57 protein-coding genes and 2 riboswitches (2 of these 59 cut by a window edge) are annotated in these 55,025 nt (G+C 74.6%); of the genes, 32 read left to right on the plus strand and 25 right to left on the minus strand.

The features are described 5' to 3' along the window. Positions 1-662 carry the 3' portion of a phosphoribosylamine--glycine ligase gene (gene purD / locus ACMXGY_RS02835; protein WP_483775373.1) on the plus strand. Its footprint begins 661 nt before the window's first position, so 662 of the gene's 1,323 nt are visible here — the last part of the coding sequence; the start codon falls outside the window, past its left edge; its stop codon occupies positions 660-662. 135 nt (positions 663-797) lie between these two features. Here purD and ACMXGY_RS02840 read toward each other — a convergent pair whose 3' ends face one another. Next, positions 798-2,450, minus strand: coding sequence for an RICIN domain-containing protein (locus ACMXGY_RS02840; protein ID WP_483775374.1), 1,653 nt, complete (start codon positions 2,448-2,450; stop codon positions 798-800). Between the two features lie 291 nt (positions 2,451-2,741). On the opposite strand from ACMXGY_RS02840, the gene ACMXGY_RS02845 reads away from it, so the two are divergent. Then, positions 2,742-3,686, plus strand: a complete 945-nt coding sequence (locus tag ACMXGY_RS02845) for a phosphoribosylaminoimidazolesuccinocarboxamide synthase (RefSeq protein ID WP_483776772.1) — start codon at positions 2,742-2,744, stop codon at positions 3,684-3,686. Positions 3,687-3,696: 10 nt separating this feature from the next. On the opposite strand, the gene ACMXGY_RS02850 is transcribed toward ACMXGY_RS02845, so the two are convergent. Further along, positions 3,697-4,047 (minus strand): HNH endonuclease signature motif containing protein, encoded by a 351-nt coding sequence (locus ACMXGY_RS02850; RefSeq protein ID WP_483775375.1) that lies wholly within the window; start codon positions 4,045-4,047, stop codon positions 3,697-3,699. Between the two features lie 194 nt (positions 4,048-4,241). Between ACMXGY_RS02850 and ACMXGY_RS02855 the strand changes: the two genes are divergently transcribed. From ACMXGY_RS02855 to ACMXGY_RS02880, 6 genes are all read left to right on the plus strand, one after another. Next, on the plus strand, positions 4,242-4,622 hold the full coding sequence (locus ACMXGY_RS02855; protein ID WP_483775376.1) for a PadR family transcriptional regulator: 381 nt from the start codon (positions 4,242-4,244) through the stop codon (positions 4,620-4,622). After that, positions 4,619-5,218, plus strand: coding sequence for a hypothetical protein (locus tag ACMXGY_RS02860; protein ID WP_483775377.1), 600 nt, complete (start codon positions 4,619-4,621; stop codon positions 5,216-5,218). Before ACMXGY_RS02855 ends, ACMXGY_RS02860 begins: the two co-directional genes overlap by 4 nt. Before the next feature lie 214 nt (positions 5,219-5,432). After that, complete coding sequence (gene purS, locus ACMXGY_RS02865) at positions 5,433-5,720, plus strand: phosphoribosylformylglycinamidine synthase subunit PurS (protein WP_483775378.1); 288 nt, start codon at positions 5,433-5,435, stop codon at positions 5,718-5,720. Then, positions 5,720-6,439 (plus strand): phosphoribosylformylglycinamidine synthase subunit PurQ, encoded by a 720-nt coding sequence (gene purQ / locus ACMXGY_RS02870; protein WP_483775379.1) that lies wholly within the window; start codon positions 5,720-5,722, stop codon positions 6,437-6,439. The genes purS and purQ overlap by 1 nt, the downstream gene beginning before the upstream one ends. Then, entirely contained in the window at positions 6,436-7,500 is a 1,065-nt protein-coding gene (locus ACMXGY_RS02875) for a GNAT family N-acetyltransferase (RefSeq protein WP_483775380.1), read from the plus strand. Before purQ ends, ACMXGY_RS02875 begins: the two co-directional genes overlap by 4 nt. A gap of 58 nt (positions 7,501-7,558) precedes the next feature. Beyond that, entirely contained in the window at positions 7,559-7,837 is a 279-nt protein-coding gene (locus ACMXGY_RS02880; RefSeq protein WP_483775381.1) for a hypothetical protein, read from the plus strand. A 2-nt stretch (positions 7,838-7,839) separates the two neighbouring features. Here the strand turns inward: ACMXGY_RS02880 and ACMXGY_RS02885 are convergent, their stop codons facing one another. From ACMXGY_RS02885 to ACMXGY_RS02910, 6 genes are all read right to left on the minus strand, one after another. After that, positions 7,840-8,724, minus strand: coding sequence for an LLM class flavin-dependent oxidoreductase (locus tag ACMXGY_RS02885; protein WP_483775382.1), 885 nt, complete (start codon positions 8,722-8,724; stop codon positions 7,840-7,842). A gap of 29 nt (positions 8,725-8,753) precedes the next feature. Beyond that, positions 8,754-9,554, minus strand: a complete 801-nt coding sequence (locus tag ACMXGY_RS02890; RefSeq protein WP_483775383.1) for an MBL fold metallo-hydrolase — start codon at positions 9,552-9,554, stop codon at positions 8,754-8,756. 1 nt (position 9,555) lies between these two features. Beyond that, the gene (locus ACMXGY_RS02895; RefSeq protein ID WP_483775384.1) at positions 9,556-9,942 is read right to left on the minus strand and encodes a type II toxin-antitoxin system VapC family toxin; all 387 of its coding nucleotides are present in this window, start codon (positions 9,940-9,942) and stop codon (positions 9,556-9,558) included. Then, positions 9,939-10,181 (minus strand): type II toxin-antitoxin system Phd/YefM family antitoxin, encoded by a 243-nt coding sequence (locus ACMXGY_RS02900; protein ID WP_483775385.1) that lies wholly within the window; start codon positions 10,179-10,181, stop codon positions 9,939-9,941. Before ACMXGY_RS02900 ends, ACMXGY_RS02895 begins: the two co-directional genes overlap by 4 nt. A gap of 97 nt (positions 10,182-10,278) precedes the next feature. Continuing rightward, positions 10,279-10,773 (minus strand): DUF7832 domain-containing protein, encoded by a 495-nt coding sequence (locus tag ACMXGY_RS02905; protein WP_483775386.1) that lies wholly within the window; start codon positions 10,771-10,773, stop codon positions 10,279-10,281. Positions 10,774-10,889: 116 nt separating this feature from the next. Further along, positions 10,890-11,957, minus strand: coding sequence for an LLM class flavin-dependent oxidoreductase (locus tag ACMXGY_RS02910; RefSeq protein WP_483775387.1), 1,068 nt, complete (start codon positions 11,955-11,957; stop codon positions 10,890-10,892). A gap of 154 nt (positions 11,958-12,111) precedes the next feature. Here ACMXGY_RS02910 and ACMXGY_RS02915 point away from each other — a divergent pair, with 154 nt between their 5' ends. Next, positions 12,112-12,468 carry a hypothetical protein gene (locus ACMXGY_RS02915; protein ID WP_483775388.1) on the plus strand — a complete coding sequence of 119 codons (357 nt, stop codon included), beginning with the start codon at positions 12,112-12,114 and terminating at the stop codon, positions 12,466-12,468. 45 nt (positions 12,469-12,513) lie between these two features. Here the strand turns inward: ACMXGY_RS02915 and recD are convergent, their stop codons facing one another. Genes recD through recC form a run of 3 tightly spaced genes read right to left on the minus strand, consistent with a single transcriptional unit; the run spans position 12,514 to position 21,511 of the window. Then, a complete protein-coding gene (gene recD / locus ACMXGY_RS02920; RefSeq protein ID WP_483775389.1) occupies positions 12,514-14,529 on the minus strand; it encodes an exodeoxyribonuclease V subunit alpha in 2,016 nt (671 codons plus the stop codon). Beyond that, positions 14,526-18,080, minus strand: a complete 3,555-nt coding sequence (locus tag ACMXGY_RS02925; RefSeq protein WP_483775390.1) for a UvrD-helicase domain-containing protein — start codon at positions 18,078-18,080, stop codon at positions 14,526-14,528. Before ACMXGY_RS02925 ends, recD begins: the two co-directional genes overlap by 4 nt. Next, positions 18,077-21,511, minus strand: a complete 3,435-nt coding sequence (recC, locus tag ACMXGY_RS02930) for an exodeoxyribonuclease V subunit gamma (RefSeq protein WP_483776773.1) — start codon at positions 21,509-21,511, stop codon at positions 18,077-18,079. The genes ACMXGY_RS02925 and recC overlap by 4 nt, the downstream gene beginning before the upstream one ends. Before the next feature lie 367 nt (positions 21,512-21,878). On the opposite strand from recC, the gene ACMXGY_RS02935 reads away from it, so the two are divergent. Both ACMXGY_RS02935 and ACMXGY_RS02940 read left to right on the plus strand, forming a co-directional pair. Beyond that, on the plus strand, positions 21,879-22,010 hold the full coding sequence (locus ACMXGY_RS02935) for a hypothetical protein (RefSeq protein ID WP_483775391.1): 132 nt from the start codon (positions 21,879-21,881) through the stop codon (positions 22,008-22,010). Beyond that, a complete protein-coding gene (locus ACMXGY_RS02940; protein ID WP_483775392.1) occupies positions 22,001-22,537 on the plus strand; it encodes a hypothetical protein in 537 nt (178 codons plus the stop codon). The genes ACMXGY_RS02935 and ACMXGY_RS02940 overlap by 10 nt, the downstream gene beginning before the upstream one ends. Here ACMXGY_RS02940 and ACMXGY_RS02945 read toward each other — a convergent pair. From ACMXGY_RS02945 to ACMXGY_RS02960, 4 genes are all read right to left on the minus strand, one after another. Then, on the minus strand, positions 22,526-23,248 hold the full coding sequence (locus tag ACMXGY_RS02945; protein WP_483775393.1) for a class I SAM-dependent methyltransferase: 723 nt from the start codon (positions 23,246-23,248) through the stop codon (positions 22,526-22,528). The two genes, ACMXGY_RS02940 and ACMXGY_RS02945, sit on opposite strands and share 12 nt — an antisense overlap. Positions 23,249-23,317: 69 nt before the next feature. Beyond that, positions 23,318-24,028 carry a DUF6226 family protein gene (locus tag ACMXGY_RS02950; RefSeq protein ID WP_483775394.1) on the minus strand — a complete coding sequence of 237 codons (711 nt, stop codon included), beginning with the start codon at positions 24,026-24,028 and terminating at the stop codon, positions 23,318-23,320. A gap of 57 nt (positions 24,029-24,085) precedes the next feature. Further along, a complete protein-coding gene (locus tag ACMXGY_RS02955) occupies positions 24,086-25,342 on the minus strand; it encodes an O-succinylhomoserine sulfhydrylase (RefSeq protein WP_483775395.1) in 1,257 nt (418 codons plus the stop codon). Further along, on the minus strand, positions 25,339-25,863 hold the full coding sequence (locus ACMXGY_RS02960; protein ID WP_483775396.1) for a rhodanese-like domain-containing protein: 525 nt from the start codon (positions 25,861-25,863) through the stop codon (positions 25,339-25,341). Before ACMXGY_RS02960 ends, ACMXGY_RS02955 begins: the two co-directional genes overlap by 4 nt. A 7-nt stretch (positions 25,864-25,870) precedes the next feature. Continuing rightward, positions 25,871-25,976, minus strand: a riboswitch (SAM riboswitch). A 137-nt stretch (positions 25,977-26,113) separates the two neighbouring features. Between ACMXGY_RS02960 and ACMXGY_RS02965 the strand changes: the two genes are divergently transcribed. The 3 genes from ACMXGY_RS02965 to ACMXGY_RS02975 all read left to right on the plus strand — a co-directional run bounded on the left by ACMXGY_RS02965 (position 26,114) and on the right by ACMXGY_RS02975 (position 29,201). Further along, entirely contained in the window at positions 26,114-26,725 is a 612-nt protein-coding gene (locus ACMXGY_RS02965) for a hypothetical protein (protein ID WP_483775397.1), read from the plus strand. Positions 26,726-26,770: 45 nt separating this feature from the next. Beyond that, positions 26,771-26,886, plus strand: a riboswitch (SAM riboswitch). Positions 26,887-26,921: 35 nt separating this feature from the next. Further along, on the plus strand, positions 26,922-28,361 hold the full coding sequence (locus ACMXGY_RS02970) for an aminotransferase class V-fold PLP-dependent enzyme (RefSeq protein ID WP_483775398.1): 1,440 nt from the start codon (positions 26,922-26,924) through the stop codon (positions 28,359-28,361). A gap of 192 nt (positions 28,362-28,553) precedes the next feature. Then, a complete protein-coding gene (locus tag ACMXGY_RS02975) occupies positions 28,554-29,201 on the plus strand; it encodes a GNAT family N-acetyltransferase (RefSeq protein WP_483775399.1) in 648 nt (215 codons plus the stop codon). A 91-nt stretch (positions 29,202-29,292) separates the two neighbouring features. Here ACMXGY_RS02975 and ACMXGY_RS02980 read toward each other — a convergent pair whose 3' ends face one another. Further along, positions 29,293-29,466: a CsbD family protein gene (locus tag ACMXGY_RS02980; RefSeq protein ID WP_483775400.1), complete on the minus strand. Its 174-nt coding sequence runs from the start codon at positions 29,464-29,466 to the stop codon at positions 29,293-29,295. A 92-nt stretch (positions 29,467-29,558) separates the two neighbouring features. Between ACMXGY_RS02980 and ACMXGY_RS02985 the strand changes: the two genes are divergently transcribed. Both ACMXGY_RS02985 and ACMXGY_RS02990 read left to right on the plus strand, forming a co-directional pair. Then, positions 29,559-30,239, plus strand: coding sequence for a GNAT family N-acetyltransferase (locus ACMXGY_RS02985; RefSeq protein WP_483775401.1), 681 nt, complete (start codon positions 29,559-29,561; stop codon positions 30,237-30,239). Between the two features lie 177 nt (positions 30,240-30,416). After that, positions 30,417-30,860, plus strand: a complete 444-nt coding sequence (locus tag ACMXGY_RS02990; RefSeq protein ID WP_483775402.1) for a hypothetical protein — start codon at positions 30,417-30,419, stop codon at positions 30,858-30,860. Here the strand turns inward: ACMXGY_RS02990 and ACMXGY_RS02995 are convergent. From ACMXGY_RS02995 to ACMXGY_RS03005, 3 genes are read right to left on the minus strand one after another with little or no spacing between them, the layout of a single operon-like run. Further along, the gene (locus ACMXGY_RS02995) at positions 30,844-31,953 is read right to left on the minus strand and encodes a MaoC family dehydratase (protein WP_483775403.1); all 1,110 of its coding nucleotides are present in this window, start codon (positions 31,951-31,953) and stop codon (positions 30,844-30,846) included. The two genes, ACMXGY_RS02990 and ACMXGY_RS02995, sit on opposite strands and share 17 nt — an antisense overlap. Next, the gene (locus ACMXGY_RS03000; RefSeq protein ID WP_483775404.1) at positions 31,950-33,314 is read right to left on the minus strand and encodes a 3-oxoacyl-ACP reductase; all 1,365 of its coding nucleotides are present in this window, start codon (positions 33,312-33,314) and stop codon (positions 31,950-31,952) included. Before ACMXGY_RS03000 ends, ACMXGY_RS02995 begins: the two co-directional genes overlap by 4 nt. Positions 33,315-33,342: 28 nt before the next feature. Further along, entirely contained in the window at positions 33,343-34,719 is a 1,377-nt protein-coding gene (locus ACMXGY_RS03005) for an acetyl-CoA C-acetyltransferase (RefSeq protein ID WP_483776774.1), read from the minus strand. 269 nt (positions 34,720-34,988) lie between these two features. Between ACMXGY_RS03005 and ACMXGY_RS03010 the strand changes: the two genes are divergently transcribed. Next, positions 34,989-35,762 carry a TetR family transcriptional regulator gene (locus ACMXGY_RS03010; protein WP_483775405.1) on the plus strand — a complete coding sequence of 258 codons (774 nt, stop codon included), beginning with the start codon at positions 34,989-34,991 and terminating at the stop codon, positions 35,760-35,762. Continuing rightward, positions 35,759-37,879, plus strand: coding sequence for an acyl-CoA dehydrogenase family protein (locus ACMXGY_RS03015; RefSeq protein ID WP_483775406.1), 2,121 nt, complete (start codon positions 35,759-35,761; stop codon positions 37,877-37,879). The genes ACMXGY_RS03010 and ACMXGY_RS03015 overlap by 4 nt, the downstream gene beginning before the upstream one ends. A 205-nt stretch (positions 37,880-38,084) precedes the next feature. Here the strand turns inward: ACMXGY_RS03015 and ACMXGY_RS03020 are convergent, their stop codons facing one another. Continuing rightward, positions 38,085-39,092 carry a DUF2599 domain-containing protein gene (locus ACMXGY_RS03020; RefSeq protein WP_483775407.1) on the minus strand — a complete coding sequence of 336 codons (1,008 nt, stop codon included), beginning with the start codon at positions 39,090-39,092 and terminating at the stop codon, positions 38,085-38,087. Then, positions 39,089-39,529, minus strand: coding sequence for an NUDIX hydrolase (locus ACMXGY_RS03025; RefSeq protein ID WP_483775408.1), 441 nt, complete (start codon positions 39,527-39,529; stop codon positions 39,089-39,091). The genes ACMXGY_RS03020 and ACMXGY_RS03025 overlap by 4 nt, the downstream gene beginning before the upstream one ends. Before the next feature lie 130 nt (positions 39,530-39,659). Here ACMXGY_RS03025 and ACMXGY_RS03030 point away from each other — a divergent pair, with 130 nt between their 5' ends. Continuing rightward, positions 39,660-40,256: a dihydrofolate reductase family protein gene (locus ACMXGY_RS03030; protein ID WP_483775409.1), complete on the plus strand. Its 597-nt coding sequence runs from the start codon at positions 39,660-39,662 to the stop codon at positions 40,254-40,256. 49 nt (positions 40,257-40,305) lie between these two features. Here the strand turns inward: ACMXGY_RS03030 and ACMXGY_RS03035 are convergent, their stop codons facing one another. Continuing rightward, a complete protein-coding gene (locus tag ACMXGY_RS03035) occupies positions 40,306-40,698 on the minus strand; it encodes a YrdB family protein (RefSeq protein ID WP_483775410.1) in 393 nt (130 codons plus the stop codon). Between the two features lie 127 nt (positions 40,699-40,825). Here ACMXGY_RS03035 and ACMXGY_RS03040 point away from each other — a divergent pair, with 127 nt between their 5' ends. From ACMXGY_RS03040 to ACMXGY_RS03050, 3 genes are all read left to right on the plus strand, one after another. After that, on the plus strand, positions 40,826-41,491 hold the full coding sequence (locus ACMXGY_RS03040) for a PadR family transcriptional regulator (protein ID WP_483775411.1): 666 nt from the start codon (positions 40,826-40,828) through the stop codon (positions 41,489-41,491). A 227-nt stretch (positions 41,492-41,718) separates the two neighbouring features. Then, on the plus strand, positions 41,719-42,819 hold the full coding sequence (locus tag ACMXGY_RS03045) for an ABC transporter ATP-binding protein (protein ID WP_483775412.1): 1,101 nt from the start codon (positions 41,719-41,721) through the stop codon (positions 42,817-42,819). Beyond that, positions 42,816-43,604, plus strand: a complete 789-nt coding sequence (locus ACMXGY_RS03050; protein ID WP_483775413.1) for an ABC transporter permease — start codon at positions 42,816-42,818, stop codon at positions 43,602-43,604. Before ACMXGY_RS03045 ends, ACMXGY_RS03050 begins: the two co-directional genes overlap by 4 nt. Positions 43,605-43,655: 51 nt before the next feature. On the opposite strand, the gene ACMXGY_RS03055 is transcribed toward ACMXGY_RS03050, so the two are convergent. Beyond that, positions 43,656-45,143 (minus strand): APC family permease, encoded by a 1,488-nt coding sequence (locus ACMXGY_RS03055; RefSeq protein WP_483775414.1) that lies wholly within the window; start codon positions 45,141-45,143, stop codon positions 43,656-43,658. 62 nt (positions 45,144-45,205) lie between these two features. Beyond that, positions 45,206-46,246 (minus strand): EamA family transporter, encoded by a 1,041-nt coding sequence (locus ACMXGY_RS03060; RefSeq protein WP_483775415.1) that lies wholly within the window; start codon positions 46,244-46,246, stop codon positions 45,206-45,208. A 73-nt stretch (positions 46,247-46,319) separates the two neighbouring features. Between ACMXGY_RS03060 and ACMXGY_RS03065 the strand changes: the two genes are divergently transcribed. The 6 genes from ACMXGY_RS03065 to ACMXGY_RS03090 all read left to right on the plus strand — a co-directional run bounded on the left by ACMXGY_RS03065 (position 46,320) and on the right by ACMXGY_RS03090 (position 51,219). Continuing rightward, on the plus strand, positions 46,320-47,216 hold the full coding sequence (locus tag ACMXGY_RS03065; protein WP_483775416.1) for a LysR family transcriptional regulator: 897 nt from the start codon (positions 46,320-46,322) through the stop codon (positions 47,214-47,216). Between the two features lie 192 nt (positions 47,217-47,408). Further along, positions 47,409-47,975, plus strand: a complete 567-nt coding sequence (locus ACMXGY_RS03070) for a hypothetical protein (protein ID WP_483775417.1) — start codon at positions 47,409-47,411, stop codon at positions 47,973-47,975. A 110-nt stretch (positions 47,976-48,085) separates the two neighbouring features. Beyond that, positions 48,086-48,832 (plus strand): SDR family oxidoreductase, encoded by a 747-nt coding sequence (locus tag ACMXGY_RS03075; protein WP_483775418.1) that lies wholly within the window; start codon positions 48,086-48,088, stop codon positions 48,830-48,832. Between the two features lie 10 nt (positions 48,833-48,842). Continuing rightward, on the plus strand, positions 48,843-49,469 hold the full coding sequence (locus tag ACMXGY_RS03080) for a TetR/AcrR family transcriptional regulator (RefSeq protein ID WP_483775419.1): 627 nt from the start codon (positions 48,843-48,845) through the stop codon (positions 49,467-49,469). Further along, a complete protein-coding gene (locus tag ACMXGY_RS03085; protein WP_483775420.1) occupies positions 49,466-50,449 on the plus strand; it encodes an NADPH:quinone oxidoreductase family protein in 984 nt (327 codons plus the stop codon). The genes ACMXGY_RS03080 and ACMXGY_RS03085 overlap by 4 nt, the downstream gene beginning before the upstream one ends. A 35-nt stretch (positions 50,450-50,484) precedes the next feature. Then, entirely contained in the window at positions 50,485-51,219 is a 735-nt protein-coding gene (locus ACMXGY_RS03090) for an SDR family NAD(P)-dependent oxidoreductase (protein ID WP_483775421.1), read from the plus strand. A 50-nt stretch (positions 51,220-51,269) separates the two neighbouring features. Here ACMXGY_RS03090 and ACMXGY_RS03095 read toward each other — a convergent pair whose 3' ends face one another. Continuing rightward, the gene (locus tag ACMXGY_RS03095) at positions 51,270-52,280 is read right to left on the minus strand and encodes a serine/threonine protein phosphatase (RefSeq protein ID WP_483775422.1); all 1,011 of its coding nucleotides are present in this window, start codon (positions 52,278-52,280) and stop codon (positions 51,270-51,272) included. A 156-nt stretch (positions 52,281-52,436) separates the two neighbouring features. On the opposite strand from ACMXGY_RS03095, the gene ACMXGY_RS03100 reads away from it, so the two are divergent. The 4 genes in view from ACMXGY_RS03100 to ACMXGY_RS03115 are tightly spaced (each overlapping or abutting the next) and all read left to right on the plus strand, a layout consistent with a single transcriptional unit that may run on beyond the window. Then, positions 52,437-53,189 carry an ABC transporter ATP-binding protein gene (locus tag ACMXGY_RS03100; protein ID WP_483775423.1) on the plus strand — a complete coding sequence of 251 codons (753 nt, stop codon included), beginning with the start codon at positions 52,437-52,439 and terminating at the stop codon, positions 53,187-53,189. Then, on the plus strand, positions 53,186-53,899 hold the full coding sequence (locus ACMXGY_RS03105) for an ABC transporter ATP-binding protein (RefSeq protein ID WP_483775424.1): 714 nt from the start codon (positions 53,186-53,188) through the stop codon (positions 53,897-53,899). Before ACMXGY_RS03100 ends, ACMXGY_RS03105 begins: the two co-directional genes overlap by 4 nt. Then, positions 53,899-54,777: a branched-chain amino acid ABC transporter permease gene (locus ACMXGY_RS03110; RefSeq protein ID WP_483775425.1), complete on the plus strand. Its 879-nt coding sequence runs from the start codon at positions 53,899-53,901 to the stop codon at positions 54,775-54,777. The genes ACMXGY_RS03105 and ACMXGY_RS03110 overlap by 1 nt, the downstream gene beginning before the upstream one ends. Next, positions 54,774-55,025, plus strand: the 5' end (the start) of a protein-coding gene (locus ACMXGY_RS03115; RefSeq protein WP_483775426.1) for an ABC transporter permease subunit. The gene runs 936 nt beyond the window's last position; only the first 252 of its 1,188 coding nucleotides appear in the window; its start codon is at positions 54,774-54,776; its stop codon lies off the right edge, out of view. Before ACMXGY_RS03110 ends, ACMXGY_RS03115 begins: the two co-directional genes overlap by 4 nt.

A 55,025-nucleotide genomic window follows, 5' to 3' on the forward strand; every position in this document is an offset into this window, starting at 1 on the left:
ACTTCAAGCGCGCGTTCGACGCCGACGCCGGCCCCAACACGGGCGGCATGGGCGCCTACAGCCCGCTCCCGTGGGCGCCCGAGGGTCTGGTCGACGAGGTCGTCACGCGCGTCGCGCAGCCGACGATCGACGAGATGGCGCGGCGCGGGACGCCGTTCGTCGGGGTCCTGTACGTGGGGCTAGCGCTGACGAGCCGCGGCACGCGCGTCGTCGAGTTCAACGCGCGGTTCGGCGACCCGGAGACGCAGTCGGTGCTCACGCGCCTCGCGACGCCGCTGTCCGCCGTGATGCTCGCGGCGGCGCAGGGCCGCCTCGCCGAGATCGGCTCGCTGCGCTGGCACGACGACGCGTCGGTCACGGTGGTCGTCGCCGCCCACGGGTACCCGGGCGCGGTGCGCGGCGGCGACCCGATCACGGGCATCGAAGACGCCGAGGACGTCGAGGGCGTGCACGTGCTCCACGCGGGGACCGCGCGCGCGGACGACGGCGGACTGGTCGCCTCGGGCGGCCGCGTGCTGTCGGTCGTGGCGCGCGGGGCCGACCTGGCCGAGGCGCGTCGTCGGGCGTATGCCGCGGTCGAGCGCATCGTGCTCCCCGGCTCGCACCACCGCACCGACATCGCGGCCAAGGCCGCCGCGGGCGAGGTCACCCTCGCCGGTTGACACGGCGCCGTCGGGCCTGACGTGCCGCGTCGCCGCCGCCGAGAACGAGGTTCCTCGCTGCCGAGCACGACGTTGCTGTCGTTCTGCGAGCGTTGACGACAGCAACGTCGTGCTCGGCGCGCCTGGGGATGATTGTCAGGCGCGGTGCCACTTCTGGGCCGCCGTGCCGTTGCACGTCCAGATCTGGAGCTTCGTGCCGTCGTTGCTGTTGCTGCCCGGTACGTCGACACACTTGTTCGCGAGCACGGACACGAGGTCGCCCGCGCCGCTCAGGACGAACTGCTGGGCCGGGTTGCCGCTGCAGTTCGCGAGCTGCACTGCCGTGCCGTCCGCGGTGCTCGCCCCGGCGACGTCCATGCACTTGCCCCCGGCGCGGACCGTCCCGTCGGGCTCGAACGTCCAACGCTGGGCGCTCGTGCCGTTGCACGTCCACAGCTGCAGCCGCTTGCCGTCGCTGAAGTCCGATCCGGGGACGTCGATGCACTTGCCCGCCAGCCCGACGAGCGCGGTCGCCGACGCGCCGCCCGTGGTCACGAGCGAGAGCCCGTAGACGTCGAGGATCGGTCGCAGCGGCTGGTAGATCGAGTTCCCACCGTTGCTGCAGTTCCCGCCGGCCCCGGACATGACGCCCTGCGCCTGGTTCCCCGAGACGACCGAGCCGCCGGAGTCGCCGCCCTCCGCGCACGCTGTCATCGAGACGAGACCGTAGACCGGCCCGTTGGAGTAGTTGACCGTGACGTTCTTGGCCGTGATGGTGCCGCAGCGCCAGCCCGTCGTGGCCCCGGAGCGGCACACGGACGCGCCGACGGGAGCCTCGGCCGAGCCGGCGACGTCGACGGTGCCGCCCGCGTAGTTGTTCACGCGCGGGACGGGGGTGAAGCCGCCGTCGACGCGCACCCACGCGTAGTCGTTGCCGGGGAACGACGACGCCTGGACCGTGCCCATGCGCGCCCAGGAGGCTGTGAGGGACTCCTGGCCGGCCGAGCCGCAGTGGCCGGCGGTCACGAACCCGCCCCGGACGGCGAACCCGACGGAGCAGGCCGCGCCCGACGACGCGCCCGGGTTCCGGGTGATGTACCGGTCGCCGCCGCGGACGTCCGCGACGGGCTCGTACGGGGCGGCGACGACCTCCGTGCGTACGGCTGCGGGGTCCACGCCGGCGCCGGCGACGAACGACTCGGCCGCCCGTCCGTCGACCGCCTGGACGACGACCACGTTCGTCGTCACGTCGACGTACCAGGCCTGGACGGCATCAGGAGTCTCGGCGTCGCTCAGCGCCCGCGCGGTGGCGTCGAGCGCGTCGAGGCTGCGGTCGACGAGGACGGCGTCCGCCCCCGTCGCCCCGACGGCCGGCAGCAGGGACGCGTCGGTGACGGCGACGACCGGCGTCCCCGCCGTCGCGTCGACCCACGTGCCGGCGTAGGCGGTGCCGAGCTCGGCGCTGACGGCGCGTTCGACGGCTCCGGTCGCGGCGTCGAGGGCGAGCCGCTCGTCGACCTCCCCGAGGTCGAGGCCGAGGTCGCGCGTCAGAGCCCGCACGTGGCCGGAGGGCAGGTCGGCTGCGGTGGGGATGGTGAGGAGGGCCGTTGCCGAGGCGATCGTGGCGGTGCTGGCGATCGTGGCGGTGCTGGCGGTGCTGGCGATCGTGGCGGTGCGGGCGGTGCTGGCGGTGCTGGGGGTGACTGCTCCCGCGGCGGACGCCGGGGACGTGACGCCGACGCCGGCGGCGATCAGGCCGATCCCTCCTGCGAGCGCTGTCAGACGGTGGTGCAGCTTTCCGTGGTGCATCTTTGCCTCCGTGGTGCGGAACAGCGACGCCGCACTGGTCGGCGACGTCGCGGACGGGTGGTGCTGATCCGTGCTGATCCGTGCTGCTGCCCCGCGAACCGGGGCGTCCTGCTCCGTACGGGAGCCTCTGTCGGCGGTGAGAGAGCGCTCCCATGCGATGGTAAGGCACCATAGCAAACACCTGGGGGCTCGCGCCTCGGACGCATTACGGGCGTGACGACGGGCGGTGGGAGACTAGGGCCCGTGACCGACACGCCCCTGGATCCCGCACCGGCGCTCTCGCTCGGCGAGGTGGACGCGTTCGACACCGCCGCGCTCGAGCTGCCGGGATGGCGGCACGTCTACTCCGGCAAGGTCCGCGACCTCTACGAGCCCGACCTTCCCGCGGTCGGCGGCGTCCACCCGCTCGGGGACGTCGTGCTCGTCGTCGCGAGCGACCGCGTGAGCGCCTACGACCACGTGCTGTCGCCGGGGATCCCCGACAAGGGCGTCGTCCTCACGCAGCTCAGTCTGTGGTGGTTCGACCAGCTCGCCGACCTGGTGCCGAACCACGTCGTGTCCACCGACGTCTCCGCCGTGCCGGGCGACGGGCTCGTGCCCGACGTCGTCGCCGGGCGCGCGATGATCTGCCGCCGCCTCGAGATGTTCCCCGTCGAGTGCGTCGCGCGGGGTTACCTGACCGGCTCCGGGCTCGTGGAGTACCGCGCCGGGGGCGAGGTGTGCGGGGTGCCGCTGCCCGACGGCCTCGTCGACGGGTCGCGACTGCCCGAGCCGATCTTCACACCCGCCACGAAGGCCGCCGTCGGCGAGCACGACGAGAACGTCTCGTTCGACGTCGTCGCCGCGCAGATCGGACTCGACGACGCCACGCGGCTGCGCGACCTCACGCTCGCGGTCTACGGGCGTGCCGACGAGATCGCGCGCGAGCGCGGCGTGATCCTCGCCGACACGAAGCTGGAGTTCGGCGTCGACCCCACGACGGGTGAGACGGTCCTCGGAGACGAGGTGCTCACGCCCGACTCGTCGCGCTTCTGGCCTGCGGACCAGTGGGAGCCGGGCCGCTCGCAGCCGAGCTTCGACAAGCAGCACGTGCGCGACTGGCTCGCGTCGCCGTCCTCCGGCTGGGACCGCGCATCGGACACCCCGCCGCCCTCGCTGCCTGCCGACGTCGTCGCGCGCACCCGGGCCCGCTACCTCGAGGCCTACGAGCGTCTCACCGGCACGACCCTCGCGTGACCGAACCCGTTCACGCGGTGCGCAGGGCACCCGGCCGGACGTAGACGTGGCCGCTCGGCGCGGTCCAGCGCACGGCGCCGTCGGCGAGCAGCGCCGGCCGCCAGCCGTCGCGACGGCGCACCACACGGTGGTGGCGGCACAGGGCGACGAGGTTGTCGGCCTCCTGCGCCGCCACCCACGCGTCGTCGTCCGCGTCGGGGCGAGGTGCGACCACGTGGTCGAGGTCGCACCGGAACGCCGGCACGCGGCAGCCGGGGAAGGCGCAGGTCTCGTCGCGCGTGAGGACGCGCGCGACGGTCCGGGGCGACGGCCGCGCTCGGGGGCGTTGGGACGTCGGGCCGGCCGTTGTCGTTGCTGCCACGCGAGACCTCCCTGCCTCGGGACCGTGCGGTTCGTGCGAGGGCGGAGAAGGGGCAGGACTCCGCCCTCGCACTGTGCTCGAGCGTGCGTCTCGAACACATGTTCGATCGTAGCGCGACCCTCCGACACGGCGCACGGCTTGCTCCATAGGTCGCACGGCTTGCTCCATAGGTCGTCGGGCGATATATATCGACCATGACTGCCGCTGACGGCTCGCCGCCCTTCCGCATGACCGAGCAGGCGTACCTCGTGCTGCTCGCCCTCACCGGCGAGCCGCGGCACGGGTACGCGGTGATCCAGGCGGTCCGCGAGCTGTCCGACGGCCGCACCCGGCTCGGCGCCGGCACGCTCTACGGCAACCTCGACCGGCTCGTGTCCGCGGGCCTTGTCGAGGCCGCGGGCGAGGAGGTCGTCGACGGAAGGTTGCGCCGCTACTACCGCGCGACCGACGGCGGACGACGAGCAGCCCGCGCCGAGACCTTGCGTCTCGCGGAGCTCGCCGAGCGGGCGAGACGATCGCTCGCGCGCGGCTCCGCACCCGGAGCCGGAGGCGATCTCGCCGGGAGCGGGGCATGACGGCGCAGGACCGGGCCTCGCGCGGCGGCACCAGCCGCTACGAGCGGTCCGCCCGGTTCTGGCTGCGCGCCTACCCGCGCCGGTGGCGAGACCTCCACGGCGAGGAGGCGCTCGCGGTCCTCCTCGACCTCGCGGGGCCCACGGTCCCGCCCGCTCCCGGGTCCGACCACGCACGCTCGCCCCGGTGGGTCGGCGTGCGGGAGGCGGTGGGGCTCGTGCGCGCGGGGTGGGGGCTGCGGTGGCGCGAGCACCCGCCGCTCGGCCGGTGGCTCCTCTACCGCCTGTTCGACGCGCGGTTGCCGGCGACGCACTGGTGGTGGGTCGCCGACGATCTCCACGGAGCGCTCTACCCGTGGCGGTCCAAGCTCTTCAACATCGTGGTCGTGCTCGCGGCCTGGTACGGGGCGCCGCTCGTCGGGTGGGCGCTCCACGGTGAGTGGGACCCGATCTTCCCGCCGTGGGTCGCGCTCGTGATCGTCGGCGTCTTCACCGGCGCCGGCTTCCTCTGGCGGCGACAGTACGTCGAACGCGCGTGGCGCAAGCACGTGCTCGAGGGCAACATCCCTGTCGACCCGCCGCGCGCCGTCGACGCCTGACCCGCTGCTTCGGGACCGGGCTGGGGCGGACCGCCGCTCGACCGCGTGGAGCATTTGCGGACACGGGTCCGGGCGTCACGCGTGCCTGGGTAGAATGGCCGCGGAATCCCGCCGTCGGCTCCCGCTCGTCCGCACCCGGCCGTCCTCGACGCCCGTGACGTGGCCGGGATCCCGGAGCCCCGGCCCTCCCGAACACTCTCGCCAAGGAGCCCCCGTGGGACGCGTCGTCGTCGAGGTCATGCCCAAGCCCGAGATCCTGGACCCGCAGGGCAAGGCTGTCGTCGGGGCGCTGCCGCGCCTCGGTTTCACCCAGTTCACCTCCGTCCGTCAGGGCAAGCGGTTCGAGCTCGAGGTCGACGGCCCGGTGACGCCCGAGATCCTCGCCGCCGCCGAGGAGGCTGCGGTCAAGGTGCTCTCGAACCCGGTGATCGAGGACGTCGTGCGCGTCGCGGACATCGAGACGGACGCGGCCGCCACGATCACCTCGCAGGGCCTCGCCTGATGACCGGGACGGCTCTCGCGACCGCCAAGGTCGGCGTCGTCACGTTCCCCGGCACGCTCGACGACCGTGACGCCGCGCGCGCGGTGCGTCTCGCCGGCGGCGAGGCCGTGTCGCTGTGGCACGCGGACGCTGACCTGCACGGTGTCGACGCGGTCGTCCTGCCGGGCGGCTTCTCCTACGGCGACTACCTGCGCGCCGGTGCGATCAGCCGCTTCGCGCCCGTCATGGACTCGATCGTCGACGCGGCCAACGGCGGCCTGCCCGTCCTCGGCATCTGCAACGGGTTCCAGGTCCTCACCGAGGCCCACCTGCTGCCCGGGTCGATGGTCAAGAACGACCACCTGCACTTCGTCTGCCGCGAGCAGGTGCTCGTCGTGGAGAACGCCGACACCGCCTGGACGCGCGACTACAGCGCCGGTCAACGGATCACGATCCCGCTGAAGAACCAGGACGGCCAGTTCGTCGCCGACGAGCGCACGCTCGACGAGCTCGAGGCCGAGGGCCGCGTCGTCTTCCGCTACGACGGCCACAACCCCAACGGGTCGCGCCGCGGCATCGCGGGCATCAGCAACGCGGCGGGCAACGTCGTCGGTCTCATGCCGCACCCCGAGCACGCGGTGGAGGCGGGCTTCGGCCCGGCGAGCGAGGCCGGCCCGCGCGCCGGTACCGACGGGCTGGGCTTCTTCACGTCGGTGCTGGGCACGCTCGTCAACCCGTGACGGTCCTGCCCGACGCCGTCCGCGCGCCCGGTCTCTCGCGCGTCACGGTCGAGGCGGTCCCCGGGGACGACGCCGACGCCGTTCGCCTGCAGGCGGCGCAGCAGGCCGAGCTCGCCGAGCGCTACGGCGAGCCGGACGCCGGCACGTTCACGCCGGACGCGATCCTCGCGAACCTCGTGGTCCGCGCTGACGGAGAGGCCGTCGCGTGCGTCGCGGTGCGCGACGTCTCGGGCACGCCCGACGGCCGCGGCGGGACGCACCCGCCGGAGACCGGCGAGATCAAGCGCCTCTACGTCGATCCGGCGGCGCGCGGTCGGGGGTTCGCCCGCCTCGTCATGCGCGCCGCCCATGACCATGCCGTCGGCGCCGGTCTCGCGCGTCTCGTCCTCGAGACCGGGACGCTGCAGCCCGAGTCGATCGACCTCTACCTCTCGCTCGGGTACGTTCCGATCGAGTCGTACGGCCACTACGCCGGGCAGGCGCTCTCGCGCTGCTTCGGCCTGGACCTCGGGACGCACGCGGCTCCTCGCGTGACGGGGAGCAAGGCGCAGCCCGTACGGCCTGTCGCCCTCGAGCTGCGCGCCGTCGCGTGGGACGACCCGGACGCGCGGGCGCTGCGTCGCGAGATGCACGAGACCTCGTCCGTGGTGCTCTACCCCGAGCTGTTCGTCGGGCTCGACCCAGCGGGCGGGTACGAGGCCGTGGACGCGCGCCTCGGTGCCGACGTCGTGATGACGCTCGTCGCCGTCCGCGACGGCGAACCCGTCGGGTGCGCGTCGCTCCGGCGCCCGGCACCCGGTGCGCCGCGGGACGCGCTCGAGGTGAAGAAGGTCTTCGTGCGCGAGCAGGCACGGCGCACCGGGACCGCACGCGCCCTCCTGCTGGCGCTCGACGTCGCGGCGCGCGAGCTCGGCGCGCAGACCCTGCTCCTCGAGACCGGCATCCGGCAGCCCGGCGCGATCGCGCTGTACCGGTCGCTCGGCTACCGCGCGGTGCTGACCTTCCCGCCGTACGACGACGGGAACGACGTCGCGCTCTGCTTCGCGAAGAGCCTGCGCTGACGCCGCAGCGACGCCGTGGGGCTGGGCGGCGGTGTCCGTTCTGGATAGAGTGTCCGGCGTGATCCCTCTCGCCTCCGGTGCCTACTCGGTCGGCGCGCTCTTGTCGGAGCTCCTCGCGTGGGTGACGGCCGTCGCGTCGCGCGTCCCCGGCCGCGTCGGGGCCCTTGCAGGCGAGGTGCGCGAGACCGCGTCCGACTGGGGTCTGCCGGTCGCGGAGGTGGCCGACCTGTACGCCGCTCCTGTCCGGCTCGGCCTCGCCGTGGCCGCCGTCGCGCTCCTGAGCGCCGTCGCCGTGCTCGTGCACGCGCTGCGCGAGCGGCGTCGCGCCACGCGCTGAGGTCACCCCGCGGCGACCAGCGGCCGTACCTCGCGCCCGAGGAAGCGGACGAACCCGTCGAGGTCCGGTTCGTCGGCGGTCGGCTGGACCGCGACGGCGGTCGCGCCCGCGGTGACCAGCGCCCGGACCGCGTCGGCGATGGTCGTGGCGTCGCCGGCCGCGCCGATGCCTTGACCGGGCTCCTTGCCCCACAGCGGCACCTCGCGGTCCAGGCGCTCCTGCGCGCCCGGGCCGGTCGCGGCGATGAGCGTGGCGTGCACGTCGTACCCGGTCCGCGCACCGCCGTCGTGCGCGGCCGCGACCGCAGCCCGCACGTCCTCCGGGGTCAGCGCGTTCGCGAGGATCAGCCCGTCGCCCAGCTCGCCCGCCAGGGCGAGCGACCGCGGGCCGACCCCACCCAGCCACAGCGGGACGGGCTCGGTGGGCGGCCAGTCGAGCCGCACGCCGTCGAGCGAGACGTACCGGCCCGACGTCGTGACCTCCTCGCCCGCGAGCAGCCGCCGCAGCGCCGTGGCGTGCTCGCGCAGCAGCGTCAGGGGTGAGTCGACCCGGACCCCGGCCTGACCCATCCAGGCCTGCACGCCGTGCCCGACGCCGGGGACGAAGCGCCCTGGGAACATGCGGGCCAGCGTCGCGACCTCCATCGCGGTGATCGCCGTGCTGCGCAGCGGCGCGGGCATGAGGCCCAGACCCACGCGCAGGCGGTCCGTCCAGGCCAGCGCCGCGGCCGCCGAGGTGAGGCCGCTCTGCTTGAAGCAGTCCTCCCACACCCACAGGTCGTCGAGGCCCGCCTCCTCGGCGGTCACGGCGAGCCGTCGCAGGCTCTCGGGTGCGTGGGTGGGGACGAACGCGATGCCGAGCCGGGTGTCGAGGCGTGGTGTCGTCATGCGTCCAGCGTGCCGTGGGCCACCGACACTCAGCCGTCCTCGGCCAGGAACGCGAGCTGGGCCGCGACGGACTGGCGCGCCGCGCCCCGTATGGACGGGTCCACGTCGGCGTAGACGCGCGCGACGACCTCGTCCGCGGCGTGCCGTGCGTCCGGCGTCAGCCCGAGCGCGGCGAGCGCCGCACGGAGCTGGGCCAGTCGCGCGTTGCGGTGCTCGCGGTACGCGCGCACCCGGGCTGTCAGGTCGTCCACCGCCGGGCCGTGGCCGGGGAGCCCCGTCGTCGGTCCAGCCGTGCGGGTCGCCGTCGCCTCGATCGCGTCGAGGCTCGCGAGATACGCACCGAGCGACCCGTCCGGCGCGGCGATCACCGTCGTCCCGGTCCCGAGGACCGTGTCACCCGTGAGGACCGTGGCGACCGGGCCGTCGTCGGGCAGCACGAGGCATACCGAGTCCGCGGTGTGACCCGGCGTGGCGAGGACGTCGATCCGCAGCCCCGCCGCGCGGATCGTCTCGCCGTCCTGCAGCGGTGCGCCGCCGTGGCAGTGCGCCGGGTCGGCGCCGCGCACGGGGGCTCCGGTGCGCTCGCGCAACCCCAGGGAGCCCGCGGTGTGGTCGGCGTGGCGGTGGGTGACGAGGACGAGCTCGACCGGTCCCGCGGCCGCGAGCGCGTCCAGGTGCGCCGCGTCGTCCGGCCCGGGGTCCACGACGACGCACGCCGCTGAGCCCGGCGCGCGCAGCACGTACGAGCGCGTGCCGTCGAGCGTCATCGGGCCGGGGTTGTCCGCGCGCAGCACGGACGCGAACCGGGTGACGGGTGTCTGCGCGGTCACGTCACACGACCTGGATGGGGCCCGGGTAGCGGCCGAGCACGTCGTCGTGGGTGACGAGGGTGTGCCCCGTCGTCAAGGCCTGGGCGACGAGCAGTCGGTCGAAGGGATCGCCGTGGATAGGGGGGAGTGCTCTCACCGCGGCGGCGGCGATCCCGTCGACGGTCAGCTCGACGAAGCCGATGTCGAGGGCGGCCTTCCGCGCCTCGATCGGGTCCACGGTGAACTCCGGTCTGCCGAGCGAGGTCTTGATGGCGATCTCCCACACGTTTACCGCGCTGAACCAGACGTCGGTCTCGGGGTCGCCGAGCTCGTCGAGGGCTCCGTCGGGCAGGTGTCGAGGCTCGTACAGGGCCCAGAGCAGCAGTTGCGTGTCGAGGAGGATCGTCACTCGGAGCCCTCGAACATCGTGATGATCTCGTCCTGCGCCCAGGTGTCGAAGTCGGGCGGGATCGTCGCGCGGCCGGCGAGGATGCCGAGGCGGCGCCGGGGGCGAGGTCCGGACGTCGCGGACATCAGCCGGGCGACAGGCTTCCCCGCGCGCGCGATGACGATCTCCTCGCCTGCCTCCACCTCCGCCAGCAGGCGCGACAGGTGGGTCTTCGCCTCGTGGACGTTGACGGTCTTCACGGTGTGCCTCCGTGTCGAGCAAGCGGGACCGGGTGGACTAAGCCAGGCTAGTCCATCATCGCTCCGACCGGGAAGCGCCTCGGTGTGGCGACCCTGATCATGAACGGTGCCGCAGGACCGTCGGCCGGCCCTCGTCCTCCCACTGCGCGAAGCGCGCCTCGATGAGCGGGCCGACGAGGTCGTACGTGTCCCACGTGTCCGGGACGCGGTAGACGTCCTCGGGCTCGCCGTCGTCGGGGCTCAGTGCGTCGACGTAGTCCTCGAGGTAGAGGCCGCCGTCGTCCTCGCCGCTCTCGTCGTCGCCGCCCGCGTAGTACGCGGTCGTGAACGCGGTGGCGACGTCGTCGAGATCCTCGTCGACGAGCTTGCCGTCGCACTGCTCGAGGACGAACGCGCCGGGCGTCGTCGCGCGCTCGCGCAGCGCGGCGATCTCGTCCGCGGCGTCGTCGGCGAGCTCCTCGGACGCATGCCCGGCGAGCAGCGCCCACGCGAGGAACATCCCGATGTGCGTCGCACCGGCCTCCGGGCCCGCCTCGGGCGGGTACCCCTCGCCGTCGGAGTGCCAGGACGCGTCGTCGTACTTCGTGGTCATGGCCGCGACGCTACCGCCTCCCGCCGACCACGACGTCGCTCCGCGTCGAGCACGACGTCCGCTGTCGCAAAGACGCTGTTGGCGACAGCAACGTCGTGTTCGACGCGGAGCGACGGTCAGGCGGCCAAGGCGCCCGCGAGGAGCTCGAGCGTGCGCGCGCGGCCCGGCGTCGCGTCGAACGGCTCGTCCTCGCGCGACGCGGCGACGGGGACGATCATCACCTCGTCGACGCCGTGCCGCGCGGCGAGCCGACGGACCTCGGCAGCGGCGGCGTCGGGCGTCCCGACGGCCCAGCGCTGGAGGCTGTCCGCGACCATCTGCTCGGCGAGGCCGTCGAGCGGGGTGGACTGGGCCTCCTCGACCGTCTCGAGAGCCGTGAGCGGCTTGCCCGACCGCAGGCGCGCCATCATGCGCGCCTGCGGCAGCGCCCGGGCGCGCGCCTCCTCGTCCGTCTCCGCGACGACGGCGTTGAGCGTGAGGAACGTGCGCGGCTCGGGGAAGGCCTCGCTGGGGCGGAACCCTTCGCGGTACAGCGCGAGGATCTCGTCGATGCCCTGGCCCGAGAAGTGGTTGGCGAACACGTACGGGAGCCCCAGCTCGGCCGCGAGGCGCGCGGAGTAGTCGCTCGACCCGAGGAGCCACGTCGTCGGTGCGCCGTCCGCCGCGGGGGTCGCGTGCACGTCGTACACCTGACCGCTCGTGAGGCGCAGCGTCGCGCCCTGCGGGCTCATGAGCGCGAGGATGTCGGTGACGTGCTGCGGGAAGCGGTCGACGTCGGCCGTCGGGCCGGTGATGCGCAGGAGCTGCGTGACGACCGGGTCCGAGCCCGGAGCCCGGCCGATGCCGAGGTCGATCCGTCCCGGGGCGATCGCTTCGAGCGCCGCGAACTGCTCCGCGACGACGAGCGGCGCGTGGTTGGGCAGCATGACCCCGCCCGACCCCACGCGGATGCGGTCGGTCACCGACGCCGCGGCGGCGATCATGACGGGCGGCGTCGACGCGGCGACCGCGGGCATGTTGTGGTGCTCGGCGAACCAGTAGCGCTCGAAACCGAGCCGGTCCGCGAGGCGGACCAGGTCGAGCGAGGCCCGCACGGCCTGGGTGCTGGACTGGCCCGACCGCACGGGTACGAGGTCGAGGACGGACAGGCGAGGGGACGCCGCGGCGCCGGGCAGGGTGCTCATCACAGGGGACAACCCCGCGCTCCGGCCCGACTATTCCGGCACCGGCGCGTCTCGGATGGCGCTCAGCGGGTCCGTCGTGCATCGTCACGGGAAGAGGCCGGTGCGGAGCGGCGACGTGACGCACCGGTGGACCCTGGGGCGAGGGGAGCCGGGTGTGGACGAGGAGATCAACTTCCACGCCGACGTGGCGCTGTACTACGACTTCGACGGCGTGCCGATCGACGAGCGCACGTGGCACGAGCTGCACGCCGATGACCGGTCCGTCGTCGGGCTCGACGTGGTCGGCGGATGGTCGGTCTACACGCGGTGGGTGGGGTACGACCGCTCCGAGGGCCGCATCCCGCTCATGTACTCGACGCGCGTGGAGCCGGGCGGGCTGTTCAGCTCGGCGTTCACGCGCGACGGCGCGGAGGTGCTGCACCGCCACGTCGTGGGCGAGCTGTTCCGGGGCGAGCCCGCGACGCGAGCGCTGTTCGACGTCACGCCGTGGGAGTACCCGGGCTTCGAGTGAGACGACCGGGGCTCGGCCGGCGGCTCGTTCGGAACGGAGGTCGGCTCACGGCCTCGCACCCGGCCCGCCGGGCAGCGGCTCGCGCAGGCCGCTCGCGCGCGCCACCGGGTTCCCGACGGCGGTCCGCACCGCCTCCTCGCTGCCCACCACGCGCACCGTGGCCTGTGCGCGCGTCACGGCGGTGTACAGCAGCTCACGCGTGAGCAGCGGTGACGTCGCGGGAGGCAGGACGAGCGTGACCCGGCCGAACTGGCTGCCCTGCGCGCGGTGCACGGTCATCGCGTGCACCGTCTCCACGGGAGGGAGCCGGTGCGTCCGGACCCGGAGCGGGGCCCGCGGGTCGCCGAACACCGCGACCACGCCCGTGCCGCCGTCGTCCGCGACGAGCACGCCCGTGTCGCCGTTGTAGAGGCCCACCTCGGCGTCGTTCGTCGTGACGAGCAGGGGGCGGCCCGCCACCCACGGCGAGTCCGTCGCGTGGTGCCCGGTGGCCTCCTCGACCCACGCCTCGACCTGCGCCGCCCAGCGGCCGCGGCCCGACGGTCCACGCCGGTGCGCGACCATGACGCGGTGCTGCGCCAGCGCGGCGAGGGCGCCCGCGGCGTCGCCGTCGCGGGCGGCCGCGACGAGCCGGCCGCCCGCCTCGACGGCGTCGCGGCGGACGGCGTCCATCGCCGCCTGGTCCGGCTCGTCGTCGGGACACTCGAAGAACTCCACCGACGCGTGACCGGCGTGCAGCACCTCCAGCACGCGTGCGGCGTCGCCCCGCCGGATCGCCGCGGCGAGCGGCAGGATCTCGGAGTCGCCGGACTGACGGTGGACCTCGCGCAGGCGGACGACCCCGTTGCCGAGCGCGGACCGGTCGTCGAGCTCGCCCGCGCCCGGCGCGTCGGCGCCGGCCGTGCCACTTGTCGGGGTCTCGTCCCCGGGGCGGTCGGCGAGCACCGCGTCGGCCGCAGCCCGGACGGCCGCGGTCCCCTCGGTGACCGGCGCACGGTGCACGAGGTCCCCGAGCACCGCGCCGGCCTCGACGGACGCGAGCTGGTCCGGGTCGCCGACGAGCACGAGCCGGGCGTCGGGGCGCAGCGCCTCCAGCAACCGGGCCATGAGCGGCAGGGCGACCATCGACGTCTCGTCCACCACCACGACGTCGTGCGGCAGGTGGTGGTGCGCGTCGTGCCGGAACCGGGTGCTGCTCCCGGGCTTGTAGCCGAGCAGCCGGTGGAGCGTGGTCGCGACGGGCGTCCCGACGCGCTCGCGGTCCGCCGGGTCGTCGAAGCCGGCGACGACGTCGCGCACGGCCTCCTGCAGGCGCGCGGCGGCCTTGCCCGTCGGTGCGGCGAGCGCGACGCGCAGGCCGGCCGCGCCCGTGCCCGGCCCGACGGCGTCGTGCAGGACGGCCAGCAGGCGCGCGACCGTGGTCGTCTTGCCCGTGCCCGGCCCGCCGGTGAGGACGGTGAACGGGCGGTGCACCGCGTGCGCGGCGGCGAGGCGCTGACGCGCGTCGCGCTCGGAGGGGAAGAGGCGTGAGAGCGCGGTGTCGAGGCGCGCGGCGTCCACGGGCAGGTCAGGGGCCGCGAGCCGGCCGTCGACGTCGTGGCGCACCGCGAGCTCGTCGCGCCAGTACCGGTCGAGGTAGAGCATCCCGCCCACCCAGCGGGCGGGGCGGTCGCCGGGACCGTCGACCCCGCTCGCGACGAGCGGGCTCGCCGCGACGGCGCGCGCCCACTCGTCGGCGGCGGGCCACGGCAGGCCCTCGGCGTCCGCGCGTGCGGCCTCCTCGTCCTCGGGCAGGCGCAGCACGCCGAGGTCGTCGAGGACGACGCACACGGACCCGCTGCGCACCGCGCGCACCGCGAGGGCGACGGCGAGCAGGACGCGCTCGTCGTGCTCCCCGGTGAGACGGCCGAGGCGCAGGGCGACCCGCAGGTCGGTCGCGGACACGACGCGCGCGGCGTTGAAGGCGGCGAGCCACGCCGGGACGCCGACGGCGAGCCGGGGGTCACCCTCGTCCGGGGGCGTGGGGGCTGCACTGGCCGCGGAGGCAGCGGTGGTGGTCACGGGCGGCCTCCGTCGAGCAGGGCGGACAGGGCGACGACGAGCCCCGGCGGAGGCGACCAGGCGACGACGCCGTACGGGGCGCCGTCGGGCCCGACGGGCGTCTCCGGCCCGGCCATGCCGCGCACGAACAGGTACGCGCCACCCGCGAGGTCGCGGTCGGGGTCGTAGCCGGGCACGCGCCAGCGCAGGTACCGGTGCAGCGCGACGAGGTACAGCACGAGCTGCAGGGGGTAGTGCGACGCGAGCATCGCGTCGCGGGTCGCCTCGGGGTGGTAGTCCCCGACGGCCAGCGGCAGGCCGGGCGGGCCGACCCGGTTCGTCTTGTAGTCGACGACCAGGTACCGCCTCGGGCCCGCGGGGTCGTCGCCCGGGACCCGCAGCACGGCGTCGATCGAGCCGGTGAGGTAGCCGCGCAGCGGCACCCCGCCGGTCATCGAGCCCGAAGTCCGCCCGGACTCCGACTCCGACTCGTCGGCGAGCGCGGCGAGCAGGTCGGGGTAGCGCACGAAGGCGTCGTCGGCGGGCAGGTGGGCGCGCAGGACGTCCGCGAGGTCGCGCAGCGTCGACGGACGGACGTCCGCGGTCTCGTCGCCGCCCGCCAGCGGCAGCTCGAACTCGAGCTCGGGCAGCCGGTCGCGCGGGTGGACGTCGGCGAGCGCGAGCCCGCCGGCGATCGGCCCGAGCGGGGTGCGCAGGGACAGGCCCAGCGCCGTGGCGAGCGCGACGGGCTCCACGCCGGGCACGCGCACCGTCGCGGCCTGGGCGCAGCGCGCGCGCACCTCCGCGTCGAGGTCGTCGGCGGCCGTGTCGACGTACTCGAGGATCTCGTGCACGAGGGTGCCGAACGCCGTGCCGCCCGGTTGCCCCTCGTACGGGGAGGGCACGTCGGCGCCAGGCCGTGCGGCCGGCGTCGTGGCCGCCCCGGAGATGGCCTCCGCGGTGCCGGTCTCCTCGGTCCCGGTCGTCTCCTCCGGCTCGTCCTGGATCCCCGGGTCCTCGGGCTCGCTCTCGACCCCGCCGACGGGCGCGTGGTGCGCGGCCGCGGTGAGCGCGGAGTACGACGCACGGCGCCACTCGCGGTCCGGCAGGTGCGCGGAGGCCGCGACCACGAGGTCGGTCGTGGCCCGTGCGCCGGGCGTCCAGCGCTCGCCCTTCGGCCGGGCGTCGACCTGCTCGACGACGACGGTCCCGCCGGAGCGTGCAGCGACGGCCTCGAACGCGGACCGGACGGCGTCGTCGCGCATCGCGTCGGGTCGGGCGTGGCGCCCGGGCTCACCACCGAGCAAGCGGTCGGCGAGCAGCAGCCGGGTCAGAGGCCCGGAACCGGTGCTGCGCTTGGTCGGGGTCCAGTGCACGACCACCTGGTGGCGCGCTCGCGTCAGCGCGACGTAGAGGAGCCGCAGGTCCTCGCCGAGCTCTTCGTCGCGCGAGCGCGCCCGGGCGTCCACGAACCCGGGCGACCCGACGCCGCCCAGGTGCAGCACGCGCCGGCCGTGGTCGTCGTGGAACGCGAAGAGCTCCTGGTCGTCCGGCTCGAACCGCTCCCAGCCGAACGGCACGTACACGACGCCGAACTCCAGACCCTTGGCCCCGTGGACCGTGACGACCTGCACCGCGGCGGCGTCCGTCTCCAGGCGCCGGGTCCGCTCGTCGGTGAACACGCTGCCCACCTCGGCGATGCGCGCGCGCAGCCAGGCCGTGAGCGCCGCCGTGCCAAGGCCCTCGGTCGCCGCCGCCTCGTGCAGCGCCTGCGTGACGTGGCGAAGGTCCGTCAGGTAGCGGTCGCCGTCGGTGCGGGCCATGATGCGGGCCGTCGACCCGCGCCGGGCGGCGACCTCCGCGACCGCCGCCACGCCGCGGTCCGCGAGCAGCCGCGCCCACGCGCGGACCGTGTCGCCCAGCTCGTCGTGGTCGGCGTCGTCGGCCGTCGCGAGGCGCTGCGCGTCCCAGCCGACGAACGGTGTGAGCGCGAGCGCAGTCGCGCGGCGGTGCAGGCCCGGCTGCTCCAGCGCGGCGAGGAGCGTGAGCCAGTCCTGCGCGGCCGCCGAGCCGAAAACGCTCGACGGACCCGACACGACCGCCGGGACCCCGAGCGCGACGAGCGCGGACCGGACCGCCTCCGCCTGCGCGTTGGTGCGGGTGAGCACGGCGACGTCGCGCGGCTCGAGCCCGCGCCAGCGTTCCTGTCCGTCCACGTCCTCACGAACGCGGTCCCCGCCGGCCGCGGTCCCCAGCCGGCCCGCGACGTCGGCGGCGACGTCCTTCGCGAGCAGCGCCCGCGCGTCGGGCGCCGAGGGTGCCGACGAGCCGCCGAGCCGGTACGCGCGCCGCGTGACCTGGCGAAGCCGGACCGGGGCGCCGCCCGCGAGGCGCGCCTCGGGGTTCGCCGCGTCCACCGGGCGCACGACGATGCGAGGGTCGCCGAGCGCCGTCTCACCCAGGAGTGCGTGCAGCCCGGCGAGTAGCGGGGCGTCGCTGCGCCAGCTCGTGCTCAGGGTCGCGGTGTCCTCGGAGTCCTCCACGGCTCGCAGGTACGTCACGACGTCCGCGCCGCGGAACGCGTAGATCGCCTGCTTCGGGTCGCCGATGAGCACCAGGGTGCGGTGACCGTGGAACGCCGTGCGCAGGATCTCCCACTGCTCGGGGTCGGTGTCCTGGAACTCGTCGACCATGACGACCCGGAAGCGCGACCGCACCCGCTGCGCCGCCGTCTCACCGTGCTCCGGGTCGGTGAGTGCCCGGCGCAGCAGCACGAGCAGGTCGTCGTAGTCGAGCAGGTGCATCGCGCGCTTGCGTGCCTCCACCTCGCGGCGTGCCGCCACCGCGACCTCGTAGCGCAACGCGGCCACGGAACCCTCGGCGGCGTCGGACGGCGCGACGACCGCGCCGTGGTCGCTCACCGCGGCGCGCGCGACGTCGCGTACATCCCTCGGGGAGAGGCCCGGCTCGGACTGGTCGGCGAACAGCCGGACGTACAGGTCGTCGGTGACCTCCTCGACGAGGTCCGCGACGTCGGGCAGGAAGCTGGTCGCGAGGTCGACGTCGGCGGCCGTGCCGAGCGCCGTGAGCATCTGCTGGCAGAAGCCGTGCGTCGTCGTGATGGTGGCGGCGTCGAGCTGGGACAGCGCGACCCGCAGCCGTTCCCGTCGGAGGTCGAGCTCGTCGTCGTCCACCGCCGCGAGGAACGCGACGAGGGGGTCGGGGTCGTTCGCCGGAGCGGGTCCGCGCAGCGCGTGCTCGGCCGTGACGAGCCGGTCGCGGACCCTGTCGCGCAGCTCGGACGTCGCGGCCCGGCCGAACGTGACGAGCATGATCTCCGGGAGCGCGGCGACCCCTTCGGCGACGTATCGCGTCGTGAGCGTCGCGATGGTGTGCGTCTTGCCCGTCCCCGCGCTCGCCTCGAGCACGACCGTCCCCGTCGGCAGGTCGCCGAACGGGTCGAACCGCCGCGGTGCCGCCTTCTCGCCCGGGGCACGACCGCCAGGGGTCGCCGCGCCGGGCGTCGTCGACGGCACGGCTCCCGCCGGGTGCGCGGACGTCGGGCCGCTCATCGGGCACCTCGCAGCTCGTTCTCCAGCAGGGGCTCCCACACGCGGCGCGCGAGCGCACCGAGCCGGGTCGGGTCGTCGGGGAACCGCTCGAGGTCGGCCGTCGTGGCGAGGCCCGCGAGGTCGGGCAGCGCAGGGTCGCGGCCCCAGGCGAGGACGACGTACGGGTCCTTGCGCTCGAAGCCCTTGTTCCACGCCCACCCGGCGCGCATCAGGGCGTCGCGCGCGTCGGTGGTGCGGCGCTCCTCGGCGTAGCGCAGGGAGACCTCGGGGAACAGGGGGAGGGGCGCGCGGGCTGCCTCGTCGCGCAGCGCGACGAGGTCCGCCAGGATCGTCCGGGCCGCCTCGGGCGACGGCGGCGTGAGCGTCGACCACGCGACGCCAGGACCGCGGGGCGAGCGTCCGACGGCGACGGCGTCCCACGGCCGGTCCGGGTCACCCACCGTGAGCGCGAGGGCCTGCACCCAGGCGCGCAGCCGGTGCTTGGGCCCGAGCCGCGAGTACTCCGTGCGCACGACGCGTGCACCGTGCACGCCCGGCACGGTCCCGACGACCGTGCGGCCGTCCGGCAGCGCGGCCCGGACGTCCACCGTCTCGGCGGAGCTCAGCACGTCGGGGCTCACGGGGCGTCCGGCGGCCGTGTCGGCCTCGCGCGCGGCCTCGACGGAGACGACGCGCAGCGGCCCGACCGACCGGATCACCTCCTGCAGCGCGGAGCGGCCGAGCTCGCGCGGCGGGACCTGGCCGCGCCGCCACTCGGCCTGCATCGCGCGGCCCGGGTCGACGCCGGCCAGCGCGGCGCGCAGCACCCGGTCGCCGACGCCCCAGCCGGCGAGGCCGGTGAGCGCGAGCGGGAGGCGGTCTTCCACGTCCTCCTCGTCCAGGACGAGGCCGACGTCGAGCGTGTGCTGCGCGAACCAGCGCGGCGCGTTCTCCAGCAGGCGGACGAGGTCGTCGAGCTCGACGTCGCGGCCGTCCTCGACGCCCGGCGCGGTCGCCGTACTGAGCGGAGTGGCGACGAGCGCGCCGACGGCGTGGGGCTCCCCGCGCGCGGCCCGCGCCCCGGAGAACGCGGCGCCGTCGTGGCTGAACGCGCCCGGGACGCCGAGGGCTCCCGGTGCGAAGTTGCGCTCGTCCACCGTCTGCAGGGGGTGGCGCACGACGACGTGCTCGCGCACGGGCCGCCCGTCCGCCGTCGTCGCCGCGCGGTCGAGCGCGTCGAGCAGCTCGGCGACCGGCACCGCCGGGGGCCGCGGGGCACCGGTCCGCTCGTCGGCGCCCGTGTGCACGACGACGAGGTGGTCGCCGGCCGCGGCGACGGCGTCGAGGAAGATCTGCCGGTCCTCGCTGCGGGCGTCGCGCTCGCCGATCTCCGGATGACGCGCGAGCAGGTCGTCGCCCGCGGGTGCTGCCGTCCGGGGGAACACGCCGTCGTCCAGGCCGAGGAGGCACACCACCCGGTGCGGGACCGAGCGCATGGGCTCGAGCGAGCACACCGTGAGCGCGCCCGTGCGGAAGCCGGCGCGCGTCGGGCGGCCGGCGAGCCGGTCGTCGAGCAGCGCCCGCACGTCCGCGAGCCGCAGCGCGACCCCGCCGTGGGCCGACCCAGCAGCGCGCACGTCCCCCAGGACGCGCCGCGCAGAGCCGATCTGCCACGCCTCCGTGGGCGGCGCCTCGGCGAGCAGGGTGAGCGCACGGTCGAGCGTGTCGAGCCAGTGCGCGAGCGGATGCGTACCGTCGAGCGCGCGCAGCACGTCCGTGAGCCGGGCGACGAGCTCCGCGAGCCGTCCCGCGAGGTCCACGTCCGTCGAGCCGACGTCGTCCAGCGGCAGCGCCGGCCCGACGAACCGCGCGTCCTCGTCCGCCATCGCCGCCCCGAGGAGGATGCGGTCGAGCGCGGCGTCCCACGTGCCCTGGCGCACGTGCGGGTCGATGCCGAACCGGGCGCGCCGCCCGCCGTCCTCGCCCCAGTGCACGCCCGCCTCGACCGCCCACTGCCGCAGGCGGTCGACGTCGTCGTCCGAGAACCGGAACAGCCGGCGCACCGGGGCGCTCGCGGCGAGGTCGAGCACCTCGGACGCGGTGACGCGACCGTCCGCGAGGCGCAGCAGCGTCGCGAGCAGGGCGAGGACGGGGTTTGTCGAGCCCGCCCCGCGGTCGGCCAGGCTCACGCGCAGCCGCTGCCCGGGATGTGCGTCGTCGCCGAGCTCGGGGACCGCGCCGAACGTCGCGGTGACGAGCGGGGCGAACGTCTCCACGTCCGGGCACAGCACGATGACGTCGCGGGCCTCGAGCGTCGGGTCCGCGGAGAACAGCCCGACGAGCGTCTCCCGCAGCACCTCGACCTGCCGCGCCCGGCCGTGGCACGCGAGCACCTGCACGGAGCGGTCGGCGGGGTCCAGCTCGTGGACGCGGCCGTGCGCGCCGTCGGGGGAGTCGGCGCGCAGCGCGGTCTGCAGGGCTCCGAGCAGCGTCGGCGGCGGCGCCGGGGCGTCGTGGTGGACCACCTCGGACCCCACGAGGCGTAGCTGCAGCTCCACCGAGTCGCGCGCCGTGGACGCGAGGAACGGGTGGCGCGCGAACGTGGGCAGGTCGGTGCGCCGGAGGCCGTCCACGCCCTTGGTGAGGTGACCGCGCGCGGAGGCGCCGCCGTCGTACTCCGCGACCTTGTCCCACAGCGCCGGCGACGGGTGCACGAGCCACAGGTGGACGTCGCGGTGCTCGGCGAGCGCGCGCAGGACGCGCAGCTCGTCCTCCGGGAGCCGCGTCGGGCCGAACACGGACAGCCGCGGCGGGAGGTCCACGACCGCCGGGTCAGCGTGCAGGGCTGCCACGGCCTCGTCGACCCGTCGTGCCGGATCGGTCCCGGGAACTGTCTCGACCAGCCGCCGCCACAGCTCCGGCTGCCACGCGAGGTCGTCGGGCGTCGTGCCGAGCGTGATTCCCCCAGGCTCGGTGGACGAGGCGGACCACGCGAGCACGACCTCGGGGCGCTGCCGGGCGTAGTCGACGAGCAGGTCCGCGAGACGACGCGCGAGCGTCAGCCGGCGTCCCCGGCGCACCTCGTCGCCGGGGTCACCGACGTAGCGCGCGAGCGGTGCGGCCCACGGCTCGCCCAGGTGGGCGTCGAGCACCTCCAGCACGGACCAGGCGAGGCGCTCGGGCCGCCACGGGTCGTCGTCGGGGTCGACGCCCGTGAGGTCCGCGACGACGCGCTCCACGAGGCGGCGCGGCCCGCGGAAGTCGACGTTCGCGCAGATCCCCGACATGGCGCCCTCGGCACCCAGGTGGTGCGACAGCCGCTGGGCGAGCCACCGCTCCACGCCGCGGGTCGGGACGGCGACGACGTCGGGCGTGAACGGGTCCTCCGGCGCGTCCGCGAGCACGGCGGCGAGCGGTGCGACGAGCGCCTCCGCGCGCTCGGACCGGTGCACGTGCAGCAACGAGGACCCCCATCGACCAGGAACGAGCGCCGACCGGTCGGCCGTGCGCTACGAGGAGGCTACGAGGTGCGTCCGACACGAGCGAACCGTCGTCCACAGCCAGGTCCCGGCGACTACCGTGGCCGGATGGTCGAGGCTCTGCGTGCCCTCAGTCCCGCGGAGCGAGCGGTGCTCGAGCGCTTGTGCGCCGGTGGGTGGGACGGCGCCGCCACGGCACGGGCGCAGGCGGGCGTCGTACGGGGGCCGCTCGCACGCAGGCGACGACCTCTGCTTCGCGCTGCACGTGCCCGACGGCGTCGCGCCCCCCGCGCGCGGCGGCGGTCCGGTCGCGACGCTGTCGGTCGTCGAGGGTGAGGACATGACAGGGATCGCCGGGCTCTGGGTGGAGGACGGACGCCTGCACGCCGTGGAGGTGTCGTGGTGGGTCGACCCCGAGCCGCGGAGCTTGCCGACGTCGGACCAGCTCCGAGAGGACGCGACGTGGCAGTGAGGGCACCAGCCGGTGCCTGGTACACGGTGGTAGACGGCGCGAGCACGGAGACGGTCAGCGCGCTGTGCCGGGGTGCGCTGCTGGTCTTGCGGGACCGGATCACGACACTGCAGATCGACGTGTACTCGGACGAGCCGTGGCCGCCGGACGTGATGGACGCGGTGGAGCGTCTGGACGAGATCCGGTACGCCCAGCAGGGACACCGCGCCCGGCGACGCGGGCGGGAGCCGGGCATCTCGGTCGTGCTCGACCCGCGCGACGACCACCACCTCGGGCTGGCTCTCGCCGTCGCCCCGTTCACGATCTGCGGCACCGGTTACGACGGCTGGCGGATGCTCTGGGACGTCAACGACACGGGAACGTCCCTCCTCTTCTCCTTGCTTCCCGCCGAGCTGGACGCCGTCCGTTCGTACGTGGACGAGCACGGCGGGCGGTCCGAGGACCTCGTCCCGTGGACGACGTCGCGAGGAGAGCGGGCACGCCGGGGAGTCGCGTGGTGGCGCGCTCGTCGCCCGTCAGCCGGCTGAGGCGACGAACACCCACTCGCGACCGGGGCGGTCGGGCGCGTCGCGCACGTCGTCGACCTCGAACCCGCACGCCGCGAGCGTCGCCTCGACCTCGTCGCGCTCGCGGAAGCGCAGCGTGGAGTCGGAGTGCAGCACCGTGCCGTCGGGCAGGACCGTCGTGTCGTGGAAGGAGACGTACGGGAGCGACACGTCGGTGACGTCGGTCCAGGACTCGACCGGACCGACGCCGGGCACGTCCACCCGCACGAAGGTCGCGTCGCGCCCCCAGCCCTCCCAGGCCCGACGCGCGGGCACACGCGTCTCGAACACCAGCCGCCCGCCGGGGACGAGCGCCGCGTGCACGCCGCGCAGGGTCGCGGTCCACGCCTCGTCGGCGAGGAAGACCTGCGCGACGTTCGCCGTCATCGTCGCGAGGTCGACCTGGAGCGGCGGCAACGTGGTCGCGTCGCCGTGCACCCAGCGCACGCGGTCCGCGCCGGGTTTGGTGCGTGCGACGTCGAGCGACGCGCCGGCCGGGTCGACGCCGACCACGTCGATCCCGCGCAGCGAGAGTAGGCACGCGAACGTCCCGGTGCCGCACCCGACGTCGAGCACGCGCCGCGCGCCGAGCTCGTCGACGATCGCGGCGTACACGTCGAGGTCGCTGCGGTCCTGGTCGAGCGGGTCGTAGAGAGCGGCGAGGCGGGGGTCGTCGAAGATCGCGTCGGGCACCTGCCGACCGTAGGCAGGGCGTGCCCGAGGTTCCATATCATTCCCGGAACGCTCGACGGGAGGTGTCCGTCAGCCAGCGCCCGGTTGCCACGGCTGCCAGCGGCCGTCGGGGAGCGTGGCGAGTCGGCGTCGTGCCGCGTGCCCGACGCCGCGCGGCAGCCGGGTGCGTCCCTCGCCCGCCGAGTACCCGCCGTCGGGCCGGTCGAGCCGGTGGGTGACCCAGGACTCGCGCGGGTCGGGCAGTGCCCGGCGCACGGACTCGGAGAGCTGCCCCGCAGCGACGCCGAGGACGAGGTCCTCGAGCCGCTCGGCCGCGCCTGCCGCGGTGTCGTCGCACGCGTCGCACCCGCACGACGGGAACGTGTCCTCGTGCAGCACCCCGGCGCGCACCACGACGCTCGGGTAGCCGGTGACGAGGAACGTCAGCGGCGCGGCGCCGTCGGACACCGGCGTGAGCCGGACCGCGCGCACGGAGTCCGCAACGACCTGGCGGAACCCCGCGAGCGCGGCGTGCGCGGGCTCGGCAGGCGAGTGCGACGAGAGGTCGACACCCCGCAGGTCGACGTCCTCGATGGCGACGGCGTACGTCGTCGCGAGGTGCCGGACGAGCGCGTCCGCGACGTCGACGAGCGGCGCGAACCGCTCGGGGTGGGAGTCGACGGAGTACGTGTCCTCGGGCGGCCCGTCGAGGTGCGCCCAGCGCTCGCCGTACTCGAACGGCGTCCCGGCGTCGTCGTGGAAGACCTGACGCGGGATCGGCGGGCGAGCGTAGGCGGTCACGGCGTCAGGCTAGGCGGGTCCACCACTGTCGAGCATGTGCTTTCGGCGGGAACCGGGTCAGGCGTTCAGGGCCTGCTCGACGTCCTCGATCAGGTCGAGCGGGTCCTCGAGGCCCACCGACAGGCGCACGGTCGTCTCCGCGATCCCGACGGCGGCCCGACCCTCCGGCCCGAGCTTGCGGTGCGTCGTCGTCGCGGGGTGGGTGACCATGGACTTCGCGTCGCCGAGGTTGTTGGAGATGTCGACGACCTGCAGCGCGTCGAGGAACGTGAAGGCGCGCTTCTTCGCCGTCTCGGCGTCGGTGCCCTCCGGCACGGCGAGGTCGAACGTCACCACCGTCCCGCCGCCGGTCTGCTGCGACATCGCGAGCTCGCGCTGCGGGTGCGACGCGAGGAACGGGTAGCGCACCCGCCCGACGCCGGGCAGCTGCTCCAGCGCCTCCGCCACGCGCTCTGCGTTCGCGTTCTGCGCCGCGACGCGCACGGGCAGCGTCTCCAGGCCCTTGATCAGCACCCACGCGTTGAACGCCGAGAGCGTCGGGCCCGTGTTGCGGATGAAGGTCTGCACCGGACCCCCGATGTACTCCTCGGTGCCCAGGATCGCCCCGCCGAGCACGCGGCCCTGGCCGTCGATGTGCTTGGTCGCCGAGTACACGACGACGTCCGCGCCGAGCTCGAGCGGCTTCTGCAGCAGCGGGGTCGCGAACACGTTGTCCAGCACGACCACCGCGCCGGCGGCGTGGGCCAGCTCGCTCACGCGTCGCGCGTCGACGATGTCCTGCATGGGGTTGGACGGTGTCTCGAAGAACACGACGTCCGCCGGCGTCGACAGCGCCTCCTCCCACTGCGAGAGCACGTGCCCGTCGACGTAGTCCGTCCGCACGCCCCACTTGGCGAAGATCTCGTCGAAGATGACGACGCTCGACCCGAACAGCGCTCGGGCCGCGACGATCCGCGAGCCCGACTGCACCAGCGCCGCCAGCGAGGTGAACACCGCCGACATGCCCGACGCCGTCGCGTAGCACGCCTCCGCTCCCTCGATCAGGCGCAGGCGCTCCTCGAACGCGTGGACGGTCGGGTTGCCGTAGCGCGAGTACACGAACCGGTCGAGCTCGCCCTTGAACGCGGCCTCCGCGTCCGACGCCCGGTCGTACGTGTAGCCCTGCGTGAGGAACAGCGCCTCGGACGTCTCCTGGAACTCCGTGCGGTGGTGCCCGCCGCGCACCGCGAGCGTCGCAGCGCGCGCGCTCGCCGGCAACGGCTTGCGCCCGGAGCCCCCGGGTACGCCCTGCCCGACGCCGGTCCCCGCGCTCATCGTGCGCCCTCGCCGTCCGCGGCGGCGGGCCCGGAAGCGGCGGGCGGGTACGTCGTCGTCGGCAGGCCGCGGACCTTCCAGCCCTCGACGTCCCGCAGGCCGGAGAAGCCCTGGGCCCCCTCGAAGCCCTCGAGCACGTTGTACGACGGGCCCAGCCCGGCGGCCGTGGCCGCGCGCGCCGCGCCGATCGAGCGCTGGCCCGAGCGGCACAGGAACACGACCGGGCGCTCGTCGCCCGGCTGCAGGCCCGCCTCGACGAGGCGGTCGAGGAACCGCGGGTTGGGTCCGGCAGGCGTGACCCACTCGTCGAACACGACGTCGCGGTCCAGCGCCGCGGCGTCGGGCACGCCGATGGTGCGCCACTCGCCCTCGGTGCGGACGTCGACGAGGACCGCACGCTCGTCGGCGACGAGCAGGTCCCACGCCTCCTGCGGGGTGATGTCGCCGGCGTACCCGGCGGCGGGTCGGGCGTCGGGCAGTGCCGAGACACGTGCCGACGTGGGCTGGGACTGGTCGCTCATGCGTCCTCCTCCATCGATCGTGGCAGTAGCACCCTCGCCCGGCCGTCTCGCGACGGACCGGGGGGTTGCTGCGGCGTCGACGTGCCACGTCACTCGGCCGCTCCGGATGGTTGCTCGGGATGTTACGCCACGCGTCCGGCGCGCGGAACGGGTGTCTCGGGGAGCGTCGCGCCGGGCTGGGCGACGGCGGCCCGGCCGCGCTAGCGTGGCCGCGCAGCCGAGCGGGGGTCCCGGCAGGCAGGGGGAGGGGATGCGTGTCGGACGACGCCGCGCGGTGGGCGCGTTCGTGGTCGGCGGCGTGGTCGTGGCAGGCGTCGTCCTGCTCTGGACGGCTCCCGACGGCGAGGAACCGCCGCAGACCGTGGTCGAGGTGCACGTCGTCGGTGACGACGCCACGCGGGAGCCAGGGGAGCGGCCGTCGGTCGCCGTCGTGCCGCCCGACGGCGCCGTGATGCGGCCCGACGGCGAGCTGGTCGTCCCGCTCTCACCAGGCGACCCCGCGGCCGGTGAGCTGCACACGGGCGAGCCGGTCGAGCTGTCAGAGCTCACCGTCGGCGGGTACGAGGGCTGGTGGAGCGGCGACGGGAACGGCGAGGCGTGCGACGCCTACGCCGACGCGCACCCCGCCGTCGTCCTCGTGAGCACGCGGACGGGTGCCGTCATCGAGGCGCACACGGACGGCGCGCGCCTCCAGCACCCGCCGCAGACCCCACCGGGGGACCCCGCTGCGTGGCCCGCGAACTCCGTCGTCGTCCTGGAGGCCGGGACGGGCGAGGTGCTCGAGTCGTTCGAGGTCGACGAGAGCGGCTGGCCCACGGGCCCGCCGCCCGTGCGCTGCGTCCCGCCATCCGAGACGCCCTGACCACCGGTTGACACGCCCCGTGCCGCGCGCACATCCTGGGACACAGGTCATGAGTGCCAGCGTGAAACCCCGGTTTGCTGGCCGGCAACCCTCCTCTCGCGGCGGGGTGCCCCGGGTGACGACCAGGCCGCACGCCGACCGGCGCGTGGCAAGCGCGGGGAGCACCCTCCCCGGACTGCCCTCGGAGGACCGTGCCATGACTGCTCTCGCCGACGTCTCGTGTCCGACGGCCGCCCCGTCGGACGCCCCTGACCTCGCGGCGCTCGCCGACGCGCCCGCCCTGCTGCCCGTGGTCGGGGCGGACACGCTCGTCCCGCTCGTCGACGGCCGCAGCGTTCCGTACGCGAACCTCGACGTCGCGGCGTCGGCCCCCGCGCTGCGCTCCGTCGCCGACCGGGTCACCGAGGTCCTGCCGCTCTACGCGAGCGTGCACCGCGGCGCGGGCTACCTGTCGCAGGTCTCGACCGCGCTCTACGAGGCGTCGCGTCGCACGATCGGCGCGTTCGTCGGCGCTCGCGAGGGCGACGTCACGGTCGTCACGCGCAACACGACCGACTCGCTCAACCTGCTCGCGGGCTGCGTCCCGGCGAACGCGGACGGGACGCCCGGTCGCGTCCTGGTCCTCGACGTCGAGCACCACGCGAACCTCCTGCCGTGGCAGCGCACGGGCGGCGCGACGGTCCTCGCGGGCGGCGCGTCCGTCGCGGAGACGCTCTCGGGCCTGCGCGCCGAGCTCGCGCGCTTCCCGTACGCCCTGGTCGCGGTGACCGGCGCGTCGAACGTCACGGGCGAGTCGCTGCCCGTCGCGGAGGTCGTGCGGGCCGCGCACGACACCGGCGCGCGTGTCGTGCTCGACGGCGCCCAGCTCGTCCCGCACCGCGGGTTCTCGCTCGCGGGCTCGGGCGTCGACTACGTCGCCTTCTCCGGCCACAAGACCTACGCGCCGTTCGGGTCGGGGGCGCTCGTGGGCCGTCGGGACTGGCTCGACGCGGGCACGCCCTACCTCGCCGGCGGCGGCGCGGTGCGCCAGGTCGGCCTCACCGAGACGGTGTGGCAGACGGCGCCCGCGCGCCACGAGGCCGGGTCGCCCAACGTCGTGGGCGCCGTCGCGCTCGCCGCGGCCTGCGACGCGCTCGCAGCCATCGACCCGGCCGCGCTCCACGCCCACGAGGCGACGCTGCGTGCTGCCCTCGTCGCCGGGCTGGAGGCGGTCCCCGGGGTGCGCGTCGTGCGCGTGTGGGACGACGCCGCTGACCCGGTCGGCGTCGTGACGTTCTCCGTCGAGGGCCACGACCCCGGCCTCGTCGCCGCCTACCTCTCGGCCGAGCACGGCATCGGCGTGCGCGACGGCCGGTTCTGCGCGCACCCGCTCCTCGCGCGCCTCGGGTACGACGCCGGCGCGATCCGCGCGTCGGTGGGCGTCGGGACCACGGGCGCGGACGTCGTCCGCCTCGTCGAGGCTGTGCGCGTCTACGTCGAGCAGGGCCCGGCGACGCGGTACGAGGTCGTCGACGGCTGCTGGACCGTCGCCGACGACCCGCGGCCCGTCCCCGCCGGATCGGGGCTCGAGGGCCTCTTCGCCACCGCCGCGGCGGGCTTCCTCGCTGACGCCGCGAACTGCGGTCCCGCCGTCTGACCCGAGATGGCGACGCCCGGCCGAGATAGCGACCGCCCGCTGGCTCCGGAGGCTGTGCGTCGCCATCTCGGCGGCTGATCGCAATCTCGCGAGGGTGCCGACGTCGCCGTTCACCGGACCGTCGACGAGCGTTGTCCGCGACGTCGCCGAACCCTCTTGGCGGCGCCGTGCGCGTGTGCTCTGATATGCGCTGTGCTGCACGACGTCGTCCTCACGGGCCACGGATTCCGGCTGGAACCGCTCGCCCTGGAGCACGCTGAGACACTGGCCGCCCTCGTCGACGAGGGGATGTGGTCGGGCATGAGCATCTCCATGCCCTTCGGGGTCGCCGGGATGGCCGAGCTGGTCGCCGCGACCCGCGCGGCACCCGACCTGACGGGCTTCGTCGTACGCGCGGTCGACGCCGATGGCGCCGTGGGCGAGGTGCTCGGCAGCACCGCGTTCCGCGACCTGTCGCTCGTGGACCGCCGGGTCGAGGTCGGTCGGACGTTCTATGCCCGCTCGACGTGGGGCAGCCTCGTCAACCCCGTGACCAAGTGGCTGCTCCTGCGCCATGCCTTCGAGACCTGGGACGTGCACCGCGTCGGGTTCCGCGTCGACACGCGCAACGAGCGGTCGCTGGGCGCCATGCGCCGCCTGGGTGCCTACGAGGAGGGCGTGATGCGCGGCCACCGCACCGCGCCGGACGGCACGCGCGCCGACTCCGTCATGTTCTCGGTCCTCGCGCCCGAGTGGCCGACCGTCGAGGTGGGACTGCTCGCGCGGATCACCGCGCCGCGCGTCGTGCCCGTGCTGGCCCCGGCGCACCAGCCCGAGATGCTCCCGCTCGTGGCCTCGTGACCGGTCTGCCGTCGGGCGCGCGTCGCAGGTCCCCTGACACGCCGCGAGGGCCCCGCCGGAGCGGAGCCCTCGCGAGCCGGTAGCGGCCGGACTACTTGTCGAACGCGTCCTTGACGTCGTCGCCCGCCTGCTTGACGTTGGCCTTCGCCTGCTCGCCCTTGCCCTCGGCTTCCAGGCGCTCGTCGTCCTTCGCCTTGCCGGCGCCTTCCTTGATCTTGCCCTTCGCCTCTTCGGCAGCGTGCTCGATCTTGTCTCCGAGACCCATGGGGTCCTCCTCTCGTCCGGTTCCTCGAACGTAGGCACGGTGCGCGCGACTCGCACCTGGGAGCGTGCCGTGCAGTGTGGTGGGATGGCCCGGTGCAGCACGAGATCCTCCTCGAAGGCTTCGGCGTCCGGCTCGAACCGCTCGCCGAGCACCACGCCCCGCAGCTCGGCGCGATCGTCGACGACGGGATCTGGGCGGGCATGTCCAGCCCGACGCCGCGCGGCACCGAGGCGATGACGGCGTACGTCCGCGACGCCGTCGCCGCGCCGGGCCGCCTCGCGTTCGCGGTCCTCGGCTCCGGCCCGAGCGCGGGTTCGGGCACCAGGACCGGCGAGGTGCCCGACGAGGCCGTAGGCCGCGTCCGTGGCACGACCTCCCTCTACGAGTGGGTGCCCTCCCAGGGCCGAGTCGAGCTCGGCTCGACGTTCTACGCGCGCGAGTGGTGGGGCGGGACGACGAACCCGGCCTGCAAGTACCTGCTCCTGCGGCACGCGTTCGAGAGCCTCGGCGTCTCGCGGGTCGCGCTGCGGGCCGACGCACGCAACAGCCGCTCGATCGCGGCGATCCGACGGCTGGGCGCCGTGCCGGAGGGCGTGCTCCGCAGCCACCGCGTCGCGCCCGACGGGTCCCGCCAGGACACCGCGTACTTCTCGATCCTCCTCGACGAGTGGCCGACGGTCCGCGACGGTCTGCTGGCCCGCCTCGACGCCCTCGTGGGTCCCGCGCAGACGGGGCCTGTGGACAACGGATCGGAGAGGCCCGTGCGCCCGTAGCGTGCGACGAGCCCCGAGAACCGGGGCCGCCGTCGAAGGGGGCCGCACGCCATGCACGACACACCGCCCGAGCCCGTCTGGGACTGGTAGAAGAGGGAGCGACCGCGACCGCGTGCCGAGCGGGTCCGCGTCGACCTGCCGCCCGCTCCGGGGTCGGTCCATCGCGCCGGGACCGTCGTGGTGTACTTCGGCCTCGCCGCGAGCGCGTGCGCCGGCGTCGCCTTCGCCATGCTCCTCGTGACCATGGTCTTCGACTCCGCCGGGGATCCGCCGCCCGACGGCGTGATCTGGCTCGTCATGGGCGTCGGCGCGTGGGGATTCGTGCAGATCGTGCTGGGCGGGATGGTGACGAGCGCCTGGAGCGCCAGATGGGTGCTCGTCGGTGTCAGCGCCGTGAGCGGTGCCATGAGCCTCTGTGCCCTCGTGTGGACGCTGCTGCTGATCCCCGGTGCGAGCCCGTACTGGGTGCCGGTCCTGCCCGGGATGCTGTGCGCTACCGCCCTCGACATCGCGTCGGTGCGCGTCGCGCTGAGGCATGACGTGCGCGACTACGCCCGGGCCGTCCGGCAGGCACGCCGGGCGGCCCGGGCGGCCACGAGAGCCGTCAGGCGCGCGGCGTGACGCGGCCCGACAGGTGGAGTCGGCCCTTGCCGTCCCAGGCCTGGTAGACGACGCCCGCCGTCGGGTCGCCCGCGCCGTCGGGCACCGCGGTCGGCACGTGCCCGACGACGTCGCGCACCTCGGCCGGTACGTTCCCGGCCGGGCGCAGCGCGACGTCGACCGTGCTCGGCAGGAGGACGGGCTTCGCGAACGACACGGTCCAGTCGTAGGTGTCGCCGCGACCCGGGCCCGCCTCGGCCAGCGCGCGGGCGGCGGTGTACATGCCGTGCGCGATGGCGCGCGGGAACCCGAACGCCTTGGCGCCGAGCGCCGAGGTGTGGATGGGGTTGCGGTCGCCGGAGACCGCCGCGTACGCGCGACCGGTCCCCGCGCCGAGGGTCCAGCGTGCGGTGGGGAGCGGCGGGACGAACGTGTCAGACCCCGATGACGCCCGGGCGTCCTGCGGTGCTGACACGTCCGGGAGCGAGACGCCCTTCGCCAGGTAGGTCGACACGCCGCGGTACGCGAGCGTCGTCGCCGCCAGCCCGCTGCCCGCGGACCGCTCGTCGTCGGTGCGCTCGACCGAGACCTCCGTGACGAGGTCCACCTGGACCCCGCGCCGGTGCGGGCGCAGTCCCTGCGCCCAGGCACGCACCTCGAGAACGTCCCCGAGCCGGACCGGGCGCAGCACGGACGCCGAGTTCGCGAGGTGCACCATGCCGAGCAGCGGCAGCGGGAAGTCGGCGCGCACCATGACGGCCGTCGCGAGCGGGAACCCGAGTACTTGCAGATGCCCGGCGGGCAGCACCTCCGACGGCGCCTCGCCCACCAGCTCGGCGTACCGCGCGAGGTGTGCGGCGCTCCCGACGGCTCCGGGAGCCGCGTCGTCCCCGGTCGGCACGCCGGCCACGCGGTACGCGACGTCGGGCAGTGTGAGGTCGTGTCGCCCGGCCCGGACCGGGAGCCGGTGGGCCGCCGCGATCCGGCCCGACGCCGCGAGCCCGCGCACGTACAGACCGCCCAGCCCTGGGACCGCAGGAAGCGTCTCGACGCGCGCGGGAGGGGTGGCCTCGAAGGCCGCGCCGCCGTCGGCCACGGTCACCGGGCCGGTCACCGGCCCACCAGGTTCTGCCCGCACACGCGCAGCACCTGGCCGGTGACGCCCGACGCCGCCGGCGAGGCGAGGAACGCGATCGCCTCGGCCACGTCCACCGGCTGACCACCCTGCTGCAGCGACGCGACCCGGCGCGCCACCTCGCGCTGGACGAACGGGATCGACGCCGTCATGTCCGTCTCGATGAACCCGGGCGCGACGGCGTTCGCCGTGCCCCCCGGCCCGCCGGGCGCCCCCAGCAGCCGCGCGAACGCACGCGTGTGGCCGATGACGCCCGCCTTGGAGAACGCGTAGTTGGTCTGGCCGCGGTTGCCTGCGATGCCGCTCGTCGAGGCGAGCGACACGATGCGCGGCTCGGACGAGAAGCCGTTCGCGCCGAGCAGGTACCCCGTGATCCGGAGCTGCGCGGCGAGGTTGACGGCGACCACCGCGTCCCACTTGTCCGCCGACATGTTCGCGAGGAGCTTGTCGCGCAGGATCCCGGCGTTGTGCACCAGGACGTCCAGCCCGCCGTGGCGCGAGCGGGCGTGCTCGAGGATGCGCGCGCCCGCGTCGTCGGCGGTCACGTCGAGCTGCAGCGCCGTGCCCCGGATCTCGTTCGCGACCTTCGCGAGCGTCTCGCCCGCCGCCGGGACGTCCACCACGACGACCCTCGCGCCGTCCCGCGCGAGCGTGCGCGCGACCTCGGCACCGATGCCGCGTGCCGCACCGGTGACGACGGCGACCTTGCCCTCCAGGGGACGCTCCGTGCGCGGGTCGGGTCCGGTCGTCGTGCCGGTGCCGACGTGGAGGAGCTGGCCGTCGACGAAGGCCGACCTGGCCGAGAGGAAGAAGCGGAGGGCGGCGAGGACGCTCGGGCTGTCGACGGGGGCGTCGTCGATCACCTGGACGCCGTTGCCGGTGGAGCCGTAGCGCAGCTCCTTGGCGACGGAGCGGAGGAAGCCGTCGACACCCTCGCGCGCGGCGGCGAGGGCGGGGGAGTCGCCGTCGGCCGGGGCGCGCGAGACGGTCACGACGCGGCCGTTGGGCGCGAGGCGGCGCAGGTTCGCGGACAGGGCCAGGACGGGGACAGAGGCGTCCTCGGGGCGCTCGACACCGCTGAGCACGACGACGATCGCGCCCCAGCGGGTCGTGTCGTCGGCGGTCTGGCGGACGTCGAGGTCCCAGGCGAGCAGAGCGTCGGCGACGCGGTCGGCGTCGTCGCGGACGCCCGGCGTCCCGCCGAGGACGAGGACGGGGCCCACGGTCAGGGGGTCGCCCGCGCGGTACCGGCGCAGGACAGCGGGCCGGGGGAGGCCGAGCTTCTTGGCGAGCGTCTTGGTGAAGCCGGAGTTGACGGCCTGGACGTACGAGTCGGTCACGTTCGTTCCTCTCGGTGGCGTGGGCCGGTCAGACGGCGGGGACGGTCGTGCGCACGGGCACCTCGGCGGGGACGGACTCGAGGATCGCCGCGACGCCGAGGCCCCCGGCGGCGCACACGGAGATCAGGGCGCGCGCCGGTCGGCCGGTCTCGGCGGTCTTCGCCGCGAGGAGCTTCGCTGCCGTCGCGACGATGCGCCCCCCGGTCGCGGCGAACGGGTGGCCCGCGGCGAGGGACGAGCCGTTGACGTTGAGGCGCGAGCGGTCGATCGACCCGAGCGCTCCGTCGAGCCCGAGCTCGGTGCGGCAGTACTCGTCGTCCTCCCAGGCCTTGAGCGTGGTGAGCACGGTGGAGGCGAACGCCTCGTGGATCTCGTAGAGGTCGAAGTCGCCGAGCGCGAGGCCGTTGCGTGCGAGCAGGCGCGGCACGGCGTGGGCGGGCGCCATGAGCAGTCCCTCGTGCCCGTGCACGAAGTCGACGGCGGCGGTCTCCGCGTCGACGACGCGCGCGAGCAGCGGCAGGTCGCGCGCCTGCGCCCACTCGCGCGAGCCGAGCAGGACCGTCGACGCGCCGTCGGTCAGCGGCGTCGAGTTGCCCGCGGTCATCGTGGGCTCCGCGCCCGGGGCGCCGTCGGACGCGCCGGCGAGCCGCTTGCCGTACACCGGCTTGAGCGCGGCGAGCTTCTCCATCGAGGAGTCGGTGCGCAGGTTGTCGTCGCGCACGAGGCCGCGGAACGGGGTGACCAGGTCGTCGAAGAAGCCGGCGTCCCACGCCGCGGCGAGGTGCTGGTGGCTCGCGAGCGCGAGCTCGTCCTGCGCCTCGCGGGTGATGCCCCAGCGCGCCGTCGTGATCGCCTGGTGCTCGCCCATGGACAGCCCGGTGCGCGGCTCGTCGGTCGCCGGCGTGAGGGGGGCGAGGTCCGACGGCCGGACCTTGGCGAACGCCTTGACGCGCTGGCCGAGCGTCTTGGCGTGGCTCGCGTCGAGCAGCGCGCGGCGCAGGCCCTCGCTGACCGCGATCGGCGCGTCCGAGACGGTGTCGGAGCCGCCGGCGACACCCGACTCGACCTGGCCGAGGCGGATCTTGTTCGCGACGGCGATCGTCGCCTCGAGGCCGGTCGCGCACGCCTGCTGGAGGTCGTACGCGGGGGTCTGCGGCGAGAGCGACGAGCCGAGGACCGACTCCCGCACGAGGTTGAAGTCGCGCGAGTGCTTGAGCACGGCACCGCCCACGACCTCGCCGAGGCGTTCGCCCTGGAGCCCGTACCGCGCGACGAGGCCCTCGAGCGCGGCGGTGAACATCTCCTGGTTGCTCGACCGGGCGTACTTCTTGCCCGCGCGGGAGAAGGGGATGCGGTTGCCCCCGATCACCCAGGCGTCGCGGGGCGACGCGCCCTGAGGGGTCAGCTCCGCGCTCTGGTCAGAGGTCTGCTCGGTGTTCGGGCGGGGGCTCTTGCTGACGGCCACTGTGCCTCACTTCCTGTCCGCACTCGCTGCGCTGCGTCGGTCCGGCTCGCGGGGAGTCCCGCGCGGGGTCCGCGGGGTACGTGCCGGTCGGGGTGTCCAATACCAAGAGTACCTGATACTCTCAGTTTCGTGAGTCGGGTCACAGGGTCGGACCCTGCCCCGAGGCTGAGCCTCGGACGACATCGAGGTCGGGCGCAACGGAGGACAACGTGAACGCAAGCCTGAGCGGCGCCGACGCGCGGCCGGCCACCCGAGGGCGGGTGCCGTCCGTCGACGGACGGTCGACGCGCTGGGACGAGCACCGCGCGGCACGACGGGCCGAGCTCATCCGGGCGGCGAGCAAGGCCGTGCACCGGGGTGGTCCCGGTGTCTCCATGGACGAGATCGCGGCCGCGTCCGGGACCTCGAAGTCGATCATCTACCGCTACTTCGACGACAAGACGGGCCTGCAGGTCGCCCTCGGGGCGGCCGTCGTCGGGCAGATGCACGACGCCCTGACCCAGGCGGCGGAGGCCGCGGAGACCCCGAGGCGCGCGCTGCGCGCCATGGTGGGCGTCTACCTCGAGATGATCGAGAGCTCGCCCAACGTCTACTACTTCGTCACGCGCACGAGCGCCGTCGCGGGCACCGAGGAGTCCGCCGCCCAGGCCGCGGCGACCGGCCAGGGGACGGGCGGCGGCACGCAGGCGCCGCTCGCCGCGTTCCTCGACTCCGTGATCGAGCTCGTCGCCGAGCCGTTCGCCCGGGCGACCGACGTCCCGCCCACCGACGCCGCAGCCTGGGCGGCCGGCGCCGTCGGGTTCGTCCGGGGCGCCGGCGAGTGGTGGCTCGCCCACCGCGACAGCGCGGACGTGCCCGACCGCGATCAGCTCACCGAGCGCGTCGCCGCCTGGCTCTGGGCCGGGCCGGTCGGCGTGCTGTCCCACAACCCCACGACCGCGGCCCGGCAGGCGACCGCCCCAGCACTCAAGGAGACACCATGACCGCCACGTCCGACCGTCCCGTCGTCCGCAGCGCGCACGAAGACGCGGCGACCTCGCGCGACGAGGCTCGCGTCGACGTCGCGCACCTCGAGAAGGCCCTGCTCGGCCGGTGGGCCGACCTGCGCGCCTCCGCCCGCGCGACGGCCTGCGAGGAGGCGTTCTGGCGCGTCGAGGGCCAGAGCAAGGAGGAGCACCGCGAGCACGTGCTCGGCCAGATGCGGCTGCTCGTCGGCAAGGGCCAGGTGTGGCGCGCGTTCCCCGAGCACCTCGGCGGTGCGGACGACCCGGGCGGCAACCTCGCCGGGTTCGAGGAGCTCGTCGCGGCCGACCCGTCGCTGCAGATCAAGGCCGGTGTCCAGTGGGGCCTGTTCGCCTCCGCGATCCTCCACCTGGGCACGCCCGAGCAGCAGGACCGGTTCCTCCCCGGGGCGATGGACCTCAGCGTCCCCGGCGCGTTCGCGATGACGGAGACCGGCCACGGGTCCGACGTCGCGAGCATCGGCACGACCGCGACCTTCGACCCGGAGACCGACGAGTTCGTGATCCACACGCCGTTCCGCGCGGCGTGGAAGGACTACCTCGGCAACGCCGCCGTGCACGCGACGGCCGCCGTCGTGTTCGCGCAGCTGATCACGAAGAACGTCAACCACGGCGTGCACGCGTTCTACGTGCCGATCCGCGACCCGCAGGGCGAGCGCGACGAGCAGGGCGCACTGCCGTTCCTGCCCGGGATCGGCGGGGAGGACGACGGCCAGAAGGGTGGCCTCAACGGCGTCGACAACGGGCGCCTGTACTTCGACCACGTCCGCGTCCCGCGCACCGACCTGCTCGCGCGCTACGGCGCCGTCGAGGCCGACGGCACCTACTCGAGCCCGATCGACAGCCCCGGGCGCCGGTTCTTCACGATGCTGGGCTCGCTCGTCCAGGGCCGCGTGTCGCTCGACGGCGCCGCGGTCACCGCGTCGAAGCTGGGCCTCGCGATCGCCGTGCGCTACGCGAACGAGCGCCGGCAGTTCACGGGTGCGAGCGCGACCGAGGAGGTCGTGCTCCTCGACTACGGCACGCACAAGCGCCGTCTGATCGTCCCGATCGCGGAGACGTACGCCGCCCACTTCGCGCACGACCGGCTCCTCGACCTGTTCCACTCGGTGTTCTCCGGCGAGGAGGACACCCCGGAGCAGCGCGAGGACCTCGAGACGACGGCGGCCGCGCTCAAGGCGACGAGCACGCGGTTCGCGCTCGACACGCTCCAGGAGACGCGCGAGGCGTGCGGCGGCGCGGGCTTCCTCACCGAGAACCGCATCACGAGCCTGCACGCCGACCTCGACGTCTACGCGACGTTCGAGGGCGACAACACGGTGCTGCTGCAGCTCGTCGCCAAGCGCCTGCTCGCCGACTACGGCAAGCAGTTCAAGGGCATCACCCCCGGGCAGATGGCGCGCGTCGTCGTCGAGCGCGCGGGTGACATGGCGCTGCACCGCACCCCGCTCAAGCGCGCGGCCCAGGCGCTCGCCGACGTCGGCGACCCGCGCCGCGCCGCCGGTCACCTGCGCGACCCCGAGACGCAGCGCGCGCTGCTCTCGGACCGCGTCGAGACGATGGTCGCGGAGGTCGCGCAGGCGCTGCGCCCGGCGCAGAAGGCGGACGCGGAGACGGCGACCAACCTCTTCAACGCGCACCAGTTCGAGCTCGTCGAGGCCGCCCGCGCGCACGCCGAGCTCCTGCGCTGGGAGGCCTTCACCCAGGCGCTGCCCATGATCGAGGACGCAGGGACGCGCGAGGTGCTCACCACCGTCCGCGACCTGTACGGGCTGAGCCTCGTCGAGCGCCACCTCGCGTGGTACCTGCTCAACGGGCGCCTGTCGACGCAGCGCGCGCGCACCGTGACGAGCTACCTCGACCGTCTGATCGACCGCCTGCGCCCGCACGCGCAGGACCTCGTCGACGCGTGGGGCTACGGCCCCGAGCACCTGCGTGCCAAGATCGCCTCGGGCGCCGAGAAGGTCCGTCAGGACGAGGCGCGCGACCACTACCGGCGCCTGCGCGCGAGCGGCGACGAGCCGCAGAGCGAGAAGTCGCTGCGCAAGGCCTCGAAGGGCAGGCCCCAGGCCCGCTGACCCCGGACGTCCTCGACGCTGCAGGCGGAGCGGTACCGCCGTCGAGGTCAGGCCCGGGCGGCACGACGTCCACCAGCCGTCGTGCCGCCCGGGCCGTTGCCGTCCCCGGACCCGCCGAGCACGAGGTTGCTGTCGTTCTGAGGCTCAGAACGACAGCAAGGTCATGCTCGACGGCGAGCGACGTCGTGCTCGGCGGCCGCGCCGGTCAGGTCGGGTTGCAGCGCGCCGTCATGGTCGCGAGCAGCCCGACGTCCGGGCGCCACGGCTCGAGGTTCCACGTCTCCTTGTCGGGAGCGCCCACGGCGTGGCACACGAGCTGGTCGTGCATCGTCGGGGTGTCCGCCTCCGGCTCGGCGGCGACGACCTGCGCCCACACGAGCTCCTGGCCGGCCTGGCCGGCGGCTCGCGCCCACGCGGTCGGGTCGACCGCGAGCGAGCGACCGCCCTCACGCTCGCCCCAGTCGGTGCTGCGCACCGCGTGCGTGCCGAGCGACGCGACGACGTCCCATGGTGCCGTGCTGCCGACGGTCGGGTCGGTCGTGCCCCCGGTCGAGCCCGCCGTGTCGCCGGGCGTCGTTCCCGTGCCCGACGTCGCCCCCGCTGCGGGCACGAGCGTGACCTCCGCGCGGCGCGGGTCGACGATCTCGACCCGCACGGTCGGGGTCGTGGCCGTGGCGTCGGTGCCGAGCAGGGGCTCGCTCCCGCCGGTGCCGGCGCCCTGCGGCTCGCCGTGGCGACCGACGACGCGCGGCGCGGTGAGCCCGCCGACGGGAGTTCCGTCGTCGTCCAGGACGGAGAGCGTCCCGTCGGCACGGCGTTCGAGCGACCCGCTCGTGACGGCGACCGTGGCGGGCAGGTCGCCGAGGACGAGCGTCACGTCGACCGCGCCCTCGTCGCCCGCGGTGACGACGACGGGCCCGGTCCCGGCGGCGGACTCAGGCACCGTGACCTCGAGCGTCACCGGCCCCGACGTCGCCGCGACGGTCACGACGGACGGCGCGGCCGGGGCCGGCACGGTCGGGCTCGGCGTGGCCTCCTCGGACGGTACGGAGGGGTCCGCGGAGGTGGTGGCACCGGTCGGGGCGTCGTCCGGGGTGCCGCCCGAGCAGCCAGCGAGCACTGCCGCCGTGAGCGCGGCGGCGAGCGCGACCTGCAGGGCCCGAGCGGGTCGCGAGCCCCGGTGTCGCGTGCCCGCGCGGCGGCGGGTGCTCACCGGCCGACGGGGAGCAGCCCGGCCCAGCGCCGGCCGAGGTCGACGAGGTCCACGCGGTCGAGCGCGTCGACCTCGTCGGGGGTGAACCACGCGACGCCGTCGGTCGACTCGTCCTGCTCGACCGTGAGCTCGCCGCCCACCACGTGGGCCCGGTAGACGATGCGGATGCCGTGCAGCGACCGGTCGCGGTCCTCGGCGCGGAGCCGGTCGGCGGCGTCCACGACGATGCTGTCGACGCCGAGCAGGCCGTCGAGCTCGACGTCGTAGCCGGTCTCCTCCCGCACCTCGCGCACGGCCGCGTCCTCGGGGTGCTCGCCCGGGTCGATCCCACCGCCCGGCAGGGTCCAGCCGTCGCGACCCCCTTCGCTCCAGTGCGGCAGGAGCATCCTGCCGTCCTCGCGGACGACCACGGCGTAGGCGGCGACTCGGATCTGCATGGACCCATCCTGCCCGGACGGTGCGCGGGACCGGAGCCGGACGACCGATGAGTCCGGATCGCGCCGGACGTCTAGAACACGAACCGGAACCCGGAACCCGGAACCCGGAACTCTCCCCGAGGAGCACTGCATGGTCGAGAACGCTCGCACCGTCGTCGGCAACATCTCCGTGTCGTTGGACGGGCGCATCAACGGACCCGGCGGTGACCACGACATGGGCTGGGTGGGCAAGCACGCGGTGAGCGACGCCGCGTTCGGGCTCCTCCTCGACCTCATGCGCACCAGCACGACCGTCGTGCTCGGCCGCAAGAACTACGAGGGGTTCGGCAGCTACTGGCCCGCGGTCGCGGACGACGAGGACGCCGACCCGCGCAGCCGCGAGTTCTCCCGCTGGTTGAACGACGCCGAGAAGGTCGTCGTCTCCCGGACGCTCACGACGGCGGACTGGTCGGGCACGCGCGTCACGGCCGAGGACCCGGCGGACGTCGTCGCGCGGCTCCGCGAGCAGCCCGGCGGGGACGTGTGGGTCATGTCGAGCGCGTCGGTCCTGCGCCGGCTCGTCGCGGCCGGGCAGCTCGACCGCCTGAGCCTGCTGCTGTGCCCGGAGATCTCCGGCGGCGGCGACCTGCTGTTCGACGGCGGCCTGGCGCCGTCGAGCTGGCGCCTGACGGGCTCCGACCCGACCGAGACGGGGGCGCTGCGCCTCACGTACGACCTCGAGCGCTGAGCCGGACGACCGGGGCCGAGGCCGGGGGCTGCGACCCGGGGCGGCGCGGTCAGCGGTCCCGGGTGAGGGCGAACGCCGTCGTGCCGACCACGGCGAGGCCGACGCCCCACCAGACGAGGCCGACGCCCGCGATCGCCAGCCCGGCCGCGACGAAGAGCGCGATCTGGACGTCGAGGCGCCAGGGCTGGGGGAGCCGGCGCTCCGCCGTGCGGGCGAGCCAGCGGCCCCACACTGCGATCACGAGGCCGGGCAGGACCACGGCGAGCACGACGGAGAGCGCCACGCTGCCGACACCTGACCCCGTGGACGCGCCCACCCGCCAGCCCACGACGGCGAGCAGCGCGAGGAGCGTGAGCTCGCACAGGAACGCGAGCACGTCGGCGGGGCCGACGCGCTCGACGCCCGGGCGTCCCGTCTCTGCATCACCTGTTCGTCGAGCCATGTCGCGAACGATAGGGGATCACTCACCACAGCCGCGCCCGCGCACCGTGTGCGGTCATCGACCCACCTGCACTCTTGCGCGGACACTCACGCTCGAATACTCTGAGTCAAGTATTCGGAGGTGAGCCATGTCCCGTCGTCCTGTGTCCAACCCGCTCGCGCTCGCGGTCCTCGCGTGCCTCGCCGAGCGACCGATGTACCCGTACGAGATCACGACGACCCTGCGCGAGCGCGGCAAGGACGACAGCATCCGGCTCAACTTCGGCTCGCTGTACTCGGTCATCAAGTCGCTCGAGAAGCACGGCTTCATCACGCCCTCGCACTCCGAGCGCGAGGGCAACCGGCCTGAGCGCGTCGTCTACGAGATCACCGAGTCGGGCAAGGTCGAGGCGGCGGCGTGGCTGCGCGAGCTGCTGGCCGTGCCGTCCAAGGAGTACCCGGACGTCGAGGCCGGGCTGTCGCTCATCGCGATGCTCTCCCCGCGGGAGGTCGCGGCGCTCCTGCGGGCGCGGCTCGCGTCGCTCGACGCGGAGATCGCCCGCCGCGTGGCCGGGAACGCCGCCGTGAGCGAGGCCGGCCTGCCCGAGCTGTTCCTCGTCGAGTCCGACTACCGGCTCGCGATGATCCGCGCGGAGCGCGCGTGGGTCGACCGGTTCGCCGCCCGGCTCGAGGCGGGCACCGTCGGCGGCCAGGCCGCGTGGGACGAGATGTCGCGCCTGCGCGAGGCCGGAGCCACGCCCGAGGAGATCGAGGAGGTCGTGCGCCGCCACCTGCCGGCAGACCTCACCCCCTGAGACCCGGTCGCGCCCGACCCGGGCGACGGACCGTGGACCCCTGAAAGTGGTGGCCCGGATGCGCCAACATCCGAGCCACCGAGCCCGAGTCGTCCCGTGTCGGGGACACCTGCGTCAACAGTCACCCAGGGCGCTCCCATGCTACGGCGTGGGGTCGCTCCAGGCGCTCGCGCGCTCTGCGTGCGTGCGCCTGCCCGACCGGACGGCTCCCTATCGAAGGAGCCACCATGACACCCCTCCCCGCAGCCACGCGGGAGGTGGCGATCGACGCCGCCGACCTGCGCAAGGCCTACCCGGGCGGTCGCGGCCGCCCGCCCGTGCACGCGCTCGACGGACTGTCGTTCGCCGTCCCCGCGGGCACCGTCTTCGCCCTCCTCGGGCCCAACGGCGCGGGCAAGTCGACGACCGCCAAGATCCTCACGACCCTCAGCCGCGCCGACTCCGGGTCCGCGCGTGTCGCGGGCGTCGACGTCGCGCGCGACCCCGAGCGCGTGCGTCGCACGATCGGGTACGTCGCGCAGAAGCCCGTGACCGACCCGATGGACACCGGTCGCGAGAACCTCGTCCTCGCGGGCCAGCTCCAGGGCCTGGGCGCGCGCGACGCCCGGGCGCGAGCCACCGAACTGCTCGACCGGTTCTCGCTCTCCGGAGCCGCCGACCGGCTCGTGCGCACCTACAGCGGCGGAATGGCCCGCAAGCTCGACGTCGCCATGGGGATCGTGCACCGCCCGAGCGTGCTGTTCCTCGACGAGCCCACGACGGGCCTCGACCCCGAGGCGCGCGCCGAGATGTGGGCGGAGATCGAGCGCATGACCGCGGTCGAGAGCATGACGATCCTCCTCACCACGCACTACCTCGAGGAGGCGGACCGCCTCGCGGCGAACCTCGCGATCGTCGACCACGGCCGCGTCGTCGTCGCGGGGACCCCCGAGGCGCTGAAGGACGAGCAGCGCGGGGACGGCATCGTCGTCGAGCTGGCGCCCGACGTCCCCGCGCCGGGTTCCGGCATCCCGGGTTCCGCGGTGCCCGACGCCGGAACGACCCTCGCGGCTCGTGTCGCCGACGCGGTGCGCGCGTGCGAGGGAGTCCGTGACCTTCACGTCCAGGGCCGGACCCTGCGGGCCCGCGCCGACTCCGGAGCGGTCGCGCTGCCCGCCGTCCTCGCGGCGCTCGACGCCGCGGGCCTCGCCGTCGCCTCGGCGACGCTCGCACGCCCGAGCCTCGACGACGTGTACCTGCGGCACACGGGGCGGACCTTCGCCGCGGCGCAGGGCTCGGCGGGCCCCGGCGACCATGCCGGTGCGACGACCGAGGAGGTGGCCGCATGACCGCCGTCGTGCACACCGGGCTGCTCACCGCCCGGGCGCTGCGCCAGGGCGCGCGCATCCCCGTGTTCATGGTCATGAACCTCGTGCAGCCGATGATCTGGCTGCTGCTGTTCGGGCAGCTGTTCCAGTCCGTCGTCGAGATTCCCGGGTTCTCCACGGGCGGGACGTACCTCGAGTTCATCACGCCGGGCGTCGTCATGATGACGGCGATGTTCGGGGCAGCCTGGGCGGGCACGTCGTACGTGCAGGACATGGACCGGGGTGTCATGGACCGCTTCCTCACCTCGCCGACGTCGCGCGGCGCCCTCATGGCGTCGACGATGACCTACCAGGCCGTCATCGCCGTCGGGCAGGCGCTCGTCGTCCTCGCGGTCGCGTGGCTGTGCGGCGCGCGGTTCGGCAGCACCCCGGGCGAGACCACGCTCGGCGTGCTCGCGCTCCTGCTCGCCGTCGTGCTGCTCACCGCGCTGTTCTCGGCGCTGAGCAACGCGATGGCCCTGCTCACCGGCCAGCAGGAGGCGCTCATCGGCATCTCCCAGCTCATCACGCTGCCGCTCATGTTCCTGTCGTCGGCGGTCATGGACACGCGCCTGTCGGCGGGCTGGGTGGCGGACGTCGCGCGGTACAACCCCTTCGACTGGGCCGTCGTCGCGGGGCGCGAGGCGCTCGCGGCCTCGCCCGACTGGGGCGTGGTGTGGGGACGGCTCGGGCTGCTCGCCCTGGCCGCCGTCGTCATGGGCTGGCTCGCGACGCAGGCGTTCCGTACGCGGCAGCGGTCGGCCTGACCCCGGGCACGGCGTCCGCCCGGGTCTCGCGATCCGGGCGGGCGCCCGCGCTCATCCCCGTCGGGCGTCGTCGTCGGGGGTCTCGTCGACCTCGTCCTCGAGGCTCGCGACGTCGGTGAACGCGATCTGGCGGTGCCGCACCGCGCGGTTGTACAGCCACGTGACGAAGGACAGCACGACGCCCAGCGCGACGAGCGCCCCCGCGATCAGGTACTGCTCCTGCTGGTCGGCGCTGCGTGCCCACGGCCCGGCGAGGTACGCGCACGTCAGCGCGCCGAGGACGGCCAGCCAGGTCCGTGTCCGGAAGTGCGCGTGGTCCACGTGGTCGCGGCGCAGCACCAGGAGCGCGATGTTGACGATCGTGAACACGACGAGCAGGAGCAGCGACGTCGTCCCGCCGAGCAGGGCGATCGCGTTCGCGCCGCCCTCCGTCCCGGACTGGCGCACGACGTAGGTGATCAGCCCGAACGCGATCGCGGTCGTCACGAGGATCGACACCCACGGCGTGCGGCGGAACGGGTGCACCTGCCCGAACGCGCGCGGCAGCACGCCCTGGTTCGCCATGCCGTAGAGCAGGCGCGACGCCATGAGCATGTTGATGAGCGCCGAGTTCGCGACGGCGAACATGCCGATGAACGGGAAGATCGTGTCGAACGGCAGGTTCGGGGCGCCGGCCGCGACGACCTGCGTGAGCGCGGAGCCCTTCGACTCGTCGACCAGGTTCCCCACCGGCACCAGCGCGACCGCCGTGATCGCGACGAGCACGTAGATCACGCCCGTGATCGACAGGCCCGTGAGCATCATGCGGGGGAAGTCGCGCACCGGGTTCTTGCACTCCTCGGCCATGTTCACGGAGTCCTCGAACCCGACCATCGCGAAGAACGCGAGCGTCGTCGCGGCGGTGACGGCGAGGAACACGCTCTTGTCGTCCGGGCTCTCGAACACGACGACGCGCGAGAAGTCGGCGCGGCCCTGCGTCGTCGCCCACAGCCCGACGAAGATCACGAGGAGAAGGCCGGACAGCTCGACGAGCGACAGCACGACGTTCGCCTTGACGCTCTCGCCGACCCCGCGCAGGTTGACGAGCGCGACGAGCGCCATGAAGCCGAGCGCGATGAGCAGGCGACCGTCCCCGCCCGTCGGCAGCTCGAGGCCGAACCCGTCCGAGACGAACCCCGCGAACGCGTTGGAGGCCGTCGACGCCGACGTGATGCCCGAGCTCATGACCATGAACGCGACGACGAACGTGACGATGTGGATGCCGAACGCCTTGTGCGTGTAGAGGGCGGCTCCGGCTGCGCTCGGGTACTTGGTGACGAGCTCGAGGTAGGAGAACGCGGTGATCGTCGCCACGACGAACGCGAGCAGGAACGGCAGCCACGCCGCCCCGCCCACCTCTCCGGCGACCTGGCCGGTCAGCGCGTAGACGCCCGTGCCGAGGATGTCCCCGACGATGAAGAGCAGCAGGAGCTTGGGCCCCATGACCCGCTTGAGCCCCGGCTGCTGCCGTTCCTGCGTGTCGTCCGCGGTCTGGGTCATGAGAGGCTCCCTCGCGTCTCGGACATCCCGGACCTCCATGGAACTCCTCCGGCGGCCTCCTGTCAGCGCGAACGGGCGCGTGTCGCGTCCTGGCGGTCACCGAACCCGGGGTTCCGCGCTACGTCGGGTGTCGGGTGGCGAGGAACCCCGGGTTCGTCGGGCCCCACGCGCGCCGCCCGACGGCGTCCCGTCCACCGGCGCAGGACCCCCGTCGTCGTCGCGACGCCGAGCAGCAGGACCGCGCCGCCCGTGAGCTCGGCGGCGTTCGGCACCTCACCGAGCACGAGCCACGCCGCCGCGATGCCGACGACGGGGACCAGCATCGTGAACGGCACGACCGCGGACGCGGGGTAGCGCGCGAGCAGGGTGTTCCAGATCCCGTAGCCGACGAGGCTCGCGAGCCAGGCCGTGTACGCGGTGGACAGCAGCGGCGCGAGCGTGAGGTGCGTCAGGGCGTGCCCGACGGCGTCCGGCCCGTCGACCAGCAGCGACAGCCCGAGCAGCGGGAGCGGGACGACGAGCGCCGACCACACGGTCATCGACAGGCCTTCCAGCCCGGGCCGCGAGGTGGAGCCGTGGTGCGCCGAGGTCGAGCCCTGGTCACGACGGCTGCCCGATCGGCGCATGACGACGTTGCCGATCGCCCAGGACGACGCCGCGGCGAGCGTGAGGACGAAGGCGAGGGCCGGCGTCGTCTCGCTGCGGCCGAGGCCGACGATCACGAGCCCGACGGCCCCGACGAGGACGCCGACGAGCTGGGTGCGGGTCGGGACCTCGCGCAGCGCGGCCGCCGCGAACAGGACGGTGAGCCCGACCTGCGCCTGCAGCACGAGCGACGCGAGGCCGGCGGGCATGCCGAGCGCGAGCGCGGTGTAGAGCAGGCCGAACTGGCCGAGGCTCATGAACGTCCCGACGAGCAGGACGTCGCGCCAGCGTGCGTTCGGGCGCGGCACGAGGAAGATGGCCGGGACGAGGACGGCGGCGAAGCGGAGCGCGACGAACAGGGTTGGCGGCACGTCGCCGAGCCCGAGGTCGATGACGACGAAGTTGGCGCCCCAGATGACGGCGACGAGCACGGCGAGGAGGGACGGACGCAAGGGCATCCTCCGAGGATGCGCGACCGCCATCGTGCACGTCCAGCGCACAGTGGTGCACGGTTCTCGGTAGCCTGGCTGCATGATCGATCTCGCTGCCGTCGACGCGCTCCTCGCGGTCGACCGTACCGGCACGGTCCACGCCGCCGCGCGGGACCTCGGGTACACGCCGTCCGCCGTCTCGCAGCAGGTGAAGCGGCTCGAACGTGACCTCGGCACGCGCCTGCTCGACCGCGAGGGTCGCGGCGTGGTGCTCACCGCCGCGGGTCGGCGGGTCGTGGAGGAGGGGCGTGCGCTGCGCGAGCAGGTCGAGTCCCTGCGCGCGCGTCTGCACGACGCCGGTGCGCGGCCCACCGGGACCGTCCGGCTCGGGTCGTTCTCGACGGCGGTGCGCGGCGTCGTCGCTCCGCTCGTGGCGCAGGTCCGGGACGACGTCCCCGACCTGCGCCTTCTCGTCCAGGAATCCGAGCCGTGGGACGCGGTCGCGGCCGTCGCGGCCGGGACGCTCGACCTGGCCCTCGTCCACCACTGGGAGGGCGTCGGCCTCGCGCTGCCCCCGAGCCTGCGGGGCGAGGAGCTGTTCCGCGACGAGGCCGACGTGCTGGTGCACGCCTCGAGCCCGCTCGCGGGCCGCGCCGCGCTCACCCCGGCGGACCTGCTCGACGAGACCTGGGTCTGCACGCCGGACGGGACGATCTGCTACGAGTGGTTCTGCCACATGTTCGCCCGGCAGCCGCGCGTCCCGCGCATCGACTTCCGGTGCCTCGAGTTCGCGTCGCAGGTCGAGGTCGTCGCCCAGGGTCTCGCGGTCGCGCTCGTCCCGCGGCTCGGTCGCGGGCCGCTGCCCACCGACGTCGTCGCCGTGCCCGTGCGCGAGCCCGTCCCGACCCGCCCCGTGACGGTCGTGTGGCGCGCGACCATGACCGACGCCCCGGCCGTGCGGTACCTGCGCGAGCGCCTGCGCGCCGTCGGGCACTGAGCGCCGCGGCCGACGAACCCGGGCTTGGCGGGCCGACCACCCGCCGAACCCGAGGTTCCGCGTCACGATGCGGCCCGCGTCGCGTGGAACCCCGGGTTCGGCGTCGCGCGGCGGCCGTCGCCGAGGAACTCCACGGGGCTCCGGGCCGTTGGGACTCGGGAGCGCACCGCGAGGAGAGGAACCGAGGAACCGATGACCGAGCACGAGCTGACCCGGCGCCCTGTGGACCCGCGCGCCCTCGCGATCGCGGGCGTGTCCACCCTCGCGTGGTACGCCGTGCCCGACGTCGTCCGGCCGCGCTGGGCGCGTGGGCTCGCCAAGGCGACGGTCGGCACGGCGTGCCTGGCGCTCACGCTGACGTCGACGCGTGACGGCCAGGACGCGCGGGACGGCGTGCGGTCCGTGCGCGACGCGGTCCGCGCGGCGGCGGAGGGCACCGCCGGCGACGAGGCGGCGGGCGACGGCGTCGAGGCCGGGTCGCCGGGCGGCGTCCGTGAGGACAACGCGTATGCGCCCGCGCGCGGCGACGAGCCGCTGCCCGTCCCGCCCGGGGTGCTCGTGGCGGGAGCGCTCGGGGGTACGGCGCTCGCCGTGACCCTCGTCGTCGCGGGGGAGAAGTGGCTGTACCGGCGCGGCGAGAGGCTCCGGGCCCGCGGCGTGCGGCTGCCGCACACGCGCGTCGGGCTCGCGATGGGGGTCGTGGCGACCGCGCTCGCCGCTGTCGAGCCCTTCCTGGCCAAGGACGCGGACACCGCCTGACGTTCGTTTCGGCGGGGTGCAGAGGGAGTGCTATCGTCGCGACATACCGAACGGTCGGTCTGACCGCTTCGTCGGCGACGCGGCCGTCCTCGGCCGGAAGGGTGGAGCCCGTGGGCAGGTTCGAGGATCGCGTCGCGGTCGTCACGGGGGCGAGCCGGGGGATCGGCCGGGCGATCGTCGGACGCCTCGTCGCCGAAGGGGCGCGCGTCGTCGTGACGGCGCGCAAGCCCGAGGCCCTCGCGGAGCTCGCCGACGACCTGGGCGCCGACCGCGTGCTCACCGTCGCGGGCAAGGCGGACGACCCCGCGCACCGCACCGCGACCCTGGAGGCGACGCTCGAGCGCTTCGGCCGGATCGACCACCTCGTCAACAACGCGGGCGTCAACCCGGTGTACGGCCCCGCGCTCGAGATCGAGCCCGAGGCGATCCGCAAGATCCTCGAGGTCAACGTGGTCGCCGCGCTCGAGTGGACGCGCGACGCCGTCGCCGCCGGGCTCGGGGAGGGCGGCTCGGTGGTGAGCACGGCGTCGGTCTCCGGCCTCGCGGCCAGCCCGGGCATCGCGTTCTACGGCGTCTCGAAGGCCGCGCTCGTCAACCTCACGCAGCAGCTCGCCGTCGAGCTCGCGCCGCGCGTGCGCGTCAACGCCGTCGCCCCGGCCATCGTGCGCACGCGCCTCGCGCGCGCCCTCTACGAGGGGCGCGAGGACGAGGTCGTCGGCCGGTACCCGCTCGGGCGCCTCGGCGAGCCCGACGACGTGGCCGGCCCGGTCGCGTTCCTGCTGTCCGACGACGCCGCGTGGATCACCGGCCAGACCCTGACGATCGACGGCGGCAGCAGCGTCCGCCCGATCGGGTGAGGATGAGCGCATGAGGCAGACACCCGTCGTCGACGACATCATGCGGGCAGCGCTGGAGCTGTTCGCCACGCAGGGCTTCGCGAACACCTCGGTGCGCCAGGTGGTCGAGGCCGCAGGCGTCACCAAGGGCGCGATGTACCACTACTTCGAGTCCAAGGACGACCTGCTCTTCGCGATCTACGAGCGGATCCTCTCGCTCCAGACGTCGCACCTCGAGGAGATCATCGCGCGCGGTGAACCGACCGCCCAGACGCTGCGCGCCGTGTGCGTCGACGTGATCGAGACGTCGATCGACTTCCTCGCCGAGGGCACCGTGTACTTCCGCAGCGCCCACATGCTCTCGGCGCCGCGCCAGCAGGAGGTCACCCAGCGACGTCGGGCGTACCACGACACCTTCGCGGGGATCATCGAGCGCGGCCAGGCCGAGGGTCTGTACCGGACCGACGTCCCCATGGGGGTGCTCGTCGCCCACTTCTTCTCCGACGTGCACTACCTGTCCACGTGGTACTCGCCCACGGGACCCGAGACCAAGGACCAGGTCGCGGAGCAGATCACGGACATGTTCCTCGTCGCGATCGCGGCCCAGAACGCCGGCCGCAGCGTGCTGCCGGCGACGGCGACGGGAGCGGCCGGATGAGCGTCCGGGCCTGGCACGTGACGAGCCTCGGTGAGCCGCGCGACGTGCTGCGCGTCGTGGAGGTGCCCGAGCCCGTGCCCGGGCCGGGCGAGGTGGCCGTGCGGGTGCGGGCCGTCGCGGTGAACTTCCCCGACGTGCTGCTCGCGCGCGGCGAGTACCAGGTGCGCCCCGAGGTGCCGTTCACGCCGGGCATCGAGCTGTGCGGGGACGTCGTCGCGGTCGGGCCGGGTGTCGAACGTGTGCGGGTGGGGGAGCGCGTCGTCGGCTCGCGGATCGGCGTCCTCGCCGAGGTCGCGGTCCTCGCGGAGCAGGAGGTGTTCCCCGCGCCGCCGACGCTGGACGACGCGGAGGCCGCATCCCTGACGATCGCCTACCAGACCGCGTGGTTCGCGCTGCACCGGCGGGCCGGCCTGCGGGAGGGCGAGACCGTGCTCGTGCACGCCGCCGCCGGCGGCGTCGGGACGGCGACCGTGCAGCTCGCGGCCGCCGCCGGGGCCCGGGTGGTCGGGGTCGTGGGCGGTGAGGCGAAGGCCCAGGTCGCGCGCGACGCCGGCGCGCACGTCGTGCTCGACCGCACGCGCGACGACCTCGTCGCCGCCGTCAAGGAGGCGACCGACGGGCGCGGGGCCGACGTCGTCGTCGACCCGGTCGGCGGCGACGCGTTCGACGCGTCCGTGCGGTGCGTCGCGTTCGAGGGCCGGATCGTCGTCGTCGGCTTCGCGGGCGGCCGCATCCAGTCCGTGCGCCCCGAGCACGCGCTCGTGAAGAACTACGGAGTCCTCGGCCTGCACTGGGGGCTCTACGCGCGAGTCCGCCCGGACCTCGTCGCCCAGGCCCATGACGCGATCTCCCGGCTCGTGGCCGACGGCGTCGTCCGCCCGGTCGTCGGAGACGTCGTGCCGTTCGAGGACGCCGCCGAGGCCGTGCAGCGCCTCGCCGACGGCTCGACGACCGGGCGTCTCGTCGTCCGGGTCTCCTGAGGCCCCGCACCATCCCTGAGACGGAAGGACCGTTCATGGCTCGGCTCGACGGCAAGGTCGCGCTCGTCACCGGAGGGGCGCGCGGCCTCGGCGCGGCGTACGTGCGCGCCCTGCACGCGGAGGGCGCGAGCGTCGTCGTCGCCGACGTGCTCGATGACGACGCGCGGGCGCTCGCGGACGAGCTCGGCTCCCGCGCGCTCGGGGTGCGGCTCGACGTCACCGACGAGGCGAGCTGGACCGCCGCCGTCGAGGCGACCGCCGAGGCGTTCGGCGCGCTGCACGTGCTCGTCAACAACGCGGGCATCGCGAACGCCGGCCGGATCGAACGATACGGGCGCGAGAAGTGGGACGCGGTCATCGCCGTCAACCTCACCGGCACCTACCTCGGCGTGCGCGCCGTCCTGGCAGCGCTGCGCGCGGCGGGCGGCGGGTCCATCGTCAACGTGTCCTCGGTCGAGGGCATGCGCGGCAGCCCCGGCCTGCACGGCTACGTCGCGTCGAAGTTCGGTGTGCGTGGGCTCACCAAGTCGCTCGCCGTCGAGCTCGGGCCGGACCGGATCCGCGTCAACTCCGTCCACCCCGGGTTCGTGCTCACCGCCATGACCGAGCGCCTCGACCCCGACTCGCCCCACATCCCGCTCGGGCGCCCGGCGCTCCCCGAGGACGTCGCCGGCGCCGTCGTCTACCTCGCGAGCGACGAGTCCGCCTACGTGACGGGAACCGAGCTCGTCGTCGACGGCGGCATGATCGCGGGTATCCCGCACTCCTGATCGCCGGGAGCTCGGCCCGCTGTCCTGGCACCCGCTGTGGCCATCGCCGACTACGGCTCCGGATACTGCGCGTGGAGGTCGCCGCCGTACAGGCGCCAGCAGAAGTCGTTCATCCGGGCGGCGGCGGGAGCGTGCCGGGCGAGGATGTCCGCCACGAGCGTCGGCAGGTCCAGCGGGATGTCGCCGCGCGCGCACCGACGCACGTACGCATTGCGTTCGGCAGGGCCGCCGCTGGTCGGCACCGGCACCCCGCACACCGTGGTGACGAGCCAGTTCACGAGCCGCATGGCCGCGTAGTCGGCGTCGTGGTCGACGTTGCGCGCGACGAACTCCCGCTCGGCGTCGGTCAGCTCGAACCGCGGCGACGTGGCCAGCCCGAGGTCGACGAGGTAGATCTGGTCGTCGTCGGCCCGCACGTTGCCGAAGTGGCCGTCCATGTGCAGAACGTCTCGGCTGCGCAGGAACGCGACGGCCTCGAAGAGCTGCCGCTCGACCGTCTCGGCGGTGGCGACCGGGTCGTCCAGCCAGGCGGGCAGCCGGTCGGGGAGGTGCTCGTGGAAGAGCACGAGGCTGGAGCTCGCGTCGGCCAGCTCCTCGAGGCGGACCCGGACCGCGGGGTCGCCTCCGAACTGGGCGACGACCGCCTCGATGTCCTGGTGCTCGGACGCGACGGGTGGGCGGCCCGGCAGCACTCGCCAGTGGTGCAGCAGGGCGAAGGCCCCCGACTCGCCGGCGAGCACCCCCTCGGTGACGACGAGGTTCGCCGCGAGCTCGCGCCACGCGCCGAAACCCGGGCCGGCGAGGCGGTGCATGCCGTACTGGCACGAGGTGGGCAGGCCGAACAGGTTGGCCGTGCTGTGCGGGTGCGCCAGCTCGCGGTCGGTGATCGGTATCCGCTTGGCGAACACCGCGACGCCGTCGACGTCGAGCACCGTGGACCCACCGCCCGCACCCACACCGCTGGACGGCGCGGCCTGGAGCAACGCCGTCAGCGCGTCGTCGTCGCGAGCGGCGAGCGCTGCGGACACGAGCTCGTGGCGGGCACGTCGGGTGCTGAGCATCGCGCCATTCTGTCGTGCCGGGGCGATCGCGGTGTCGCACGGCTCGGCCGGACCTGACGACACAGGGGGAGGAGGCCGAGGATCGTTGCCAAATCGACATACCGGCCGGTCGGTCTCTGTTGTATCGTGGGCGTCAACCGACACGAAGAGGTGCCGATGTCCACCACCGCTGCTCCCCCCGCGACGCTGGTCCCGCGGCTCGCCGTGCACGGTCTCACCGTGCGGTTCGGCGGGCTCACCGCACTGTCCGACGTCTCGCTCCACGTCGACGACGGCGAGGTCGTCGGCCTCATCGGCCCCAACGGGGCCGGCAAGACGACGCTGTTCAACGCCGTGTGCGGGCTCGTGGCACCGAGCGCTGGCACGGTGTCGATCGGCGGTGCCGGCGGCCCGCACGCACCGCGACCGTCGCGGCTCGTCGGGCACGGCGTCGCGCGCACGCTCCAGGGACTCGGGCTGTTCGCCGGGCTCTCGGTCCTGGAGAACGTCGTCGCGGCGAGCCCCGAGCGCCGCGCCGCCGGGCGCACGCGCGCGGCACAGGATCGTCTGGACGAACTCGGTATCGGCCACCTCACGGACGCCCGTCCGACGACGCTGCCCTACCCGGAGCAGAAGAAGGTCGCCCTCGCGCGGGCGCTCGTCTCGCGCCCCGGCCTGCTCCTGCTCGACGAGCCGGCGGGCGGGCTGGGCTCCGACGACATTTCCGAGCTCGCGACGCTCGTGCGCCGGGTCGCGTCGTCGGGCTGTGCCGTGCTCCTCGTCGAGCACCACGTCGACTTCGTCATGAGCGTGTGCGACCGCGTCGTCGTGCTCGACTTCGGCCGCGTCATCGCGAGCGGGACGCCCGCCGACGTCCGCGACGACCCGGCGGTCGAGGAGGCCTACCTGGGCACGGAGGTCGACCGGTGACGGCCGCGCTCGAGGTCGACGGCCTCACGGTCGGCTACGGCGGTGCGCCCGTGCTGCGCGACGTGCACCTCGACGTCCCGCACGGGCGGATCGTGGCGCTCGTCGGCGCGAACGGCGCCGGCAAGACGACGCTGCTGCGCACCACCTCGGGACTCGTGCCCGCCGCGCGGGGAACGGTCCGCCTCGACGGCGACGACCTCGCGGGTGTCAGCGTCGAGGACCGATCCCGACGCGGGCTCGCGCACGTGCCCGAGGGGCGGGGGGTCGTCGTCGAGCTCACGGTCGAGGAGAACCTGCGGCTCGGCGCGCTGTGGCGGAGCCCCGCAGAACGGCGGGCCGCGATCGCCGACGCCTACGAGCTGTTCGAGCCGCTCGCCCGGCGGCGCACGAGCCCGGGGCACCAGCTCTCGGGCGGCGAGCGCCAGATGCTCGCGCTCGCCCGCGCGCTCGTCGCCGCTCCGCGCGTGCTGCTGCTCGACGAGCCGTCGCTCGGGCTCGCGCCGCGCGTCGTCGCCCAGATCATGACCGTCCTGCGCCGGCTGTGCGACGCGACGGGCCTCACGGTCCTGCTGGCCGAGCAGAACGTCTCGAGCGCGCTCTCGGTCGCCGACCACGGCGTCGTGCTCGGCCTCGGCGAGGTCGTCGCGAGCCGTCCCGCCGCCGAGCTCCTGCACGACACCACCCTCCGCCACGCCTACCTGGGGTTCTGATGGACCGACTCGTGTTCCTGCTCGGCACGGGCCTCGCCCGTGGGGCCGTGCTCGCCCTCTTCGCGCTCTCGCTCGTCCTCGTCTGGCGCGCGGCGCGCGTCGTGAACTTCGCCCAGGGGGCGATGGCGGTGACCGCGACGTACGTCGCGTTCGTCGTGACCGGCCTGACGGGGAGCTTCTTCGTGGGGCTCGTCGCGGCCCTCGTCGCCGGAGCGGTACTCGGCTGGGCGGTGGAACGGGGCCTGATGCGTCGCGTCGCCGGCAGCTCGCCGCTCGCCGGGGTGATCGTGGCGGTGGGGCTCGTGATGATCCTCCAGTCCGCGCTCGGCATCCTCGTGGGCGGCCGGACGCTGCCGGTCGAAGCGCCCTTCGACGAGACGCCGATCAGCGTCGGCGGCGTCCCGCTCCTCTCGCCGTACGACCTGTTCGTCCTCGTCGTCGCGCTCGTCGTCATGGCAGGCCTCGGGCTGCTCTTCACGCGCACCCCGATCGGGCTGCAGATGCGCGCCGCGGCGTTCGCGCCCGAGGTGTCGCGCATCCTGGGCGTCCGGGTGTCGCGGCTGCTCACTCTCGGGTGGGCACTCTCGTCGGCGGTGGCCGCGCTCGCCGCGGTGCTGCTGGTGCCGACCGAGCTCGGCCTGACGCCGCACGCGACCGACATGCTCTTCGTCCTCGGCTTCACCGTCGCGGTGGTCGGGGGCCTGGACTCGCCGGTCGGCGCTCTCGTCGGCGGCGTGGGGGTGGGCGTGCTCATCAGCCTCGTCACCGGATACCTCGGCGCGAGCGTCGCGCCCCTGGCCGTGCTCGTGCTCCTCGTGGTGGTGCTGCTCGTGCGGCCCCATGGTCTGCTCGCGGTGGGGGAGGCGAGGCGCGCATGAGCACTCCCGCCGTCCAGCCGGCCCACCGACTGCTGCCCGGGCTCACCGGTCCGCGCCGTACGCTCGTCCTCGCCGCGCTCGTCACGCCGGCCCTCCTCGTCGCGGTCCTGTTCCTCGACCCCTTCCGCAGCTACCAGGTCGCGCTCGTCGCCGTCTACCTGTGCGCGACGGCGGGGCTCACCCTCGTCGTCGGCCTCGCCGGGCAGGTCTCGCTCGGGCACGCGGCGCTCATGGCGGCGGGCGGCTAC

Source organism: Cellulosimicrobium sp. G4 BAM 1002, assembly GCF_057126935.1.

Bases quoted from the DNA above. Each gene is read 5' to 3' on its own strand.
- ACMXGY_RS02840 (WP_483775374.1), bottom strand. From the start codon at position 2,450: ATGCACCACGGAAAGCTGCACCACCGTCTGACAGCGCTCGCAGGAGGG.
- ACMXGY_RS02855 (WP_483775376.1), top strand. From the start codon at position 4,242: ATGACTGCCGCTGACGGCTCGCCGCCCTTCCGCATGACCGAGCAGGCG.
- ACMXGY_RS02860 (WP_483775377.1), top strand. From the start codon at position 4,619: ATGACGGCGCAGGACCGGGCCTCGCGCGGCGGCACCAGCCGCTACGAG.
- purQ (WP_483775379.1), top strand. From the start codon at position 5,720: ATGACCGGGACGGCTCTCGCGACCGCCAAGGTCGGCGTCGTCACGTTC.
- ACMXGY_RS02885 (WP_483775382.1), bottom strand. From the start codon at position 8,724: ATGACGACACCACGCCTCGACACCCGGCTCGGCATCGCGTTCGTCCCC.
- ACMXGY_RS02905 (WP_483775386.1), bottom strand. From the start codon at position 10,773: ATGACCACGAAGTACGACGACGCGTCCTGGCACTCCGACGGCGAGGGG.
- ACMXGY_RS02910 (WP_483775387.1), bottom strand. From the start codon at position 11,957: ATGAGCACCCTGCCCGGCGCCGCGGCGTCCCCTCGCCTGTCCGTCCTC.
- ACMXGY_RS02925 (WP_483775390.1), bottom strand. From the start codon at position 18,080: ATGAGCGGCCCGACGTCCGCGCACCCGGCGGGAGCCGTGCCGTCGACG.
- ACMXGY_RS02935 (WP_483775391.1), top strand. From the start codon at position 21,879: ATGACAGGGATCGCCGGGCTCTGGGTGGAGGACGGACGCCTGCACGCC.
- ACMXGY_RS02955 (WP_483775395.1), bottom strand. From the start codon at position 25,342: ATGAGCGCGGGGACCGGCGTCGGGCAGGGCGTACCCGGGGGCTCCGGG.
- ACMXGY_RS02960 (WP_483775396.1), bottom strand. From the start codon at position 25,863: ATGAGCGACCAGTCCCAGCCCACGTCGGCACGTGTCTCGGCACTGCCC.
- ACMXGY_RS02965 (WP_483775397.1), top strand. From the start codon at position 26,114: ATGCGTGTCGGACGACGCCGCGCGGTGGGCGCGTTCGTGGTCGGCGGC.
- ACMXGY_RS02970 (WP_483775398.1), top strand. From the start codon at position 26,922: ATGACTGCTCTCGCCGACGTCTCGTGTCCGACGGCCGCCCCGTCGGAC.
- ACMXGY_RS02980 (WP_483775400.1), bottom strand. From the start codon at position 29,466: ATGGGTCTCGGAGACAAGATCGAGCACGCTGCCGAAGAGGCGAAGGGC.
- ACMXGY_RS03015 (WP_483775406.1), top strand. From the start codon at position 35,759: ATGACCGCCACGTCCGACCGTCCCGTCGTCCGCAGCGCGCACGAAGAC.
- ACMXGY_RS03025 (WP_483775408.1), bottom strand. From the start codon at position 39,529: ATGCAGATCCGAGTCGCCGCCTACGCCGTGGTCGTCCGCGAGGACGGC.
- ACMXGY_RS03030 (WP_483775409.1), top strand. From the start codon at position 39,660: ATGGTCGAGAACGCTCGCACCGTCGTCGGCAACATCTCCGTGTCGTTG.
- ACMXGY_RS03035 (WP_483775410.1), bottom strand. From the start codon at position 40,698: ATGGCTCGACGAACAGGTGATGCAGAGACGGGACGCCCGGGCGTCGAG.
- ACMXGY_RS03040 (WP_483775411.1), top strand. From the start codon at position 40,826: ATGTCCCGTCGTCCTGTGTCCAACCCGCTCGCGCTCGCGGTCCTCGCG.
- ACMXGY_RS03045 (WP_483775412.1), top strand. From the start codon at position 41,719: ATGACACCCCTCCCCGCAGCCACGCGGGAGGTGGCGATCGACGCCGCC.
- ACMXGY_RS03050 (WP_483775413.1), top strand. From the start codon at position 42,816: ATGACCGCCGTCGTGCACACCGGGCTGCTCACCGCCCGGGCGCTGCGC.
- ACMXGY_RS03055 (WP_483775414.1), bottom strand. From the start codon at position 45,143: ATGACCCAGACCGCGGACGACACGCAGGAACGGCAGCAGCCGGGGCTC.
- ACMXGY_RS03060 (WP_483775415.1), bottom strand. From the start codon at position 46,246: ATGCCCTTGCGTCCGTCCCTCCTCGCCGTGCTCGTCGCCGTCATCTGG.
- ACMXGY_RS03065 (WP_483775416.1), top strand. From the start codon at position 46,320: ATGATCGATCTCGCTGCCGTCGACGCGCTCCTCGCGGTCGACCGTACC.
- ACMXGY_RS03070 (WP_483775417.1), top strand. From the start codon at position 47,409: ATGACCGAGCACGAGCTGACCCGGCGCCCTGTGGACCCGCGCGCCCTC.
- ACMXGY_RS03080 (WP_483775419.1), top strand. From the start codon at position 48,843: ATGAGGCAGACACCCGTCGTCGACGACATCATGCGGGCAGCGCTGGAG.
- ACMXGY_RS03085 (WP_483775420.1), top strand. From the start codon at position 49,466: ATGAGCGTCCGGGCCTGGCACGTGACGAGCCTCGGTGAGCCGCGCGAC.
- ACMXGY_RS03090 (WP_483775421.1), top strand. From the start codon at position 50,485: ATGGCTCGGCTCGACGGCAAGGTCGCGCTCGTCACCGGAGGGGCGCGC.
- ACMXGY_RS03095 (WP_483775422.1), bottom strand. From the start codon at position 52,280: ATGCTCAGCACCCGACGTGCCCGCCACGAGCTCGTGTCCGCAGCGCTC.
- ACMXGY_RS03100 (WP_483775423.1), top strand. From the start codon at position 52,437: ATGTCCACCACCGCTGCTCCCCCCGCGACGCTGGTCCCGCGGCTCGCC.
- ACMXGY_RS03110 (WP_483775425.1), top strand. From the start codon at position 53,899: ATGGACCGACTCGTGTTCCTGCTCGGCACGGGCCTCGCCCGTGGGGCC.